The sequence below is a fragment of the Actinokineospora sp. PR83 genome (genome assembly GCF_021056305.1).
GTDB classification, from domain to species: Bacteria; Actinomycetota; Actinomycetes; order Mycobacteriales; family Pseudonocardiaceae; genus Actinokineospora; species Actinokineospora spheciospongiae.
The window spans coordinates 1-57003 of sequence record NZ_JAJCXD010000011.1 but is presented as its reverse complement, the minus strand read 5'-3'; the positions used below and the strand labels follow the sequence as shown (position 1 = coordinate 57003).

Genomic DNA, 57003 nt, shown 5'->3' with positions numbered 1-57003 from the left:
AGGGAAGGCCACGGCTACCGCATTCTCGAAGAGGACGATCCCGGTTTCGTCCCTGTTCCCCCTCGTGGCTTTTTGCAGCGCCGGAAGTGGCAAGCCGGACTAGGTGCCACCGTCGCAGCAATCACCGTCACAGCGTTTATCTACTTCCAATCTGGCGACTCTGCGCAGCCCGGTAAAAACTCCTCAGATACCCTCGACAACCTTGCCCTCGAACGTGACTTCGGGCTGACCTATACCTACACAAGCGACGTACAGGGCGGCATCAGTACGGCTTTCGCGGCACCACGCGATCTCACTGCCGAAGAAAAGTTCCAATTTGAAGATCCGGCCAGCCCTAGTGAACGGCAGACGCTATTCAGTCGGCAGATGGAAGCCGGAGGTTATGCCTACGGCGGCCTCGTACTAACTCTAAACTTTGCTCGCACCGATCGAGACGTGACTATCAAATCAGTAGAAGCTATCCACGCGATACCAGGAAAGCCGACTACGGATGTTTTGTTCTACAATCCAAATCTTGAAGGTTTGGCTACCCAGCTTGGTGTTCGACTCGATCAGCCACGCGCTGAGGCGGTGATATACGACGCTAAAACCGGCTCCTACGGTGATCCATATTTTGCGGAGCACCCACTTATTCTCCGTCAAGGAGAGCCCCAGTCCATAGCGGTACACTTTCGGGCCCCGCTTTCAAGCTACACCTTTAATATAGCAGTCCAGTACGAGATAGACGGACAACCATACACGCGGGAAATTCGAGACTCTTCTGCTAATGTTACCATCTTTCGTGCAACCGGAAATCTTTGCGATCCCCTGCCGCCGGGCGCAAACGCTGATGTACGTGCAGACCGGGCAAAACTCCGCTACTTCACCATCTACCGAGCTACCGGAAATGGCAATCCGCCACAGAAGCTAGAGTCAGACGCGACTGACGACTTCGTCCGCGCAGGCTGTCAATAGCGGCTTGTTCAAAGGAAAGGACCGGACCGGCGTGTCTCTTATGCGATTGCGATCGTGCCTGGTAGCGCTTATAACTCTCAGCCAGGTTGGTGCGTGCTCCAGTTCGGCTACGTCTCCTGACACCAGCGAGCCTTTCGCCTTCATCACGCCGTCTGAACTTGGGCTTGTCCGTGGTGATCAGATAGTTGCGCGCGCTTCGAATACTTTCGACAAGCACAGCAGAATCGTGTGGACTCACAATCGTCGCTTCGTAGCCGCGCTCAATGGTCACGCTGGCCCGAATCCGAATGGATCGGTCTCAGTGATTGATGCGCAATCCAATGTTGTACGCACGCTGCCATGCCCTGGGTGTGAAACCATTGCAGCACTGGACGGCAGCGCTGTAGCCCTGACGCAACTTGAAGTTGACTCAAACAACCCTGCAACAGGCTTGTTCACTTCTAAGATCGTGCGCATTGACCTTTCGTCTACTGCATCACCCACCATCCTTAATACCGGACTTCCCGATACGTACATCGCGGTGCGTTTGGTCGGCGAGGCCGAAGGTTCAGCACTGGCCGCCAACGGCGACCTGACTGAAGTATCGTTTCGGGGCGGCCCTGAACGAATGTACATAGTTTCTGCGTCCAAACCTTCGGCAGAGTTTGGCACTTCAGAAGGTAATACCGCGGTTGAGCAGATAACTGGGACTACGGTTGGTTCAGTCCGCTTGGCTGTATTGAGCGGAGCTTACGCTTTTGCGTGCACAACTGCCTCAATTGTCACGTTGTACGACCCTCAAACCCGGTTGGTGACCCACACGAGCACAGCAGCCATAATCCCAGATAGCGACCTCCCTACAAATGGTAGGGGCCCTGGCGAACACGGCATGGCAATGAGGGACCTCTGGTGGGATTCCTCTGGTACTTTACATGCCATGGTACAAGCGTGGACTTGCACTTCACCAAATGATGACTACAGCAATCAGTTGGTGCAGCAGTCACAGTGGAAGTTGAATTCCGATAACCGGTGGGAACAGGAAGATCAAGAAAACCTGTTGTCTATACGTCGCCTGAGCGACCGGCAGCGTGCAATTGTGACCCTCGCGCCCTCTAAGCCAGCCGAGCGCTATGGCACCTTATTTCTCGAAACTTCAGGAAGACGAAAAAACCTTGCCGATAAAGTTTACGCCATTGCTACACCTGCTGTCTAACAGGTATTACAAGATGAGTTCGACCTCGTCACGCCCACCGACGTAGCCCATCAAGTACCTGTCCCATGAAGCCCACGTCCTCCACGAACTCGCTCGGTCCCACAGGCGGCGGTATCACCGTCAGGCCGGGGCGCCGCTTCGGCGGCGGCTCCCGGTCCTCCGGTGCTTCGTCGGCCAGCTCGTGTTCGGAAGTAGGCTCCGTACGTTCGGAGGGGACTTGCGAACACGCCCCGTCTGTCTGTTCGCCCATCGTGGTGTTGTCGTCTCGCAGTCTCGGGAAGAAGCCCGTGGGGCAGTCGTCCCGCTTGGCGTCCAAGATCAGGCCGTCAGGGCCGTAGTCCTTGTCTCGCCAGTTAAGCCGTAGGGCATAGCCCTGCTCAGCAACCCGGCGCAGCAGCTCCGCCACCGGCACGGCCGCGGCTTGGCTGCCGTCGTGGCGGGTCACGTCGGACTGCCCGGCTGTTGTTGTCGGTTCTTCGGCATGGTGGCCGGGTCCGGGAAGACCGGCCCGGTCATGTCCTTGGGCAAGCTGTTGACGATCCGCCCCGTGAGGGACATGCCCGTCTCGATCATGGAAATGCCCAGACTGGCCACCACCGAGGCGGGCAACGGCGCTTCCCCCTCGGTGTGCTCCCGGATGAGGTGTTCCAGGTAAGCCGACAAGGCTTCGTTGACTTGGGCCAGGCCACCCAAGAGCACCTGGTCGTCCCGCCAAGGGTTGTCCGACTCGGCAGCAGTGGAGGGCGTGTCGTTCGGGTCAGTCATGAGTGTGAATCCGTTCTGTGGCAAGGAAAGTAGGTGCGGGAGGGCAAGCCGCGGTTCTAGTTCTTCGACTGGTCGCCCAGCCGTTCCGGTAGTGCGGGGTGAGCCTTGGCGGCCTGGCGCAGCTTGCGAATGGCGCTGTCCGCCCCGTTGACCTCCCGGGGCTCACCCAGGGAAGTGACCACCCAGGCCGCCCGCGCGATGGCTGCCAGTTCCGTGAGGGACAGGGAGACCGTCACTGACACGGCCTTCTCCGGCGGTGGTGGCTTGCCCTTCGATGCACCCGGCGACATGGCCTGCCACCGGCGCCCTACGACCCGGGAAGACGACCGGACAGCACCCGCTCAACCTCCGGGGGCAAACCACCGTCCATGACCCACGGCTCGATGCCCCGCAGCACCAGCTCCCGCACCAGCGAGGCCACCACCTCAACCCGATGCGACAGGTGCCCACCGTCGACCACCACCACGGCAGCCGCCGGGCGCATGTCGAGGGCGTCAAGCAGGCCGGTGAAGCCGGGCCGCTCGTCGGCCTCCAGCACACCTGAGCAGACGTCGGTGAACACCGTCCACAGCTCCCAACCCTCCCGGGCGCACCACCAGGCCAGCGTCTCCTTGCAGCCCTCCACGTAGCCCGGCCGGTCACTGACACTGCGGACGTAGCCGAAGACCACCTCAGCCGGGGGCGCGGCCTCCACGAAGGCAGGCGGCCCGGCCGCCCCCTTCCGAACGAGCGGGCTACGGCTGTGCTGCGGACTGGCAACCTGACGTGTCGGCATCCGTCTCGGCTCCCTGGCTCGGGGGTAGGGGCGGCACCCGCCGCCCGGAGGCGGGGTTGGTGGGCGGCGGGTGCCTGACCACGAGTTTTGTGTGCTTCACTGGATGCAGTCGATCGGTCGCGGCCAGTTGTGAAGAACTGTCAAGGAGCGGCAGTGCCCGGGAACGCTGAGCTAGGAGCGGTGCTCCGCGAACTGCGGACAGCACGTGGGATGACACTGGGTACCGTCGCTAACCAGGTCCGCTGCGCACCATCGTTGCTCTCGTACGTTGAGAGCGGCCAACGCCAGCTCCACGAGTGGCTTGCCGCCAAGCTGGACGAGGTCTACGGCACAGGCGGTGTGGTGGTCTCGCTATTGCACGGCACTGTCACCATGTCTGATTCGCCCCCATTCGGGGTACCTTCTGAGAGCGATGTGTTCGTTGTGTCGCTGCTTGGAGGTGAAGCGATGCCGCTCTCACGGCGAGAACTGCTGGCTTCTCTGAGCGTCGGTGTGGCAGGTACGGTGCTGAACCGCCGCTTCGAGAGAGCGGTTGAAGCGCTTGATATGACTACCGACCCGCTTGACCACTTCGCCGCAACCTATGACGGCTTCCAAGTCGCTACCCGGTCGCTTCACCCTCACCGGCTGATTGACGGCCTGACCGGCAGCGTGGCCGTCCTTGACGGACTTCGCCGCCGCGCAGGCAGCAAGGAACAGTCGCAGTACCACCAGATGCAAGCGCGTTTCGCTGAAAGTCTCAGTTGGCTCAGCGAGGAGGCAGGCGACCTACCGGGCGCGATGTACTGGATTGACCGAGCCGCGCAGTGGGGTCAAGCCGCTGACTGGCACGCCATGTCCGCGTACGGGTTCGTGCGACGCTCCATGATGGTCGTCAGCTTCTCAGGAGACGGTCGCCGGGCTATCGACAACGCCACAACGGTCTTCTCCCAGTCCCAGTCGTCGCCACGGATGCGAGGCTTGGCTGCCAAACAGATAGCCTTCGGCCATGCGCTGCTCGGCGACCAGGAGGCAAGCACGCGCGCTCTCGACCAAGCCGTGACGCTGCTGTCCAAGCCGGTCCAAGGCGGTGACGCGCTGCTGGGACAACGCAGTGTCTTGACCGAAGACCTCTTCACGATCTTCCAGACCACTTGCGACATCTACCTTGGCCGCGGTGAGCAGGCCATTGCCAGTCTGGCACCGCGCCTGGACAGCTTGTCGTCATCTTCGGCTCGTACAGCCACGATCACCAGAGCCAAGGTGGCACGGGCCTATGCCAACATCGGGCAACCCGAAGAAGCTGCGCACCATGCCTTGGCTGCCCTCGATGACATTGAAGCGGTCGGCTCACAGTCAGCCCGAGCCGAACTGGGGCGAGCCGCCCGTACCTTCGCCCGCTGGCGAGGCCGTGATGACATGCAGGCAGTGCTCCGCCGTTTGCAAGTTAGGACCGCTTGAGGCGAGTCACGTCCAGTGGCTCCTCGTGAATATCGCTGCCGTTCGCTGTCACCCGGTAAGCGCTGGCGTGCTTGCGATCGCTGATCGCGTGCACCAGCTCGTGCCCTTGGAAGTGCAGCCCGGCTCCGGCGTCTATGGCGTAGCCCTCTGACGGCAACTCTCCTGCTCGCATGGCGCCCTCAAATACTTGGCGGCGGTCGGCATAATGCACAGCGTTGCCATATGGCAGCAGGCCCAGGCCGTCCCGATGTGCCTGCACTTCACCGAACGAGTCGGTGACGCCACCAGCAAACCAGCACAGCGAACCTGCGGACTCCCCGCCGAGGATGACACCGTGTTCGTAGCAGTCACGAAGCACCTGATCGAGGCCATGCTCTCGCCAGACCTCCAGAGCCTTGGCCACATTGCCGCGATCGACCCAGACAAGGGTCTGCTCACCGAGAAAATCTGCCAAGTCGCGCGGCCGGTCGTCGGCCGACAGCGCGAGATGACTTGTCTCTACATCGGTGTCGGCGAAGGCCGCGTAAAAGCTTTCGATGCTGACCGTGTCGTCATCGCTAGCGGTCGGGATGAAGCAGACCTTGGGCCTGGAGGGGTTGCCTGCCAACTCGAAGGCGTATCGGAAGACCGGAGACGGCTGCCAGGGGTCACGGGCACGGTTAAAGCCCATGCAGGTGGCGAGAATGCAAGTCTTCATACGACAAGCCTACAGACAAGCAAGCAATAGTAAGCAGGCGGCAACGCGCAACTTCAACCTTGCTGCTGCATCAACGCTTCGTGTGCACGATCGAGGCGAACTACCCGGCCCCCTAGGTCCTTTAGCGGTTCCTCAAAGGCTGCAATAAAACTTGCATCGGTGCTCCCAAGGAGTTTGCCAACATTCTGCCCGACTGTTGATATCACAAGCATGGAAGTAGCGAGTGGTAACTGGGGGCGCGTTTCGTAATCTTCCAACCTTGGGGAGTACACGCCATCTTGATACGTCAGATGGTTTCTATAAAGGTCGTTCCAGTCGCCGTGAACTTCGACGGAACCCTGTCGATAAGAATCGTACACGGTGTCACCGAGAAGCTTGATACGCGCTTCAATTGAAGGGTATCCGATTTTCCCCCTTCCGGGGATTGCCGACACATCATCGACACCTGCCGCCGCAGCGGCCTTTTTGATAGACCGCTGCATTCGCATCTCAATGGGTAGCGCAATCCCATTTCGCTTTTCGATATTTTCCAGGATAGTTGTGAGCAACTCACGTTCCGCTATGAGGCCACTCGCGATATACTGATCGTACCGCTCTCCATTGCCCGCATCTCCAAGAAGGTAGAGCAATGTGGCGACAGTTTCAAGCACGGAACGATTAACTGCCATTTGTTGGAAAGACTCTTTTGCAGCAAGATCACGAACCAACAGTCGCGTTAGCTTTGCTAGCCGAACCAACATGCCTCGGTTGACAGCAAGATTGCGTTCAGTTATTGGCGCTACGTGAATGCTTGATACCAAGCTCACCCAATGCGCTGTCTCGCGTAGCAGGTAAAAACTCGCCTCCATATGAGGCGCTTCAGATTTGGAGTGCGTCAACTTCTCCCAATTTGGTTCATACCTCTCTGGAAGCATGTCTTCGGTGAATTCAGTTAAGTTCATAGGGCTAGTATATTTTAACCAAAAATTTTCCGCTATCAATTTCTCTTAGCCTGAATGGAAAGTCATACAAGTTAGGCCTTCGCCTGTCGGGCCTCCTTGAAAGTTTTGCAATGCTGCTCCGTCCAATGCCATACTGCTCTGCAAGCTGTAATCGGGTTGCCCTGCCACCCTTGAAGTCAGCCATAAGGATAACTATCCACGCCGCTGTGAGACGAGCAGCCATGGGCCTACGTAACGTCGCTCGCCGTGGTGCAGCTTGGACGGCTGATGCGCGGGTCGTCAGCGTGCGCAACCGAGTCGAGCTTCAATAGCTTTGCGCAGTTCATAGGACCAATCCGGTCGGTTCAGGTATCCGGCAAGTAGGCTGCCCCCTTGGCGCTCAGGTTGACCCGGACAAACAGCCGCAGAGTATCCGTGGAGTGTTCGGCTTATTTCTCGGCTTCGCGGGCCTGGCGCTGCCGTTCGGACTGGACCTCCTTGGCAGAGGCCGGGTTCGCGGCACACAAGCAAAGATGAGACTAATGGGACTTGCATGACGTAGACTAGAAGTAGAAACCGTAGCAACGCAGCTTGTCCGGCACGATCAGACAGGAAATCCAAATGTCGAATTTGCTTGAGCCTCCTACGGATGAACACCGACGCCTGTTGCGACTGATCGCTGACGTATACCGCAAATATGACTATCGTCCGCCAGCTTGGGAATATATACAACATGAATTCGATAAAATAGGGGTAGATGCCCTGTCGGTCCTTAACTCTCTGCCGTTCGTTGGCTCAAATCGTCCGTATGGAAAATACAGTACGATTTTGTCTAACCAAAATCCCATGATTGCTTCCACGTGGTCCAATCAGGAAAACATCGGTCCGATAGTGGCGTTCGATCTTACAATTGCTGGTCGATGGCATAGCGGTGATGCTGAACAACACCGCAGGGCAGAAGAGTTCATTGTCGTCCTTAAGGATCTTGTTAAACTTCGCCTTAGCTTTGACATTCCTCCAGGTGGCCTAGCCAACACTAGGATGACATGGCAAGAAATGCACCAAAAAATGCCACACATCCCTGTCGATGTGGTAGAAAAATTTCAACAAATCGCAAAGACCGAGCCCGTGTTTCGGAGAGCATTCCTGGGAACCTACGAGGGCTCAGATGGCTGGAGTCTAGAACTTCAACGTGGACTCGCACTATATGCAGGTATCGAGAGTGTTGAAGCGTACATTGCTCGGGTTATAGAGCTACTCACACCTGAGTCGGTCGTCACGGAGCCTATTACCCCTTCAGCGTTGGGGCTACATGAAGCACTCGACTACTTGAATGTCGTTTGGCGACTCAACTTCGACAAGAACCTGCTACAGCCAATCAGCAATGAGCGAACAGCCCGGCTTGCTTTTGACGTTCACACTAGGGATGAGTTCTCTTCACAGCTCAGCAGTCTCAGCGAACTTATTAAACTTATGATCGTTCCAGGAAATAGTAGTGCATACAAAACGCCTCTTGAGCGAATCATCCCGTTCGTCTCTAGTAAGCGACAGCTTGATCCAGCGGCACTTGATCGCATGAAGACGGCTATCGAGACGCTTCGCGCAGTACAGAGTGTAAGAAACTCGCTCGGACAGCACACCGGAACCGAGCATCGTGGAGTTACGAGCCTGAGCGCTCTGAGTTTGTCATACCCCATCACTGATTACCATGGCGCCTGGAACACTATTCGACTGCGCACCATTGAAGCCCTAGCAGTTCTACGCGAAGAGATTAGCGACTCTACGGAGTTCCAAACTGATGAGACCGGCCAAACCACGGAGTAAATACGACACGACGCTCGTCCGATTGGGGCGACTAGCGATATACTGCCACCCGTCCTCCCCCTAACTCCACATAACTCAACCCACTCGCCTCAAGATCCCGCACATACGCCTCCACATCAACCTTGACGTACTGCCGAAAATCTTCTGGCACCTGCTCCAAGAACTCATATGCCCCTGTTTCGGTCAACCACTCTTCGGCGTAGTCCTCTAAAGAGTCCCAGGTACCTTCGTAGTGCTCATGGAACTTGTCCGGGTCGATGAGTTCTGTACTGTCCTCACCAACCAGCGCTACCCAGTGCCCGTAGGGTTCGCCGTGTTTGGCCAGACCGCGGGCAAGGAGGGTAACCGTCTCCATGCTGGCGTACTCGTACACGTCATGCCCCGGGAAATCGGACTGGTCGAAAATGCCCCACTCCTCCGCGGCTTCGCCGTAGCGGCGAGCCGTCGGAGAAGTCCGCAGTATCCAGGAAATCTGCTCGTGCAGTGCTTCCGGTTCCTGGTCGGCCCTGATCCACATGCCGTGGTTGAGGCCATTGTTGTAGTCGAGCAGGCTGGCTACCCAAATCTCCGGCTTGACCCCGCTCGGAGTGTCGTAGCTGTCTGCACCTTCCGGCCAGTACGGCACCGGGCTTGTCTGTTCGGCGTACTCCACCACGTAGCGGTGTAGCGCCTTGACCCACCGCTGTTCATCCGAGCTGTGCTGCTCCCAGTCCCGATACAGCTCCCGGTACAGCTCGTCATCTTCGTTGAACACCGTCCCACACCCGGCCAGCACCGCCAGTGGGCTGTCTGGCGCTTCGCCCTTGAAATGCCGCGCAAGGACCTGCACTGTCCTCGGGTCAATGGGCTGGTCCAACGTCTCAGCCGCTGCAACCGCTGCTGTCAGCCGGTCGGCTGGACGGTGCTCTGTGACCTCCTCACCGGAGGCCGCCAGCGCAGTACTCCCGAGAGCGGCGTGTACCTGTCCAGGTACCTCCTGAGCGTCCGCAGCTCGTTCGGTGCTGACTGGCGGGTCTCCCGGCCAGAGCGTGGCCCAGCCGTCGACTGGTTCCGGTGCCGCCGCGCGGCCGGTGATGTACTCGTCCAGGGCATCCAGCCACGGCTCCAGCTCTACCAGTGTGTCATCCCGTCGCCAGGTGTCCAGCTCCTCCGCCAAGCCCTCGACCAGCGCCCCGGACGAGACCAAGGCATACAGCGGCGACTCTTGACCGCCATGAAGTTGAGCCGCAATAGCCCGCGCCGTGGCGTGGTCGATGGGGCGGTTGTCACGAAGGGCATCGGTGATGCCGTGGTGGATGCGCTGCTCGTCGGTAACTGGCTCGGAGACGGATTCCGCTGACTGCTCAGGTTCCCGGTCGCTGGCCATGTCCTGAAACTCGATCAGGGTTTCAGCATCATCCGGGTCAACGCCCACGGCAACGTATCGCTCCAGCCGTGCTCGCGCTTCTCGCCGTTCCCGCGAGGCAGCCATTCGTGCTTGTTCTATCTCGGCTTGTCGCACGGGATCGTCTGTGCCGTAGCTGTTGACGCCAAAGTAGGGGTTTTCACCTCCTTGGTATGGGTGTTGTTGTTCCATAGGTAGTTCTCCTTTTGCAAAAATTCACTTTTAGACTGCCTCTTCGGCATCGCTCAAACGCTGTACAAACTCTCGTCCCTCTTCCGTGAGTCGGTAGATTTGCAGAACAGGCACGTTGAAGTCGAAGAGTCCATCGTAAGTCGCACTAGCCCTAAAAGTCTCACCGTAGATGACATACCCGTCATGCAAGAGGTGCATCATCAGAATGTCCATTACACCGGGGAGTTGCACCTCATCTACATTAGGGTTTAGTGCAAAATAGGTGAGTACGCGACGTTCTACATCACCATATCGACCATTGGTCGTGGCAAGGTTTTGCTTGTACATTCGCATGGACTGTCGATCAATCGTTCCAGTATCGAACCTGGTGTGACAGGTTGGACACAATGCAATCAAATTATCGAAGGCGTGTTCACGAACATCCGCCCACGGAATGATATGTGCGATTTCAATCGGTACGCTGCGGCACGTTGGTATTGCGCATCGGTGTCCGGCTTCCGTAAGAACTTCACGCTTCAATTGCGCTGGCACAGCAGGTCTGTCTTGAGGCATAGCGTAGAGCGTATCAGGGCCGCTTCTTATTCTAGATATCTGTTTCTACGAACCATCTCCGTCTCCTCCGCCGTCAACACATATGCTGGCAACTCCTCCACACCCTCTTGAAACGCCCGATACAACCGATGCGTTCCATCAATGAACAGCGGACTCGCTACACCCTCTTTATCTACCAGTGTCGCCACAATGACCGGGTCACTTAAATCGGTAGTCATCGCATAGTCCTTGTCAAAGTATGGGCCAGGCCCTAGCAGTCGAATCATCCCGGGTGTTTCAAGCCCTGGTAAGCCAAAAGCATTTGCCCACTCAAAAACCGGCAGAGACACTGTCGGCCGCGGCTTCTCCTCAATGATGCGTGCCGCTTCGCCTATGCTAAAGCTCCACGGACCGAAGATGTAGTACTGATTATTTTTGTCTGACTTACGCTCTTTTTTCTTGGGTTCTCGTTCCATGTGTAGTTCCTCGTTTAAGTGTGAAATACAAATGCCTCTAGCCCGTACGCCAAAGTCGGCGACGGGCTAGAGGCATGTCAAACTATGCCGCTCCTCCTCGTGGCGGCAGCTTCCGCGCCCCGTGCTGGTGAAGCAGACGCTTCACAGAAGTGGGGCTGATGACATACGACTCAGCCAGAGCTTGGATGGTGCACCCTGCTAGGTAGGACGCCACCAACGTCTTGATCTCGTCCGCCGTCAGCCGGGCCGTGACCTTGCGGGACGCAGGTGGAGTTGGGCCATCGGCTGAGGGCAACTGGTCCAGCCGCTCAGTCACAGGCGGCTCGGACTCGATCAACTCTAGCGTTCTGACCAGCGGTTTCAGGAGTTCTTCGCGGTTGGAGTATCGGCGGGCTAGCTCCACCGACCTCGGCCGACCTGTGTTCGCGGAAAGCGCGAACCAGGTCGGTCGTCGTTTTCCCTGGGGGGGCGACCCCCCAGACCCCCACGGTGCGGTGGGTTTCTGAACCAGCCTGGTGGGCTTGGGCTTCGCCGGGCCTCGCCGCGTCTGGCAGTGCGGTGAGTTCCTGAACCAACCCGGTGGACCTGGGCCTCGGCCGGGCCTCGCCGCGTCTGGCAGTGCGGTGGGTTCCTGAACCAACCCGGTGGACCTGGGCCTCGCCGGGCCTCGCCGGGCCTCGGCGCGTCTGGCAGTGCGGTGGATTCCTGAACCAACCCGGTGGACCTGGGCCTCGCCCAGGTGCGGTTGGTGGGGCGGGCTCGGCTTCGTCCGGCATCCAGCGTGGTGGGCTTGGCTTCGCCCGCATCTGGTGGGGCGGGTTTGTTGTGGTTGTGGGAGTGCGGGCCGGCACCGGGTGGTGTCGGCCCGCACTGTTGTTCTCAGGCGGCCAAGGTTGCTGTTGCTTCCTTTTCCAGGGCCAGGTCCACTGCCTCTCGGACGTCGGTGACGAAGTGGATGGTGAGTTCTTCGCGGACGGCGTCGGGGACGTCGTCCATGTCCGGTTCGTTTCGGTGGGGCAGCAGGACCGTGGTGATGCCCGCCCGGTGCGCGGCCAGCAGCTTCTGCTTGACGCCGCCGATCGGGAGCACCCGGCCGGTGAGGGAGACCTCGCCGGTCATGGCGACGTCGGAGCGGACCGGGCGGCCGGACAGCAGTGAGGCCAGGGCCGTGGTCATGGTGACGCCCGCGCTGGGACCGTCCTTGGGGACCGCGCCCGCCGGGACGTGGATGTGGACCCCCCGGTCGGCCAGGGTGGCCGTGGGGAGGTTCAGCTCCGCGCCGTGCGAGCGCAGGTAGGACAGGGCGATCTGCGCCGACTCCTTCATGACCTCGCCCAGTTGGCCGGTCAGCGTCACCCCCGTGGCGCCGGTGCCGGGCTCGGCCAGCGACGCCTCCACGAAGAGGACGTCGCCGCCCGCGCCGGTGACGGCCAGGCCCGTGGAGACGCCGGGGACCCCGGTGCGCTCCGCGGACTCGGGGGTGTGGCGGGGCCTGCCGAGGTAGGTGCGCAGGTCCGCCGCGTCCACCCGCAGGGGCAGCTCCGAGGAGCCCAGCGCCAGCCGCGCCGCCACCTTCCGCAGGACGCGGGCGATGGAGCGCTCCAGCTGCCGCACGCCCGCCTCCCTGGTGTACTCCCCCGCCAGCAGGCGCAGGGCGTCCGGGGACACCGAGACCTCCTCCGCCGTGAGCCCGGCCCGCTCCAGTTGCCTGGGCAGCAGGTGGTCGGCGGCGATGGTGACCTTCTCGTCCTCGGTGTACCCGTCGAGCCGGACCAGCTCCATGCGGTCGAGCAGCGGGGCCGGGATGGACTCGACGACGTTCGCCGTGGCCAGGAAGACCACGTCGGACAGGTCGAGCTCGACCTCCAGGTAGTGGTCGCGGAAGGTGTGGTTCTGCGCCGGGTCCAGGACCTCCAGCAGGGCGGCGGTGGGGTCGCCGCGGTGGTCGGAGCCGACCTTGTCGATCTCGTCGAGCAGGACGACCGGGTTCATCGTGCCCGCCTCCTTGATCGCCCGCACGATGCGGCCGGGGAGGGCGCCGACGTAGGTGCGGCGGTGGCCGCGGATCTCGGCCTCGTCGCGGACGCCGCCGAGGGCGACGCGGACGAACTCGCGCCCCATGGCCCGCGCCACCGACTCGCCCAGCGACGTCTTGCCGACCCCGGGCGGGCCGGACAGGGCCAGGACCGCGCCGGAGCGGCGGCCGCCGACCACGCCCAGGCCGCGCTCGTCGCGGCGCTTGCGCACGGCCAGGTACTCGATGATGCGGTCCTTGACGTCGTCGAGGCCCGCGTGGTCGGCGTCGAGGACGGCGCGGGCGGCGGGGATGTCGTAGGCGTCCTCGGTGCGCGTGGTCCACGGCAGGTCGAGCACGGTGTCGAGCCAGGTGCGGATCCAGCCGACCTCGGGGGACTGCTCGGAGGTGCGCTCCAGCTTGTCGACCTCGGCCAGCGCGGCGTCGCGGACCTTCTCCGGGAGGTCGGCGGCCTCGACGCGGGCGCGGTAGTCCTGCTCCTCGGAGGCTGGCTTGCCGTCCAGCTCGGCCAGTTCCTTGCGGATGGCGGTGAGCTGCTGGCGCAGCAGGAACTCCCGCTGCTGCTTCTCCATCCCCTCCCGCACGTCCTTGCGGATGGTCTCGTTGACGTCGAGTTCGGCCAGGTGCTCGCGGCCCCACTCCAGCAGGCGGGTCAGCCGCTCGGCGACGTCGGTGGTCTCCAGCAGCCAGACCTTGTTCTCGTCGGAGACGTAGGTGGCGTACCCGGCGAGGTCGGCGAGCGCCGACGGGTCGTCCACCGAGGCCACGCTGTCGACGACCTGCCACGCGCCCCGCTGCTGCAGGATGCGGGTGACCAGGTCCTTGTAGTCGCGGGCCAGTTCGGGCACCCGCTCGTCGACGACCTCGTCGAGCGCCTCGACCTGCACCCACAGCGCGGCGCCGGGGCCGGTGGTGCCCGCGCCGATGCGCACCCGGCCGGTGCCGCGGACGACGGCGGCGAGCTGCCCGCCGGGCAACCGGCCGACCTGCTCGACCACGGCCAGCGTGCCGACCCGCGCGTACTTGCCGTCCAGCCGGGGCACCAGCACCACCCGGGCGGGCTCGCCGCCGGAGCGGGCGGCCTCGACGGCGGCGCGGGCCTCGTTCGCGTTGTCGCCGCCGGTGAGCTGGATGGGGACGACCATGCCGGGCAGCAGGACCGTGTCGTCCAGCGGGAGCACCGGCAGCGTCAGAGCCTCGGACATGCGGATCACTCTCCAAGAAGTTGAGTCTGACCAGCTCAACCTCCCTGAGTCCGGTGGTGTTCCCCCGCCGTGTTCGCCGTGAGCGAGCGGCGGGCCAAGACCGCCGCCAGGGCGACCACGCCGAGGGCGACCCCGAGGGCGATGGCCCACCGCACGTGCCCCGCCCCGGCGGCGCGGCCGGTCAGGTAATCGGCGGGCAGGGCCTGCCGGAGGATGAGGTCGGGGGCCTCGACATCGCCGCGCGGCGGGTCGCCTGCGGGTCGCGGCGGGAACCGGCGCCCGGTCCCCGGGGTGCGGCCGACCCTCTTCTCGGGTGGTGTCACGAATACCTCGTGGGTTCTGCTGGTGGTTGTCGACGGGCGGACGGGGCACGCACCACCCGGGAGCACACGCTCCGGAGGACTCAGACGGGGCACTGCATTCTGATGCGCTTCCATAGCGTCACTCAAGCGTGAAAGCAGGTAACGGATGGCGCTTGTTTGCTGTGCCCGGCCCATGGCCATGCGACACTGTCCGGAGATCGACTAATCGAAGGCACAGGCAGGAGGGCCGGAATTGCCCGGCGGCAACACCGCGACGACTGAGGCGAAAGTGAGAACCTTGGCGGAGAACAGTGCTGAGCGAAGAGAAGAGCAACCGGGGGCGCACCGGCTGACGGCCAACATCTCCTCGGCGACCAAGGCCGCGCTCGACGAGATCGCCGACCGCGAGCAGATCAACCAGACCGAGGCGCTGCGCAGGCTCGTCGCGTACGGCCGCCTGCTGTACCGCACCGCCCAGATCGACGGCGACGAGATCCTGATCCGGCGCACGGACGACTCGACGCTGGAACGCATCATCCTCATCTGACCGGACCCGTCCGGTCGCACCGCGGTGGTCAGGACGCGGTGGTGTCGCGAGCGCGGGGGTCCACCTCCGAGAAGCCCGTCACGATCGCCTGTCCGACCGCCGTGCCGCCCCGGCCCGCGTGCAGCCGGTGCCGCCCGCGGCGCCGCGGACCACCCAGCAGGTGCCGGGCCGCGATGGCCACGACCGTGCAGCCGAACACCGCGGCGGCGCCCTGGTTGGTGACCGACACCGCCAGCACCAGCAGCAGCGCGACCACGAGGTCACCGCGGTCCAGGACGCGCACGTGCCGCACCCGCACCGGCCCCTCCCGCACTTCTTCCCGCCGCACCCGCGCACCGCGCGCCGACGGCTGCCGACCGCCCTGCCCCCACCGGTGGAGCACGATTTCCTTCCGAACCGGCTCGGCGGACCCCGACGAACGCTGTCCCATCTGCATGTCTCCAGCATTACACGCACTTGGTTCATCAGTTATGCGCACAGATGGCGCAGCGACGAACGGCCGAATGCGTAGGTCGAGCGGCACAGTGATGCACCCCAGCCTGTCAATGCTGCCGCTCAGCGAAATCACCCTATAGGGAGTGAATTCACCCGCCCGTGAATCGTCAGGACACTCTGAGGAGTCGGGCGCCATTGTCGTGCAGCACGGCGCGCAGAAATGGCTCCCCCAGGGCCGGGTCTTCCGCCCACCCGGCAATGGCGTCCACCTGCTCGGCGTAGGCGTACGGGATGCTCGGGAAGTCGGTGCCGAGGACCACCCGGTCGGCGACGTCGGCCAGCCTGCGGGTCCAGTCGGCGGGCAGCGGGGCGATGTCGGTGGTGAAGGGGACGCCGACCATGGTGGTGTCGAGGTGGACCCGGGGGTGGCGGTCGAGGAGGTCCAGCGCGAGGGACAGCTCCGGCATCCCGGCGTGGGCGAGGACCGCGGTGAGCGCCGGGTGGCGGCGCAGCACCTCCTCGAAGACCGGGAGACCGGTGTGCTCCCCCGGGAGGGGGCCGTGGCCGCAGTGGACGACGACCGGGACCCCGGCCTCGGCGAGCAGCCCCCAGGCGGGGTCCAGCAGTGCGTCGCGGGGGTCGTAGGCGCCGACCTGGACGTGGGCCTTGACGCAGCGGGCACCCGCGCGGACCGCCGCGTCCAGGTAGGACACGACACCCGGTTCCGGGTAGAGGGTGGCCGTGGGGACCGCCTCGGGGACGGTGGCGGCGAAGTCGGCGACCCAGTCGGTGAGCCAGGCGGCCATCCCCGGCTTGTGCGGGTAGACCAGCGGGGCGAAGGCGACGACGCCGAACGAGCGCAGCAGCTCGACCCGCTCCGGGACCGGCAGGCGGTAGTGGATCGGCCACGCCCGGCCGTAGTTGCGCTCGGCGTCGTCGAAGTACTGCCAGACCTTGCGCTGGACCGGGTCCGGCAGGAAGTGCACGTGGATGTCGACCAGGCCCGGGATGCCGAGGGAGCGGGCCAGGCCGACGAGGTCCCCGTCACGCATCAGCGCATCCCCTTGGCCGCCCGCCCGAGCGAGCGGGTGATCTCCTTGTTGGCGTCGCGCTTGGCCAGGTCCTGGCGCTTGTCGTAGGACTTCTTGCCCTTCGCCAGCGCCAGCTCGACCTTCACCTTGCCGTCCTTGAAGTACAGCGACAGCGGCACCAGCGACAGCCCGGACTCCTTGATCTTGCCGATCAGCCGGAGGATCTCGCCCTTGTGCATCAGCAGCTTGCGGGTGCGCCGCGGCTCGTGGTTGGTCCAGGTGCCCTGCGTGTACTCGGGGATGTGCAGGTTGCGCAGGTAGACCTCGCCGTCGTCGACCGTGGCGAACGCGTCGACCAGCGAGGCCCGGCCCTCCCGCAGGCTCTTGACCTCGGTGCCGACCAGGACCATGCCCGCCTCGTACGTGTCGACGACCGAGTAGTCGTGCCGCGCCTTGCGGTTCGACGCGATCACCTTGTTCCCGCGCTCCTTCACCATGGCGGGAACTCTACGGAAGCAGCCGGGTGGGCGGCGACGCAGTTGTCATGTGCGCACGTAGAGGCGCAGGGTGACGTAGCCGGTGACCGCGGAGATGCCCAGCGCGACCAGCAGCAGCCACGGCGAGACCAGCAGGATGTCGAGCCCGTCGACCGAGCGGACCACGCCCGCGTTGATCGGGTCGGCCAGCACGTCGTCGAGGAACACGACCTTCAGCCCGACCAGGCCGAGGATCGCCACCAGGGCGCCGATGAGGCCGGTGACCATGGCCTCCAGCAGGAAGGGCAGCTGGGTGTACCACCGGGTGGCGCCCACCAGGCGCATGATCCCGACCTCGGTGCGCCGGGTGAACGCCGAGAGCTGCACCGTGTTGGAGATCAGCAGCAGCGCCGCGATGGCCATGAAGAGCGCGACCGCGAAGGTCATGTTCCGCACGCCGTTGAGGGCGTTGAAGAACCGGTCGAGGAACTCGCTCTGGTCGGTGATGGTGTCGATGCCCGCCTGGCCCTGGTATGCCTGGGTGACGACCTCGGGCCGCTCCGGGTCGACGAGCTTGACCCGGAAGGACGCGGGCAGCGCCTCCGGCCTGGCCAGCTTCACCAGCTCCGGCTGCGCCTCGAAGATCTGCTTGAACCGCTCGAACGCCTGGTCGCGGTTCTCGAAGGTGATCGAGTCGACCGCGGGGTCGCCCTCCAGCTTCGACCGCAGCCCCTTGCACGGGTCGTTCTGGCACTCCTTGTCGGTGGAGGACACGTCGTCGGTCAGGTAGATGCTGACCTCGACCTTGTCCTGGTAGAGCGCCTGGGTCTTGTCGATCATGCGCACGACCAGCAGTCCACCGCCGAGCAGGGCGAGCGAGATGGCGGTGGTGATGATCATCGCGATGGTCATCGTGATGTTGCGGCGAAGACCGGTCAGGACCTCGCTGAACACGAAGCTGGCACGCATGGGGGGCGGTGTTCCTCGCTGTTTCGGGGCAGTCTGGACTGGGGGCGGACTAGCGGCCGACGCCGTAGACGCCGCGGGCGTCGTCGCGGATCACGCGGCCCAGGTCGAGCTCGACCACCCGGCGGCGCATGGAGTCCACGATGGAGTGGTCGTGGGTGGCCATCAGGACGGTGGTGCCGGTGCGGTTGATCCGCTCCAGCAGCAGCATGATGTCCTGGCTGGTGTCCGGGTCCAGGTTCCCGGTCGGCTCGTCGGCCAGCAGCATCAGCGGCCGGTTGACGAACGCGCGGGCGATCGCCACGCGCTGCTGCTCACCGCCGGAGAGCTCGTGCGGCATCCGCTCGGCCTTGCCCTCCAGGCCCACCAGCTCCAGCACCTCGGGCACCACCTTGCGGATGGTGTGCCGGGGCTTGCCGATGACCTCCAGGGCGAACGCGACGTTCTCCGCGACGGTCTTGTTCGCCAGCAGCCGGAAGTCCTGGAACACGCAGCCGATGGACTGCCGCAGCCGGGGCACCCGGCGCCGGGCCATCCGCGCGACGTCGAAGTTCGCCACGTAGACCCGCCCCTTGCTGGGCACCTCCTCGCGCAGCAGCAGGCGCAGGAACGTCGACTTCCCCGACCCGGACGCGCCGATCAGGAAGACGAACTCACCCTTGTCGACCTCGACCGAGATGTTCTCCAGGGCGGGCCGGGTGGAGGTCTTGTAGACCTTGGAAACCTCTTCGAGCCGGATCACGGTGGGCGAGTCTACCTTCGGTCGTTATCGAGCCGTTGCCTCGGCCTCGGCGGGGAACTGCCTGGTCACACTGCGTAAATCTCGCGCACCCCGGCACTACGGCGCGCAAGCGCGGAGCGCTCCCGGACCACCGGGGAACCGGGTCTGGAACAAGGCCGGACACCCACCCCGCCAAGCCGCGGACGATATCGGGCACCCACCCCCACCAAGCCGGGGACGACGCCGGACACCCACCCACCAAGCCGGGGACAATGCCGGACACCCGCCCTGGCAAGCCGGGGACGAGACCGGACACCCGCCCTGCCAAGCCGGGGACGAGACCGGACACCCGCCCTGCCAAGCCGGGGACGATGCCGGGCGGGGAAGAGGGGGCGGGTGGCGGGAGGAATCATCACTGCGTGCGGCGCCAGCGGATTCCGGCCTCCAGGAAGCCGTCGATGTCGCCGTCGAGGACCGCGCTCGGGTTGCCCATCTCGAACTCGGTCCGCAGGTCCTTGACCATCTGGTAGGGGTGCAGCACGTAGGAGCGCATCTGGTTGCCCCACGAGCCGCTGGAGCTGTCCTTGAGCGCGTCCATCTTCGCCTGCTGCTCCTGCCTGCGGCGCTCGAGCAGCTTGGCCTGCAGCACAGCCATGGCGGAGGCCTTGTTCTGCAGCTGCGAGCGCTCGTTCTGGCAGGAGACGACGATGCCGGTGGGCAGGTGGGTGAGCCGGACGGCGGAGTCGGTGGTGTTGACGCCCTGCCCGCCGGGGCCGGAGGAGCGGTAGACGTCGACGCGCAGGTCCTTCTCGTCGATGTCGACGTGGTCGGTCTGCTCGACGACCGGGGCGACCTCGACCGCGGCGAAGGAGGTCTGGCGGCGGCCCTGGTTGTCGAACGGCGAGATCCGGACGAGCCGGTGCGTGCCCTGCTCGACCGACAGGGTGCCGTAGGCGTAGGGGGCGGCGACCTTGAAGGTGGCGGACTTGATGCCCGCCTCCTCGGCGTAGGAGGTGTCGTAGACCTCGGTGGGGTAGCCGTGCCGCTCGGACCAGCGGATGTACATCCGCATGAGCATCTCGGCGAAGTCCGCGGCGTCGACCCCGCCCGCCTCGGAGCGGATGGTCAGCAGCGCGTCGCGGCCGTCGTACTCGCCGGAGAGCAGGGTGCGGACCTCGAGGGAGGAGATGTCGGCGCGCAGCTTGTCGCGCTCGGCGTCGGCCTCGGCGAGGGAGTCGGCGTCGCCGCCGCCCTCCTCGGCCAGCTCGTAGAGCACCGGGAGGTCGTCGAGCCTGCCGCGCAGCTCCTCGATGCGGCGCAGCTCGCCCTGGCGGTGCGAGAGCCTGCTGGTCACCCGCTGGGCGGACTCCGGGTCGTCCCAGAGGTCCGGGGCGGCGGCCTGCTTCTCCAGGTCGGCGATCTCCACGCGGAGGCCGTCGAGGTCCATGACGGTCTCGACGCTAGTCAGCGTGGCGGAGAGTTCCTTGAGGTCAGCGGCGACGTCCGGGTTCACGTCGGGAAAGATTACGCGGACGCGGACGCCGCCGCTGCGGCGGTAGGCCCCTGGTGGGGCCCCGCCGGGGGCCTCGGGCGGGGGACTGGAGGTGCGGGTGCGGCCGCGGCTAGGCCTTGGGGATGGAGTCGAGCAGCTTGAGCACGGCCTTCGCCCTGGCGACGCCGAACTCGGCGATCGCCTTGGCGTAGGGGTCCTCGGCCGACTTGACCGCGGCGCGCGCGGACTCGTGCTCGCCGTTGTAGACCTGCTTGGCCGAGTCGATCAGCGCGGCCCGCTGCTTGGCGGTCAGGGTGGAGGCGTGCACCAGGCGCAGGATGAGCGGGCTGCGCAGGTGGTCGGGACCGGGCTCACCGCCCAGCCACGCCTTGAAGGCCTTCTTGCCCGCGGCGGTGATCACGTACTGCTGACTGGAGCGGGGACCCTGCTTGCCGAGGCGGACGAGGCCGTCTTCGGCGAGCGCGGGCAGCTCGCGGTAGACCTGGCTGCGCGTGACGCTGAAGAAGGAGCCGAAGCGTTCGCGCGCGGCCGCCACGAGCTGGCCACCCGTCTGCGGGCCCTCGTGCAGCAGGCCGAGGAGTGCGGCTGCGGTTGCGTTCAATTCAGACACCGCTCCACGGTCCCACGCAGGGCCCGCGCTGTCCACAGTGGCCATGAGGCTGAGTCCACAGTGGCTGATCGCACATAGACACCACCGGCCCGTTCGGCCCGCCACCGAACAGCCGAACCGGACCCCCCTGTCCGGAGCAAAATCCGGCGGTCCCAGGTGGACTCGGGGCGCGCACTCGCCTGAACGAGTGGATCTCCGTACGGCGCACTACCCGTTCAGAGCAATGTCCCCGGGCGCGCGGTAGCCGTCCGAAACCCGCCGAAAACCCCTGAAATGTGACCCGGATCACTCCGATAACCGCAGGTCAGGGGGTGAATCAAAACCGGTTGCGCAACCGAGGCGCACCTGTTATCCGAAACCCTACTAAAGTAGGTTCCTCGCGAGCGGTTCACCACTGAGTATCCCCTTCCCAGAGGCGACACCACCGTGCTGCGGCGATTATTCCACCGCAGAACCGCGCACCCGGTCCGGCCCGGGGGCCGCACCTGACCAACCGGGAAAGGCTGGAACCCGCGTGATCGGCTTTCTCCTCCGGCGCTTGGCGAACTACGTCGTCCTGTGCCTGGCGGCGACGTTCCTGGCGTTCGCGCTCGCATCGGCGACGTTCGACCCCATCGCGATCCTGCAGCAGCGCAACCCGCCGCCGCCCGCGGCCGTGCTCGACGCCAAGCGCGCCGACCTGCACCTGGACCAGCCGGTGCCGCAGCGGTTCCTGACCTGGGTGGGCGGGGTGGCGCACGGCGACTTCGGCCGGACGGTCACCGACCGGTCCGTCGTGGAGGAACTGCCGCGCCGGGTCGGGGTGAGCCTGCGGCTGTTCCTGATCGGGGTGGTCCTCGGCGTCGGCTTCGGCGTGCTGCTCGGGGTGATCAGCGCCATCCGGCAGTACAAGCTCAGCGACTACCTGGCCACGCTGTTCTCCTTCGTCATCCTCTCCACCCCGGTGTTCGTGCTGGGCACGCTGCTCAAGCAGCCCGCCCAGGGCTTCAACGACCTGATCGGCACCAACTACCTGCAGACCCTCGGCGAGCAGACGCCCGGGTTCCAGGGAAGCTGGTTCGCCTCGCTCGGCGACCGGCTGCGCTACCTGATCGTGCCGACCGCGACCATCGCGCTGGGACAGATCGCCTACTACAGCCGCTACCAGCGCAGCGCCATGCTCGACGTGCTGGGCAGCGACTTCCTGCGCACCGCCCAGGCCAAGGGCCTGACCCGGCGGCGGGCGCTGTTCAAGCACGGGCTGCGCACCGCGCTGATCCCGATGGCGACGCTGTTCGCGTTCGGGTTCGGCCTGCTGATCACCGGCGGCACGTTTACCGAGCGCATCTTCGGCTGGTACGGCATGGGCGACTGGCTCATCACCGGGGTGGTGTCGCAGGACGCCAACATCGTGGCCACGGTGACGCTGTTCATCGCCGTGCTGGTGCTGGTCTCCGGCTGGCTGTCCGATGTGCTCTACGCGTTGCTGGACCCGCGGGTCCGGGTGTGAGGGCGGGGAGAAGGACATGGTGACTCTGACCGAAGACGGCGCGACCCCCGGCGGCTCCCCCGTGGACACCTCGGTGACCGCGGAGCGCTCGCCGAGCCGCTCGCGCCTGGTGCTGCGGCGGTTCCTGCGGCGCAAGCCCGCGCTGATCGGGCTTGTCGTCGTGGTGCTGCTGTACGCGGCGGCGTTCCTGTCGCCGCTGTTCGCGCCGTGGGACTACGCCGAGCCCGACTACACCGCGTTCCTGCAACCGCCCGGCGGCACGCACTGGTTCGGCACCACCAAGATCGGCGAGGACGTGTTCGCCCAGGTGATGCGCGGGCTGCAGAAGTCGCTGACGATCGGGCTGCTGGTCGGGCTGATCTCCACCTCGCTGGCCGCGGTGGTCGGCGCGGCGGCGGGCTACTTCGGCGGCTGGACCGACCGGGTGCTGATGTGGCTGGTCGACCTGCTGCTGGTGCTGCCGTCGTTCCTGGTCATCGCGGTGGCCTCGCCCGCCTTCAAGGGGCAGAGCTGGCTGATCTTCGTGCTGCTGCTGGCCGGGTTCAGTTGGATGATCACCGCGCGGATCGTGCGCGGCATGACGCTGACCCTGCGCGAGCGCGAGTACGTCAAGGCGGCGCGGTTCATGGGGCAGGCCCCGTTCCGCATCATCGCCAAGCACATCGTGCCGAACATGGCCTCGCTGCTGATCATCGACGCGACCGTCACGGTGGGCGCCGCCGTGCTGTCGGAGACCGGGCTGAGCTTCTTCGGCTTCGGCGTGCAGCCGCCGGACGTCTCGCTGGGCACGCTGATCGCCTCGGGCACCGAGTCGGCCATCACCTACCCGTGGCTGTTCTACGTGCCCGCCGGGTTCCTGGTGGTGTTCGTGCTGTCGGTGAACCTGTTCGGCGACGGCCTGCGCGACGCGCTGGACCCCAGCGCCTCGGGCAGCCGCAAGCGGGACAAGAAGGTCAAGAAGGGCAAGACCGGAACGGGAGCGCAGGCATGACCGCGGCGGAGACGCTGTTCGAGGGACCGGACGCGGTGCCGACCGGACCGGTGCTGGAGGTCGACGACCTGCGGGTGTCGTTCCCCAGCGAGGACGGCCGGGTGCAGGCGGTGCGCGGGCTGAGCTACCGGGTCGCCCCCGGTGAGGTGCTCGGCATCGTCGGCGAGTCCGGTTCCGGCAAGTCGGTGTCGTCGCTGGCGGTCATGGGCCTGCTGCCGGATTCCGCCAGGGTCACCGGGTCCATCCGGTTCCGCGGCCGCGAGCTGCTGGGCCTGTCCGACGGCGAGCTGTCGAAGATCCGCGGCCGCCGGGTGTCGATGGTCTTCCAGGACCCGCTGTCCGCGCTGACCCCGGTCTACACCGTGGGCGACCAGATCGCCGAGGCCCTGCTCACCCACGGCCGCGGCCGGGTGAGCAGGCAGCAGGCCGACCGGCGCGCGGTGGAACTGCTCGACCTGGTGGGCATCCCGAACGCGGCGGCGCGGGCGAAGGCGTTCCCGCACGAGTTCTCCGGCGGGATGCGCCAGCGCGCGGTCATCGCCATCGCCATCGCCAACGACCCGGACCTGATCATCGCCGACGAGCCGACCACCGCGCTCGACGTGACGGTGCAGGCGCAGGTCCTGGAGGTGCTCAAGACCGCGCAGGAGGTCACCGGCGCGGGCATCGTGATCATCACCCACGACCTGGGCGTGGTGGCCGGGTTCGCCGACCGGCTGCTGGTCATGTACGCGGGCCGCGCGGTGGAGACCGGCGACGTGCACGAGGTCTACCGGCGGCCGCGGATGCCCTACACCCTCGGCCTGCTCGGCTCGATCCCCCGGCTGGACGCGGCGGAGAAGCAGCCGCTGGTGCCGATCGAGGGCCAGCCGCCGTCGCTGACCGACCTGCCGCCGGGGTGCCCGTTCGCGCCCCGCTGCCCGATGGTCGTCGACGCCTGCCTGACCGAGGAACCGCCACTGTTCCAGGTGGACGGCTCGGTCGACGCGACCGGGGACGGCACCGGGCACCGGGCGGCGTGCATCCGCAGCGCGGAGATCGCCGAGCGCGAACCGGACGCGGCGGAGGTGTTCGGCGCCGAGGTCATCGGCGCACCGGAGATCGCCGCCGTGCCGCGCGCCGAGCGCGAGGTCGTGCTCGACGTCGCCGACCTGGTGAAGACGTTCACCGTCACCAAGGGGTCGGTGTTCAAGCGCAGGGTCGGCGCCGTGCACGCCGTCGACGGCATCTCCTTCGACATCCGCGCGGGCGAGACGCTGGGCCTGGTGGGCGAGTCCGGCTGCGGCAAGACGACCACGCTGATGGAGATCCTGGGGCTGGAGAAGCTCATGGGCGGCTCGATCAGCGTCCTGGGCAGGCGGGCCGCCGAGCTGGACAAGGCCGGGCGCAAGGCCATCCGCCGCGACATGCAGGTGGTGTTCCAGGACCCGCAGGCGTCCCTCGACCCGCGGATGCCGGTCGGTGACGTGCTGGCCGAGCCGCTGCAGGTGCACGGCCACTCCGCCGCCGACATCGCCAAGCGGGTGCCGGAACTGCTCGACCTGGTGGGGCTGCGCCGCGAGCACGCAGGCCGCTACCCGGCGGAGTTCTCCGGCGGTCAGCGCCAGCGCATCGGCATCGCCCGCGCCCTGGCGCTGAACCCGCGGCTGATCGTGCTCGACGAGCCGGTCTCGGCGCTGGACGTGTCGATCCAGGCCGGGGTGATCAACCTGCTGGACCGGCTCAAGGCCGAACTGGGCCTGTCGTACCTGTTCGTCGCGCACGACCTGTCGGTGGTCCGGCACATCGCCGACCGGGTCGCGGTCATGTACCTGGGCAAGATCGTCGAGATCGGCGACGTGGACGCGGTGTTCGGCGCCCCCCGGCACCCGTACACGCAGGCGCTGCTCTCGGCCATCCCCATCCCGGACCCGGCCAAGGAACGGCAGCGGGAGCGGATCATCCTCGAGGGTGACCTGCCGAGCCCGGCGAACCCGCCCGCGGGCTGCCGCTTCCACACCCGGTGCTTCGTCTACGCCGCGCTCCCCGAGGAGCGGCGGCGGATCTGCGTGGAGACCGAGCCCGCGCTGGAGGGTTCCGACGACCACTCCGACGCGTGCCACTTCGCGCGATCGCGTGCGGTCGTCGAGCCGGTGGCGGACGATCACCGGTGAGTTCGCCGCCGCGCACGAGTGCGGTGGCACGAGTGAGGAGGCTCGATCCTGTGAGTCGGAGCAAGTTGGCAGCGCTCGTCGCGCCCCTGACCGCGGTCGCGCTCGCCCTGAGCGCCTGCGGCAGCGGCGACAACGGCGGCGGCGGGGTCCAGGCAGGCGACCAGGCCACCCAGGGCAGCTGGGACATCAACGAGATGGACGTGTCCAAGCTGAAGGAGGGCGGTGAACTCAAGTGGCCGCTCGACTCGCTGCCGGACAACTGGAACTACAACCAGCTCGACGGCACGCTGCAGGACGGCGACTACATTTTCAGCGCGATCCTGCCCAAGCTGTTCAAGGCCGACAAGGCGGGCAAGGTCAACCTCAACAAGGACTACCTGGAGTCGGCCGAGCTGACCTCGACCGGCCCGCAGGTGGTGACCTACAAGATCAACCCCAAGGCCAAGTGGAGCGACGGGACGCCGTTCACCTGGGAGGACTTCGACGCCCAGTTCAAGGCGCTCAACGGCACCAACCCCGAGTTCTCGGTGTCGGGCACCACCGGCTACGAGGACATCGAGAAGGTCGAGAAGGGTGCCTCCGACCAGGAGGTCAAGGTCACCTTCAAGCGCAACTTCGGCGAGTGGACGAACCTGTTCACCCCGCTGTACCCGAAGTCGCTGAACGCCACCCCGGCCGAGTTCAACACCGGCTGGCAGACCTCGCCGAAGGTCACCGCGGGCCCGTTCAAGATCGGCACCATCGACCCGACCGCCAAGCTGGTCACCGTGGTCCGCGATGACGCGTGGTGGGGCGACAAGCCCAAGCTGGACAAGATCACCTACCGGGTGGTCGAGCGCGCGGCCCTGGCCGACTCGCTCACCAGCGGCGCCATCGACTGGTACACCATCGGCTCCAGCGTCGACCTGTACCAGCGCGGCAAGAGCACCCAGGGCGCGGTCATCCGCCAGGGCCCCGGCAAGGCCTACTCGCACCTGACCTTCAACGGCGCGCCGACCTCGGTCCTGTCGGACCCGAAGCTGCGCATCGCGGTCATGAAGGGCCTGGACCCCGCCACCTACGCCAAGGGCATCCTCGGCCCGATCGTGAGCGACCCCAAGCCGCTGGGCAACCACTTCTTCCTCCAGGGCACCGGCAACTACGCCGACAACTCCGCCCCGGTCAAGGCCGACAAGGAGGCCGCGAAGACCGAGCTGGACGGCCTCGGCTGGAAGCTCGACGGCGAGTTCCGCAAGAAGGACGGCAAGCAGCTCGACATCCGGCTGGTCTCGACCGCGGCCAACCCGATCTCCGAGCAGATCTCGAAGCTGACCCAGGCGCAGCTCAAGGAGATCGGCATCAACGTGATCATCGACGCCCAGCCCTCGGCGGTGTTCTTCAAGGACTTCGTCAACACCGGCAACTTCGACATGGTCGGGTTCCAGTGGTCGCAGACGCCGTGGCCGATCAGCTCGTCCAAGGGCATCTACTACTTCGACGAGAAGAACGTGAACCAGAACTACGGCCGCATCGGCTCCGAGGAGATCAACAAGAAGCTCGACGAGGCCAACCAGGAACTCGACGAGGCCAAGCGGGTCGCCCTGACCCAGGACGCGGACAAGCTCATCTGGGCCGAGGGGCACCACCTGCCGCTCTACCAGACCCCGGCCGCCCGCACGGTGCGCGCCACCCTGGCGAACTTCGGTTCGTTCGGCGTGGCCGACCCGGACTACACCAAGATCGGCTTCACCGGCTGATGACCGCCCCGACCGGACCGCGCGCGCTCCCGAAGGTGCGCGCGGTCCGGCAGGTCGCGGCCCGGACCCTGCTGCTGCTCGCCGCCTGCGCGGCGGTGGCGGCGGTGTCCGGGCTTTCGCACTCCACCGCCTCTGCGGCGCTGTCCGGCCTCACCGCCCGCGCCACCGGAACCGTCTCCCCGCTGCGCGAAGGCATGGTCCTGGCCCGCTGGGAAGTCGACGGCCGCGAGGTGTCCGCGGAGGTCGAGATCGCCGTCCGCGCCCCCACCGGGCCCACCCCGGCGAACATCGCCTACTCCCCCACCGACCCCACCCGCGCGGTCGTCCCCGGCGCGGCCCTGCTCGCCACCGCCGACCGCGCCGCGAGCGGGGTGGCGTTCGCCGCCCTGGTCGCCGCCCTGGCGGTCCTGTTCGACCTCTGGCTCCTCCTCAGCCGCCTGCACTCCGCCCGCGGCCCAGGACGCCCACTGCTGGTCCGCCGGGTCCGCGTCCAGCGCGGCCTGCTGACCCGGTCCTGGCTGGAGACCGAGTCGGGCCCGGACCGCTGGATCCCCGTGCACTTCGACCCGGCGCTGCTCACCCTCCCCACCCCCACCGAGGTCACCGCCACCGGGAGCCGCTGGACCACCGTCCGCCTCCCCACCGGCGAAACCCTGCACCCGTCCGGCCCCACCCGCACCACCGAACCCCGGGGCCGCCGCACCGACAACGCCACCACCCCCGACCCGGCCCCCGCCCCCCGCTGGACCCGCCAGTGGCGCGTCGACGCGGCCGCCGCCGTGCCCGCCCCCGCCGTCGGCCTGTTCTGGTCCTACCTCGACGGCAGCGGCTTCCCCGGCTGGCTCGCCGCGACCACCATCGCCGCGGCGGTCGCGGTCTGGCTCTGGTCCGTCCGCGGCTCCGACCCCAGTTGAGCGACCTTCTACTCGGGACTGTCCGACAGCACGTCCAGCCAGGCGCCGGAACGCCAGTAGGCGTCGTGGTCGCGGGTCAGCAGGGTGTGGTCGACGAGGTAGCGGCGGAGGGTGGCGTGGTCGGTCGGGGTGTCGGCGGTCCACGCGCGCAGGAGGGTGTTGACCTCCTTCTCGCTGTAGCGGATCCCGGGGGTGAAGGTCTGCGCGATGTGCTCCAGGACCGCGCGGCGCTTGGTGGCCTGGGCCGGCATCGACACGAGCCTGCCGTCGCGGACGAAGGTGCGGATGAGCGCTTCGCGGTCCGGGTCGGCGTAGCCGTGGTCCTCCACCGGGCGGGGCGCGGCGGCGGCGCGGGCGGCGTCCTTGACCACGTCGAGGCGGACGGTGTGGCCGTCGACGAGGCCGCCGTCCTGGAGCCTGCCGAGGGCGCGGACCGCCGTCTTGGCGTCGAGGCCGGTGGCGGCCAGCACCGCCGGGGTGTCGGTGGCACCGAGGACGAGGGCGGAGAACACGCGCAGCCGCTCGGGTTCGGCGATCAGGCGGACGAGGTCGTCGGCGTTCATGGCCCCGACTCTAGAGCCCGTCCCGGATCGCGGGGCCGCATCGCTTGACCTCGTGCTTACTGGAGGTTTTAGCGTTGTCGGCATCCCACGGAGAGGCGAGGACATGACGATGGAGCGGATCACCCTGGCGGTGGTCATCGGCAGCGTGCGGGAGGGCCGGTTCGGGCCGACGGTGGCGAACTGGTTCGCCGAGCGGGCCGGGGCGGACGACGCGTTCGACGTGGTGCTGGTGGACGTGGCGGACCGGGGTGGTGACTTCGCGACGGCGGTGGGCCGGGCGGACGCGTTCGCGGTCGTCACCCCCGAGTACAACCACGGCTACCCCGGCGCCCTCAAGGAGGCCATCGATTCGGTGCACACGGGCTGGTTGGCCAAGCCGGTGGCGTTCGTGTCCTACGGCGGGTTGTCGGGCGGTCTGCGGGCGGTGGAGCAACTGCGGCAGGTCTTCGCCGAGCTGCACGCGGTGACGGTCCGGGAGACCGTCAGCTTCCACAACGCGCACACCGCGTTCGCCGGGGGTTCCCCTGTGGACCAGGGCGCGGAGGTGGCGACGAAGAAGCTCCTCACCCACCTGCACTGGTGGGCCACCACCCTGCGCGAGGCCAAGCGCAAGACCCCGTACCCGGCCTGAAAACAGCGCTGAAAAGCGCGAGAGGCCGGTCCCATAAGGACCGACCTCTCGCGTTCGTGGCGGGGGTGTGGGGGCTTCGCCCCCACAGCAATAGCGAAGAACCCCCCGTCTGCGTTTTCTGCAGACGAGGGGTTCCTCGTTCGTAGCGGGGACAGGATTTGAACCTGCGACCTCTGGGTTATGAGCCCAGCGAGCTACCGAGCTGCTCCACCCCGCGCTGTAAGAACAACAGTACACCACCCCGAAACCCGCTTTTAACCACCCCCCACAACCCCACCCAAACCCCCTCTGACCAGCCCCGAAGCGCCCGACTGGGGGTCAGGCGCTCCAGACGGCAGAGGCACACGACACGAGGAGGACACCAGGCGAAGCAGTCTTTCTCCCCACGAGCCGAAGGCTCAAGCGAACAGCCCACCCACCCCACACCCGACCACCAAGGCCGGGGGTCCGGGGGCAAGCCCCCGGGTGGGGGCGTGGGGGCTCCGCCCCCACAGCAATAGCGAAGAACCCCCCGTCTGCGTTTTCTGCAGACGAGGGGTTCTTCGTTCGTAGCGGGGACAGGATTTGAACCTGCGACCTCTGGGTTATGAGCCCAGCGAGCTACCGAGCTGCTCCACCCCGCGCTGTAAGGACAACAATACACGGGGGTGGAGGCGGCTCATTCAGGGGGGTCACCCACCGCCGGGGGTGGGTGACGGGGACGCTCCCGGGGAGGACGGTGCCGTGGTCGGGGCGGTGCCCGCCTTGGCCTTGGCCGTGTCGTAGGCCTTGGCCGCGGCGTCCAGTTCGGCCAGTGCCTTGCCCTGCTCGGTGAAGTCGCCGTTGCGCTGGGCGGTGCGCAGGTGTTCCAGGGCCGAGTTCAGCGCCTGCACGGCCGAGTCCATCTCCGCGGTGGCACCGGTGCCGCCGCCCGCGGGCGGCGCCGTGTTGCTCGTGGGCGGGCTGGTCGAGGTGGACGGGGGCGGGGTCGGCGTGGTGTTCTCGCCCGGCTGGGTGGCCGACTGGCCGGTGCCCGCGCCGAACACCTCGTCGAGGGCCTCGTTGATCGTCGCGGCGAAGCCGACCTTGTTGCCGAAGGACACCAGGACCCTGGCCAGCTGCGGGAACGCGTTGGCGTCCTTGCGCTGGATGAAGATCGGTTCGACGTAGAGCATCCCGCCCGCGACCGGGAGGGTCAGCAGGTTGCCGAACAGCGGTGAGACGCTGGGGTTGTTGAACAGCGTCCGGTTCTCCGCGACCTCCGGTGTGGTCTGGAACCGGTTCTGCACCTGCCCCGGTCCTTCGACCTGGGCGGCTTCGGTGGGCAGTCGCAGCACCCGGATCTTCCCGTAGTCCTGCGGGTCGGACGACACCGACACCCAGGAGGCGAGGAACTGCCGGTTCAGCAGGGTCAGGGCGCTGGTGATCTGGAACGTCGCCCGCGTCTGCCCGGGGCTCTGCGCGAGCACGTAGTACGGCGGCTGCTTGGGGCCGTCGTTGTTCGCCGCGCCCGCGGTGGCCGCGGTCGCGCCCTCCTCGGTCGGGTCGGCCGGGACGTTCCAGAAGGTCTTCTGCGAGAAGAACTCGTTGGAGTCCGACACGTGGTAGCGGGAGAGCAGTTCGCGCTGGACCTTGAACAGGTCCTCCGGGTAGCGGAAGTGCGAGCGCAGCGAGTCGGAGATCTCCGAGCTGGGCTTCACCGTGCCGGGGAAGACGCCCTCCCAGGCCTTGAGCACCGGGTCCTTGTCGTCGATCGAGTACAGGTTGACCGAGCCGTCGTAGGCGTCGACCGTGGCCTTGACCGAGTTGCGGATGTAGCTGATGGTGCGGTCTTCCTGGCGCACCACGCCGCCGAGGGAGTCGGTGGTGGCCTCGCCGAGCGGCGTGCGCTGGGCGTACGGGTAGTTCTCCAGCGTGGTGTAGCCGTCGATGATCCAGGTGATTCGGCCGTCGACGACCGCCGGGTACGGGTCGCCGTCGATGGTCAGCCACGGGGCCACCTTCGACACCCGGTCGCGCGGGTTGCGGTTGTACATGATCTTCGCGCCCGCGTCGATCTGCGACGAGAACAGGATGTTGCGCTCGGTGTAGTTCGCGGCGAAGACCAGCTTGTTGAACAGCCCGTCGATGGGGACGCCGCCGGTGCCGTCGTAGGCGAAGGTGCTGTTCTGGGTGTCGTACTCCATCGGCGTGTCGCCGTTCTTGCCGCCGACGATCGCGTAGTCGTCGGTGGCCAGCTCACCGAAGTAGATGCGCGGCTGCTCGACCCCGAACGGGCCGGGGTTGTTGATGTCGCCGACCTTGAACACCGGGTAGCCACCCTGGCTCTGGTCGTTGTTGTTCTCGGCCAGCGCGGAGTTGATCGTGTTCGCGGGCGCGGCGACGAAGCCGTTGCCGTGGGTGAACACCATGTGCCGGTTGATCCAGCCGCCCTGGGTCTCGGTGAGCCCGGAGGTCTTGATCTCGCGCGCGGCGACGATGTAGTCCTGGGTCTTGCCGTCGACGGTGTAGCGGTCGATGTCGAGCTTCTCCGGGAAGCCGTAGAAGTTCTCCCGGCCCTCGCGCTGGGTGAACGTCGGCGCCAGGATGTTCGGGTCGAGCAGGCGGACGTTGGAGATGGTGTTCGTGCTCGCCGGGTCGGACCGGATCGTCGCGGGGGCCACCGAGCTGACCCCGGCGTAGTCGTCGGTGGTGACCTTGTCCTCGGTGAGGCCGAACGCCTGCCGGGTGGCGTCGATGTTGCGCTGGATCGACAGGGCCTCCTTGGCGTTCTCGTTCGGCTTGACCGAGAACTGCTGCACCACCTGCGGCCAGGCCGCGCCGACCAGGACACCGGAGAGCACCAGCAGCGCGGTCGCGATCGCGGGGAGCTGGAGGTTGCGCAGGAAGGCGCCCGCGAAGAACGCCACCGCGCAGAACGCCGCGATGAACATCAGGATCAGCTTGGCGGGCAGCACCGCGTTGAGGTCGGTGTAGGTGGCGCCGCTGAACAGCGTGTTGCTGCTGGAGAACATCAGCTCGTAGCGCTCGAAGAAGTAGTCGACCGCGTAGACCAGCACGAACACGCCCGCGGTGATCGACAACTGCATCCGCGCGGCGGCGGCGAGCTGCCCGCCCTTCCCGGCCAGCCGGATGCCGCCGAAGATGTAGTGGGTGATCAGCGCGCCGAAGAACGCGATGGCCACGGCCACGAACAGCCAGTTGATCAGCCAGCTGATGAACGGCAGGGTGAAGGCGTAGAAGCCGATGTCGATGCCGAACTGCGGGTCGGTGACGCCGAAGTCGGTGCCGTTCACCAGCAGCTGCCAGCGCTGCCAGTCCGCCTGCGCCGCGGAGCCCGCGATCAGGCCCATCACCACCGGGATGCCGATGCCGAACAGGCGCACCCGCTGCACGATGGTGGAGCGGTAGCGGGCCAGCGGGTCCTCCGCGCCGGAGACCGGCACGAACACCGGCCGCGAGCGGTAGGCGACCCACAGGCTCACCGCCAGCAGACCACCCACCAGGGCGCCGACGGCGAAGAACAGGCCGACCCTGGTCCACAGGACGGTGCTGAACACCGACCGGAACCCGACCTCACCGAACCACAGCCAGTTGACGTAGGTGCTGAGCAGTCGCGAGCCGACCAGCAGCAGCAGGACGAGCGCCGCCGCGATGACGAGCAGGACGCGGCTGCGACGGGATAGCTTCGGCAGGCCGATCGGGGGCCGAGTGGCCACTGGGCACGCTCCAGAGTCGCTAACTTAGAGAACTTCCGGACCGGCCGGGACCGGTCCTGGTTCGTTCAACTGTATTAGGGGTGGTTCAGGTTCCCGCGAGGGTGCCCGAAATGGGCGGATGTCGGACCGGCGCGCCCCGGATCGGGTGACGGCGGGCGGGTGGCGGGATGCGAGGATGGCGCCCGTGACGCAGCCCCGCACCGCCCCAGAGCTGTCCTCGGTCGCCCGCGAGGTGGAGGAGTTCGTCGCGGCGGGTGGCTGGGACCAGGGACCGCAGTTGTTCGCCCTGGTGCCCACCGACCACCTGCTGCGCGAGCAGCCCGACCTGGCCGACCGGCTCGACCCGGCGTCCGCGCTGACCCCGGTGGCCCAGGACGCGCTGGAGGGCGACCTGGCCGACGCGCTGGCCGGGATCATGTGGCCGGAGGTCGTGGCGGGCTGCGCCCTGGCCCAGGAGATCGTCATGCTCCCACCGGAGGCCGAGGCCGAGCTGCCCGACGGCGACTCCGACGCCCTGGGCCGGGTCGCCGCGGGCCACCCGAGCGCCAGGGAGGCCCGCCTGGTCGCGGCCGTGTCCCGGGACGGGACGATGGCCTGCGTGCTGCGGCTGCGCACCACCGGGGATGGCGAACTCGACGAGGTCGTCGAGCACCCCGGCCTCGCCCCGAACCTCACCGCAGCCCTCCTCGACACGCTCCGCGCCTGACCGACCCGCGCCCGACCGGCCGGGTCAGCAGCCCTGGGTCGGCCTGCCCGCCTTGAGGTTGTCGAGCTGCGCCACCGCGTCGGCCAGGGTGGCCACCTTGATCAACCGGAGGCCGTCGGGGACGTTCGACCTGGCCTCCTCGCAGTTGTCGGCGGGGACCAGGAACGTGGTCACCCCCGCCTCGCGGGCGCCGACCATCTTGAACGGGATGCCGCCGATGCGGCCGACGTTGCCGTCCGCGTCGATCTCGCCGGTGCCCGCGATGACGTGGTTGCCTGCCAGGTCGCCGGGGGTGAGCCGGTCGACGATGGCCAGGGAGAACATCAGCCCCGCGGACGGGCCGCCCACGTTCTCCAGGCTGATCGAGATCTTGAACGGCACGTCCGGGCGGTCCGCGGGCCCCAGCCCCAGGAAGCCCTCCGCGCGGTCCTCGGCACCGAAGTCGGCGGCCTTGCCCAGGGTGACGGTGGCGGTCTTCTCCTGGCCGTCGTGCTGGAACACGATCTCCACCGACTGGCCGGGGGTGGTGCCCGCCAGCGCGGGGCGGACGTCGGCGGCGGTGGAGACGGCCTTGCCGTTGACCCGGATCAGCCGGTCGCCGGGGGCGAGGACCTTGTCCGCGGGCGCCCCGGAGGTGATCTCCTGGGCGATGACCTTCATCGGGTACCTCTTCAGGTAGCGCAGGGCGGCCACCTCGGCGTTGCTCTGCGAGTCCTGGAACAGCTTCGTGTTCTGCTTGTCGATGTCCTCCTCGGTCTCCCCCGGGCGGAAGTACTCCTCGCGCGGGGCGAGCGCGTACCGGCCGCTGATCCACAGGCCCAGGGCGCCGAAGAGGGTGATCTCGTCGTTCACCGACACGGTGACCATCCGCAACTGGCCGCTGGTCGGGTAGGTCTGCTCGCCGTCGACGGAGATGATCTGGACGTCCTGCGCCTCACCGAGGGTGTCGTAGGTCGGGCCGGGGCCCAGCGACACGTACGGGATGGGCACGGCCAGGCCGACGACGAGGAACGCGACGGTCAGCACCACGCCCACCAGCACGGTCCAGCCGCGCCTGGTCAGACCGCGGCCGGGGGCGGGCGGCCCCTCGCCGCGGGGTGCGGGCGGCGTCACGGGCGTCTCCGACGGGGTGCTCACGGGTCCACAGCGTACGTGCGTTCACGCTGGGCGGATCACCAGGACAGCGCGGCCGCGCCCACCCCGCGTACCGTGGACCCATGAGCGAGTTCAAGTTCGGCTTCGGACTGCCGGACCCGGACGACAGGGACAAGGACGGCAACCCCAAGCCCGCGGGCGGGCCGGAGAACCCGTTCGACGGGTTCGGCCAGCTCGGGCAGATGCTCAGCCAGCTCGGGCAGATGCTCAGCCAGGCCGGGACGGGCGGCGGCGGGCCGGTCAACTACGACCTGGCCAAGCAGATCGCCGTGCAGCGGCTCTCCGGGCAGGTCGGCTTCGTCGCGCCCCCGGAGTCGGCCAAGGCGGTCACCGACGCCGTCCACCTCGCCGAGATGTGGCTCGACCCCGCCACCACGCTCCCCGCGGGCGCCACCACCACCAGCACCTGGACGCCGCGCGACTGGGTCGAGCACACCCTGCCCACCTGGCAGCGGCTGTGCGACCCGGTCGCCCGCCGCATGTCCGGCGCCTGGGTGGACGCGCTGCCCGCCGAGGCCAAGGCCCAGGCCGGTCCGCTGCTGGCCATGGTCGGGCAGATGGGCGGCATGGCCTTCGGCTCCCAGCTGGGCAACGCCCTGGCCCAGCTCGCCTCCGAGGTGCTCACCTCCGCCGACATCGGCCTGCCGCTCGGCCCGCCGAACACCGCCGCGCTGCTCCCGGCGAACATCGAGGAGTTCACCAAGGGCCTGGAGCGCCCGGCCAGCGAGGTGATGGTCTTCCTTGCCGCCCGCGAAGCCGCCCACCAGCGGCTCTTCGCCGGTGTGCCGTGGCTGCGGCAGCGGCTGCTGGGCGCGGTGGAGGAGTTCGCGGGCGGCATCAAGGTCGACACCGCCGCCCTGGAGCAGCTCGCCGCCCAGGTCGACCCGTCGAACCCGGAGACCATCGAGCAGGCCATGCAGTCCGGCATCCTCGAACCCGAGACCACCCCGGAGCAGAAGGCGGCGCTGGCCCGCCTGGAGACCCTGCTGGCCCTGGTCGAGGGCTGGGTCGACATCGTGGTGGGCGACGCGGTGTCCGAGCGGCTGCCCGGTGCCGAGGCGCTGCGCGAGACCCTGCGCCGCCGCCGCGCCTCCGGCGGCCCCGCCGAGCAGACCTTCGCCACCCTCGTCGGGCTGGAGCTGCGCCCGCGCAAGCTGCGCGCCGCCGCGTCGCTGTGGCGGCTGGTGACCGACCGGCACGGCATCGACGCCCGCGATGCCCTGTGGGCGCACCCGGACCTGGTGCCCACAGCCGACGACCTCGACGACCCCCTGGAGTTCGCCGACCGCATGGGCGCCGCCTCGGCGATCGAGGACGACCCGATCGCCCAGCTCAACCGCACCGAGCAGTCCGCGGAGGCCAGGGAGGCCGAGCAGTCGGAGCGCGACAGCCAGGACGACGAGGGCAAGCCGGGGGCCTGAGGCGCACCCGACCGGGAACGGACCCCCTCCGCATCGGCGGAACGGGGTCCGTTCGCCTGTCCGACCCGGTCACCCGGTGGCGATCCACGCCACGGCGATTCACTCCGTGGCGATGCCCCACCCGGCGGCGGCCGAGAGCCCCTCCAGGAACCCCATCGCCCGCTCGGTGCGCGGGTAGGCCCGCACCAGTTCCCAGAAGTCCGCCCCGTGCCCCGGCACCAGCAGGTGGGCCAGCTCGTGCACCAGCACGTAGTCCAGCACCCACGCGGGCACCTGCCGCAGGTGCTCGGAGACGCGGATGGTCCGGTCCACCGGTGTGCACGACGCCCACCGGGTCCGCATCGGCGGCACCCACCGCACCGCCGCCGGTTCACACCTCCCGTTGAAGTACCGGTCCGACAACTCGACGCAACGCGCCAGCAGCTTGGCGTCGGAGGTGCGGCTCGGGCCGCGCCTGTTCGTCTCGACGCGCAGCAGCCTGCGCTCCATTTCCTCAACCCAGTGGGCCTCCTCCTTCTTGGAGAGCCTGGCCGGGATGAGAACGATGAGGGTGTCACCTTCGCGATACGCGGTGACGGTGCGGGTTCGGCGCTTGCTCCTGCGCACCTCGACTTCGGCCACGGCACAACCGTAAGGGGAGACACCGACATCCGGGGAGCACCCGCCGGGTGTGACTCTCACCTGTGGACAACTTTTCCCACCATTCGGCGGAAACAGGCACGATCGGGGTATGAGCGAAGCCCCCGTCCCGGCCCTGCCCGCACGCCCCCGACTGCGCCCCGGGCTCACCGTCCTGCACCGGCGCAGCGGCGAGTTCCAGGTCGGTGTGCGCCCCGGCCGGGCCACCGTCGTCAGCGGCGTCCCGACCGCCGTACTCGACGCCGCCGAGGAGTTCCGCGGCGGCCGCACCACGGCCGAACTCCTCAGCCGGGCCGGGCCGGAGCACCGCGCGGCCATGGTCGACCTGCTCTCCGGGCTGGCGGGCGAGGGCTTGGTCGAGGACGCCTCCGGCCCCGGGCACCCGCTGGCCCGCCGGATGGCCCCCGAGTCCACCCTGGCCGCCCGCCGGGGCACCGCCGACCCCGCCACCCGCGCCCGCTCCGGCGTCGCCGTCCACGGCGACGGCCGCCTCGCCGTCGCCGTGGCCTGCCAGCTCGCCGCCGCGGGCGTGGGCCGGGTCCGGGTGAGCGCCCGGGGCGCGGTGACCGCGGAGGACGTGGGCGCGGGCCTCACCCTGGCCGACATCGGCAGGCCCCGGCGGGTCGCGGCGAACGAGGCGGTGGCCAGGGCCGAGGTGGCGGTGGACACGACCGCCTTCACCCACCGCCGCCCCGACCTGGTCCTGGTGGCCGACGCCCTGGTCCCCGACCCGGCCCTGCTGGCCGAACTGCACGCCAGGGCCCAACCCCACCTGCCGCTGCGCGCCGCCGACGGCGTCGGCACCGTCGGCCCCCTGGTCGTCCCCGGCCACACGGCCTGCCTGACCTGCGCCGAGCACCACCGCGCCGCCCGCGACGAGTGCTGGCCCCTGGTCGCCGCCCAGCTCACCGCCCGCCCCCACCCCACCGACCTGGCCACCCTGCACGCCACGGCGGCGGTGGCCACCGCCCACACCCTCGCCGCCCTGGCGCTGACCGACCTGACCCACTCCCGCCTGCACAACACCACCCTGGAGGTCGACCCGCTCGGCGCCACCCTCACCACCCGCACCGCCCCACCCCACCCGCACTGCCCCTGCGGCGCCGCGACCGGTGGGCGGGCGGAGGGGGTTGCCGGAACTGGGACAGTTGTCAGGTGATGACAGGTCTCCGGGTCCGGGGACCGGGCAGCGCCGGGGGGAAAACCGCGTTCTCGGCCGCCCCCGGAAGGTTCATGTGCGCTGTCGTGGCCGGAGAGGGGACAATCACCACGTGACTGACATGCCGCGCAAGACCGTCGCACGCACCGCCCGGTTGGCCAGCATCCCCCTCGGGGTCGCGGGCCGGACCGTCGGCGGGTGGGGGAAGCGGTTGGCCGGGCAGAGCGCCGAGCAGGTGAGCGCCGAGGTGGCCGCCCGCACCGCCGAGCAGCTGTTCGCGGTGCTGGGGCAGCTCAAGGGCGGCGCGATGAAGTTCGGGCAGGCGCTGTCGGTGTTCGAGGCGGCGATCCCGGACGAGATGGCCGAGCCGTACCGGGAGGCCCTGACCCGGCTGCAGGCCGCCGCCCCGCCGATGAGCGCGCAGACCATGCACCGGGTGCTGGCCCAGCAGCTCGGCCGGGGCTGGTCGGAGCGCTTCGCCGAGTTCGACGACACCCCGGCCGCCGCCGCCAGCATCGGCCAGGTCCACAAGGCGGTGTGGCGCGACGGCAGGCAGGTGGCCGTCAAGGTCCAGTACCCGGGCGCCGACGAGGCCCTGCGGTCGGACCTGCGCCAGCTACAGCGGTTCAGCAAGCTCTTCCAGCCCTTCGCCCCCGGCATGGAGATCAAGCCGCTGCTGCAGGAACTGGCCGACCGCATGACCGAGGAACTGGACTACCGGGCCGAGGCCGAGAACCAGCGCGCCTTCGCCAAGGCCTTCGCGGGCGACGAGCAGATGCTCGTCCCCCGGGTCGTGGCCAGCGCCCCCAAGGTCACCATCACCGAGTGGGTCGACGGCAGGCCCCTGTCCTCGGTGATCAAGGACGGCACCCCCGAGGAGCGCAACGAGGCGGGCCGCCTCCTCTCGGAGTTCCACTTCTCCTCCCCCGCCCGGGTCGGCCTCCTGCACTCCGACCCCCACCCCGGCAACTTCATGATCACCCCCGACGGCCGCCTGTGCGTCATCGACTTCGGCGCCATCGCCCGCCTCCCCGAGGGCCTCCCCGAACCCCTCGGCGTCATGACCCGCCTGGCCGTGCAGGGCAGGTCCGCGGAACTGGCCACCCTCATGCGCGAAGAACACTTCATCCGCCCCGACATGAACCTCGAACCCGACGACGTCCTCGCCTACCTGGCCCCCTTCGCCGAACCCGCCTCGGTCGAGGTCTTCCACTTCACCCGCCGCTGGATGCAACGCCAAGCAGGCCGAGTCGGCGACCTGCGCGGCCAGGACTTCAAAACCGGCCGCTCCCTCAACCTCCCCCCGCAGTACCTCCTCATCCAACGGGTCACCGCAGGCGCCACCGGCATCCTCTGCCAACTGGACGCCGAGTTCTCCATGCGCTCGATCATCTCCCACTGGCAACCCGGCTTCGCCGAAGACTGACCCCCACCCCCACCCGGCAACCCGACCCCAACTCCAGAACCACGTGCCCCACCCACAAGTTGTCCACAGGCTCTCGACCAGAGGCCGTGGATTGTCGGTGGTCGCGGGTAAGCTTGAGTCGGAATGGCGCGCGGGGGCGAACACCCACATCAACCGAACACGCACCCACCCGATCCCACTCCACTGTGCCCCGCCCCTGGTCAGATCCCCCTGGTCGGTTCGAGGCCAACCCGAACCAGGGCGAGTGCCGCACTGAGCACCCGGACCAAGCGAGCACCCCGCCCAGGCTGAACACCCTGCCAAGCCGACACCCCGGCCAAGCCGAGTACTGCGCTGAAATACCGCCTTGCGCACGACTTCACCTGACTTCACCTGCGCTGAACGCCATCCGGACGCAGGCGCGTCATCTCGCCCGCCCCACCCGCCCCAAGTGCCGCCCCAGCCTCGGCCGAACCCAGCGCCGCTCCGAGAGCCGATGCCGCTCCCAGCCGAGGCTGCCGCGAGCCGAGGTCGCTCTGAGCCGACCGGGCTCCACTCGCACCGCCCGTCCTCACGGCGGGGAACCAGGCTGCCACTTCCGACCTCGTCCGGGACCCATGCCACCTGGACCCTGGGCCGACCGGGTGCCACTGGATGCTCGTGCTCACGTCGGGAGCAGGTCCCCCTCCCACCCCGCCCGGCCGGTCTCGCTCCGGGGCCGTTCAGGTGCGTGCGGGGAGCCGCCCACGCTCGCGACGGAGCCCGGTGCCGCCTCCGACCCGACCCCGCCGCCCGGGGCCCGGTGCTGATCCGGTGCCGCTCCGAGCCGGTCAGGTGCCGGTGGAGCCGCCCGTGCTCGCGATGGTGGGGACGAGGATCGCCGCGAACACGGCGGCGTTGACGGCGTTGACCGCCTTGCGCACGGCTTCGCCCGCCCAGTCGCCTTCGGCGATGGTCTTGGCTCGGGCTTTGGCGGTGCGCTGGTCGTCGACCTCGATGACCTTGGTGAGGATGCCGAGGGCGTGCAGCAGGGTGATGAGGGCGGCGGTGTGGTGGTCGGGTTCGGCGCCCGCCAGCACCTGCTCGACGCGGGCGCGGAGGGCGCGCTCGTGGGAGCCGTCCTCGGTGGGGATGCGCTGGGTGGGGAAGACGCCGAGCACCTTGCGCTCCTCGCGGCGGAGGACACCACGGCCGACCAGGCTGTCGATGACGGCTTCGCGCAGGCCCTTGCCCACCTTGTCCAGGGCGGCGGCGGGGGTGGCGCCCTCCAGGTCGGCGAGGCGGGCCAGGGTGGCCTTGAGCAGCGAGTCGGCGGGTGGGCGGCCTTCGCGCAGGACGACGCGGCCCTCGCGGACCTCTTCGTCGGGGCCCGCGACGTCGACCAGGCCCAGGTCGGCGAGTTCGAGCAGCGCGGCGCCCGCGAGGCCCCGGTCGAGCTGGGCGGCCGCCGGGCTGACCTTGCCGCTCTCGTCGTCGACCAGCAGTAGCAGCAGTTCTTCGGCGATCAGCATGGGGACCACCGTAACCAGGTCACCAGTACTCGGCTGGGAGCTTGCCCTCGATGTCGCGGACGTGCGCCCGGGCGCAGGTGCCGCACAACCACCTGGTCTGCCCCCGCTCGGTTTCGCTGACCCAGGCCAGTGCGGCCGGCGGGGGTTCCTCGGCACGGGAGCGACCACAGAGGCCGCAGGCCGCACCGGTCGCGGCAGGTCCGGTCCCAGCGGGGTCGGCCGCGGCATGTCCGGTCGCGGCGGCACCGGACGCGGGGTCGGTCACGGTGGGGGCGATCGCGGCGGGACCGGTCTCGGCGGGGTCGGTCACAGCTTGCGCAGGCCCTCCAGCACCCGACCCATGAACGCCAGGTCGGGGGCGTCGCCCGTGCGGTGGTGGATGGTGACCGCGTGGGAGTCGGCGAGGTCGCTGATCAGGACCCTGGCCACGCCCAGGGGCAGGCTCATCAGGGCGGACACCTCGGCGACCGAGCGCGGGGTGGTGCACAGATCGGTGACCGCGCGGTGCTCCCAGGAGGTGGCGAGGTCGGGGGCGACGGTGGAGATGAGCGCCTCGATCGCCAGGTCGGAGCGGGTGTGGGTGCGGCCTCGGGTCCAGGCGTAGGGGCGGACCAGGGTGTGCGACTCGGGGCGGCTCACCCAGTCGGCGTCGGACCAGTCGCTCGGGTCGTCGGGCAGCCGGGGGTCGGCCGGGGAGGAGTCGATGGGCTCGGGTCGGGCCGGGGGGCCGTCGTCGAACAGGTCGCCTGCGGAGTCGTGCAGGGTGGGGGTGCGCTCGTCGAACAGGTCGGCGCGGTTGCGCTGCGTCGGGGTGTCGTCGAACAGGTCGCCGGGTTCGGCGGCGCGGTCGCGGGCCCAGGAGTCGGAACCGCGAGGCTCGCCGGGTCGGCCGCGGGCTCGGGTGTCGTCAGCGCGCGGCTCGACGGCGCGGTCGCGGGCTCGGGCGTCGACAGCACGGGGCTCGGCGACGCGATCCGTGGCCCGGGCCTCGGCGGCGCGGTCACGCCCCTGGGCTTCCGAGGCGCGGGGCTCAGCGGCGCGATCCCCGGGCTGGGCGTCGAGAGCACGCGGGTCGCCGGACCGGGCGGTGCGGTCGCGGGGCTCGGCGGCAGGATCGGCTGTCGCCTCTGGCTGCTGCGGCGGGGTGGCGCGCTTGCGCTTGCGGGAGGAGCCGCCGAAGCGGGCGCCGACCCGGCCGATCTCGGACTCGGCGGCCGCCGGGTCGTCGTCGGGGGTGGGGTCGTCGGAGGCGGCCAGCCGCCACTGACCGGGTGGCCCGAACCGGGCTCCCGTGCGACCGACCTCGGTCCGGCGCTTGAGCCTGCGTCTGCCGTTCTCGCCACCGGCGTCTTGCACGTTCTGCACCAACGTGAGCCCCAAGGCCGTCGGGAACAGGGGTCAACACCATAAGCCCACCCCGGCGCGACCGTGGTGACAATGGCGTTTCCATCCTATTTCCCACCCTAACGGACGGATGCCCGCCACCGATCCGGTGGCGGGCATCGCGTCAATTCGGGTGAACAGGCTCACTCAGAGTGCGGCGGAGGCGCGATCGGCGCGCCGGGCCGCCCACTGCGAGAGCCGGTTCCAGCGCCTCGCGGCGCTCAGGTGGCGGACCAGGCGGCGCGCTCGCGCCACCTGCTCCGCCTCGCGCATTCGTGATCTCGCGAGATTTTCTTGGAGAAGCATGTCCGTGGGGCCTTCCGGCTTGAAGGTGTACATGGGGTCGTTGTGCACGGGGTTCACGCTGCGACCCCGTCCTGGTTGCGGCCCGCGCGCTCGGCGGCGTCGCGGGCGACGTCCTCCTTGCGCGGGCGACCGCGGGGCCGCTTGCGGGCGATGACGACGCCGCGCTCGAAGATCTCCCCGCCCCAGACGCCCCACGGCTCGTGCCGGGCCTGCGCCGAGGCCAGGCAGGCGGCGCGGACGGGGCAGTCGCCGCAGAGGGTCTTGGCGCGCTCGAGGTCGGCGGGCGCGTCGGCGAACCACAGGTCGGGGTCGGTGGTGGAGCGGCAGGGCAGGTCGAGACCAGCGGAGGGAGCCGCGTCCAGCAGCTCGCTCACCCCGGAACCGGACTGCGCGAGCAGCTCGTTCAGGTCTCCGCAGGGCAGCGGAGTGGTTGTCGACATGGTCGAAGAACTCCTGACTAGGAAGAAACCGTTGTGGGAAAACAAAAAGGCCGCGGATTCCGGTGTCGGAGTCCGCGGCCTCGGGGCCAGGAGTTGCTTGACCTTGGGTCAAGTCCTCCAGCCCGAGCCTGCGGAGCGCAGACGGGTCGGAACATCGACATCGAGGGTGGTCCAACGGACGGTGTGTGCGGTGTGTGCAGCGGACGCCCCCAGAGCGGCCACACGCTCACGACGGACCTGGATGAGCAGGCCGCCCCCAAACGCGGACAGAACAGACCGACCCGACATCGGGTAGCAGGCCGGGTTCTGCTTCTCATTGATGATCGAGATCTTCACGCGGTCCACCTCCCTGGTGTCTCGTCGTACTGTTGTCATTCGGGTCGCTCTCGCGACCCGCCAGAGCAGGTTATTGGCCCCGCGGGAAGCCGTGCAACTGATTTTCCGGAACTTCGAGTGACGCGCGTCACACTACCTCGGGTTCGCCTGACGTCGGCTCAGTTCGCACCGGTGACCAGCGACAACACCTCGGAGCCGAATCTGTCCAGCTTCGAGGCACCGATGCCGGAGATCGCCACGAGCGCGGCCCGGTCCGCCGGGCGCTGCTCGGCGATGGCCAGCAGCGTGGCGTCGGTGAAGATGACGTAGGCGGGCACGCGCAGCGCCTTCGACCGCTCCATCCGCCACTCGCGCAGCCGGTCGAGCAGGCCCTCGTCGAGGTCGGCGGGGCAGTCCGAGCAGCGGCCCAGCTTGGTCGGCATGACGCCGTGGAGCTGGTCGCCGCACACCCGGCAGAACCTCGGCCGCTCGACCACCCGCTGCTCGCGCTGCCGGGACGCGGGCGGCCGGGACACCGGGTCGTTGTCCGGGATGACCCCGTAGAGGAAGCGGCTGCGCCGCCGGTAGCGCTTGCCGCCCTCGGCGCGCGCCAGCGCCCACGTCAGCGACAGGTGCACCCGCGCGCGCGTGACCCCGACGTAGAGCAGCCTGCGCTCCTCCTCGATCGCGGCGTCGTCGCCGTCGGCGTGCTGGATCGGCATGGTGCCCTCGACCAGGCCGACGAGGAACACCGCGTCCCACTCCAGGCCCTTGGCCGCGTGCAGCGACGCCAGCGTGACGCCCTCCACCGTCGGCGGGTGCTGCGACTGCGCGCGGTGCTCCAGCTCGGCGGCGTAGCGGCGCAGGTCGGCGCCCGGTTCGGTGGCGACCAGTTCCTCGGCCAGCTCGACCAGGGCCAGCAGCGACTCCCACCGCTCCCGCTGCCTGCCGCCCGGCGGCGGTTCCTCGGTCAGGCCGAGCGGCACCAGCAGCGCGCGGACCAGCGCGGGCAGCTCGCCCTGCGGGTCCGACCCGGCGGCGGTGCGGATGGCCGCCATCGCCTGGCGCACCTCCTGCCGGGCGAAGAACCGCTCGCCGCCGCGCACCAGGTACGGGATGTCGAGTTCGGTCAGCGCCTGCTCGTACACCTCGGACTGGGCGTTGACCCGGAACAGGACGGCGATCTCGCTGAGCGCGACCCCGCCGTCGACCAGCTCGCGGATGCGGGCGGCGACCGCGGCGGCCTCGGCGGGCTCGTCGTCGTACTCGGCGAAGCGCGGGTTCGGGCCGGGCGGGCGCTGCCCGATCAGCCGCAGCCGGGAGCCCGCCGGGCGGTCGCGGGCGGCGCCGATCACCCGGTTCGCCAGCGACACCACCTCCGGTGTCGACCGGTAGTCGCGCTCCAGCCGCACCACGGTCGCCTCGGGGAAGCGGCGGGTGAAGTCCAGCAGCGGCCGCGGCGAGGCACCGGCGAAGGAGTAGATGGTCTGGTTCGCGTCGCCGACCACGGTCAGGTCGTCGCGCTCCCCGAGCCAGGCGTCGAGCACGCGCTGCTGCAGCGGGGTGACGTCCTGGTACTCGTCGACGACGAAGCAGCGGTAGCGGTCGCGGAACTCCTCGGCCACCGCCGAGTGCTCCTCCAGCGCGGCGGCGGTGTGCAGCAGCAGGTCGTCGAAGTCGAGCACCCGCGCGTTGTTCTTCAGCGCCTCGTAGCCCGCGTAGACCTTCGCCACCAGTTCCGGCGCGGCGGGCGGGTCGCGGCGGGCGCGGGCGGCGGCGGCCGGGTAGTCCTCCGGGCCGATCAGCGACGCCTTGGCCCACTCGATCTCGCTCGCCAGGTCGCGCAGCGCCTCGCGCTCGGTGCCCGCGCCCGCCCGGTGCGCGGCCTGGCCCACCAGGCGCAGCTTGCCGTCGAGCAGCTCCCACGGGGCGTCGCCGACGACCCTGGGCCAGAAGTAGCGCAGTTGTCGCAGGGCAGCGGCGTGGAAGGTGCGGGCCTGCGCGCCGTGCACGTCCATCGCCTGCAACCGGGTCCGCATCTCCCCCGCCGCGCGCGTGGTAAAGGTGACCGCGAGGACCTGACCTGCGGTGACGTGGCCCGCGCGGACCAGGGCGGCGATCCGGCTGACGATGGTCCTGGTCTTGCCGGTCCCCGCGCCCGCGAGCACGCACACCGGGCCGCGCGGGGCCCGCACCGCGGCGAGCTGCTCCGGGTCGAGACCGGCCAGCAGGTCCGTGGGTCGGTGTTCGCCAGCCATGCGTGCATCCTGACAGAGCGCGCCTCGTGGACGCGCGACCCGGCCCCGTATCCTGGGGGTTATGGCGGAGAAGCAGGACAAGGCGGCCGCGAAGGAAGCCAAGGCGGCGCGCAAGGCGGCGTCCAAGGCCAAGCGCGGGCAGATCTTCCAGGCGTTCAACATGCAGCGCAAGGAAGACAAGGCGCTGATCCCCTGGATGGTCGGCGCCCTGGTCGTCGTCACCGGCGTGGTCTTCCTGATCGGGCTGCTGATCGGCATCGAGTGGTTCCTGCTGCCGGTGGGCATCGCCTTCGGCCTGCTCGCGGCGGTGATCATCTTCGGCCGCCGGGTGCAGCGCAACGTCTACGGCAAGGCCGACGGCCAGCCCGGCGCGGCCGCTTGGGCCCTGGAGAACCTGCGCGGCCGGTGGAAGGTCACCCCCACGGTCGCGGGCACCACCCAGCTCGACGCCGTGCACCGGGTGCTGGGCCGACCGGGCGTGGTGCTGGTCGCCGAGGGCGCACCGCACCGGGTCAAGACCCTCCTCGCCCAGGAGAAGAAGCGCGTCGCCCGCATCATCGGCGAGAGCACCCCGATCTACGACGTGGTCGTGGGCAACGAGGAGAACCAGGTCCCGCTGGCCAAGCTGCAGCGGCACCTGATGAAGCTGCCCAACAACCTCCGCCCCGCCCAGATGGACACCGTCGAGAAGCGCCTCGCGGCCCTGGCCACCAAGGGCGCGGCGCTGCCCAAGGGCCCGATGCCCGCAGGCGCCAAGATGCGCAGCGTGCAGCGCACCATGCGCAGGCGTTAGGCCATTTGTCGTAGCCCTCTGTCAGGATGGTCGACACCGCGAGGAGGAAGCCATGACCGCGATGCCGCAGCATCAACACGAGTCGAGCGCGCCCACGCACCTGTTGACCATCGAGGAGTACGCCGCCCTCGGCGAGACCGAGAGCGGCTACACCGAACTGCAAGAGGGCCGTTTGTTGATGTCACCCAGTCCCAATTACTCGCACATGCGGGCGATCTTCCGCATCGCGTCCCAACTCGACCAGCAGGCACCCGACGACTTGGTGGTCGTCGGTGAGCTGGACATCGATATGGGCTTCGCCCCCCACGACCAGCCCGGCGACAGCCGCAGGCCGGACATCATCGTCTGCACCCGAACGGCCACCGAGCGGGTGAAGAAGACAGGTGGCCTGATCCGAGCATCCGAGGTGGTGGTCGTCATCGAGGTGATCTCCCCCGGATCGCGGCGCACCGATCGGAAGATCAAGCGGATCGAGTACGCGGAGGCGGGCATCCCGTGCTACTGGATGCTCGACCTCGACGACCCGGTCTCGCTGCTGGCCTGCCGCCGCACCGAGGAGTTCGGCTACGTCGACGACCAGGAGGCCACGGGCGTGTTCCGCACCGACGTGCCGTTCCCGGTCACGATCGACCTCAATTCGCTCGGCTGATCGTTTCCACTGGCGATACGGTCGGTGGGTGACCGACGCCGTCAAGCTCGCCGTGCGGATCGCCGCGGCCCAGTTGTCCGGGTTGAGCCGGACCCGGACGCTCGTGCCCGCCGGGCCGTTCACCGGGCTGCTGGCGCCCAGCGGCCCCGACTACCTCAACTACACCGTCGCCGCCCGCCCCGGGGAGCCGGTGCTGGACCCGGCCGAGGTGGACGCCGGGCTGGACGCGCTGCGGGCGGCCTTCCCCGAGGGCACGCTGCGGTTCGAGCTGATCGACGAGGCCACCCCGGGGGTGGTCGACGCCCTGGAGGGCGCCGGGCTGGGCGTCACGCTGCGGGTGCCGGTGCTGACCATCGAACCCCCGGACCTGGTCCGACCGGAACCCGCGCCGGGGGTGACCGTGGAACTGGTCACGACCGAGCGCGACCACGTGCTCGGGTCCGCGCTGGCGCACCGGGCGTTCGGCATGGGCGGGGCCGACCTGCCCACGGGTCCGCCCCCGGAGCCCCAGGACGGGGGCATGGTGCTGGCCCGGATGGACGGGGAACCGGTGGCGGTCGCCTCGTGGACCCCGGTGGCCGACGGCGTCACCGAGGTCGTGGGGGTCGCCACGGTCGAGGAGTACCGGCGGCAGGGGTTCGGCGGCCTGGTCACCGCCCACGCGGTGGACCGGGTGGTGGCCCTCGCGGGGGCCACGCTGGCCTGGCTGACCCCGGGCAGCGCCGACGCCGACCGCGTCTATCGGAAGGTGGGCTTCCAGCCGGTCGCCACGGCCGTGCACCTCGCCGAGGAACCCGCGCTGTAGACCGGGCCACCACCCGCGCACCCCGCCCGCATTCAGGACAGGGAGCACCGCCTAGCGGGTGCGCAGTACCGAGGTTCCCACCAGCTTGTCCTGCAACCCGCGCCCGTCCTTGTCGGTGATCGCGCCCGGCAGGACCAGCCCCACCAGCACCGTGCGCGGGATCGCCCGCAGCGGCCCGACCAGCGCCGTCCCGTCGAGGCGGACCACGCGCAGGCCGAGCAGCGCCTTGCCGGGGGTGAACCCGGCCAGGGCCACCCCGGCGACCGTGATCAGGAACCACACCGCCCCCGACCACAGGTTGTGGGTGCGCATGACCGCCGGGTCGCCCACGTCGAACGGGACGAACACCGAGGTGGCCAGGGAGGCGAGGACCAGGTCGATCAGCAGGGCGGCGAAGCGGATGCCGTTGGCCGCCGCCGAGCCGGGGCCGCTCTCCGGCAGGCCCAGCCGCTCACCCGGCCAGCGCTGGGGGTCCTCGTCGGGGGTTCCGGTGTCCGAGCCGGGCAGCCAACTTCCGGTCCATCTGCTCACCCCTCCAGCGTAGGACGCGCTGCCGGACGTGGCCGAGCCTGGCATGATCCCGGGCATCCACGGGCGCCGAACGGTGCCGTTAACCCGCGCGAAACACGAGGGTGATGGTCGGGCAACACCGCCCTCCTAGTTTCATCACGCAGAGCGGACAGCCGTGATCAATTGCCGTCCGTTGAGCGCGGTGGGCCGGTCACGGCCGGCGAGTAGACGTAAGGAGCCAACAAGCGTGTTCAAGTCTTCCGACGAGGTCTTGCGCTTCATTGCCGACGAGGGCGTGAAGTTCGTCGATGTCCGGTTCTGCGACCTGCCGGGCGTCATGCAGCACTTCACCCTGCCCGCCGAGGCGTTCGACGAGGACGCCTTCACCGAGGGCCTCGCGTTCGACGGCTCCTCCGTGCGCGGCTTCCAGTCGATCCACGAGTCGGACATGCTGCTGCTGCCCGACCCCTACACCGCGCGTCTCGACCCGTTCCGGATCGAGAAGACGCTGATCCTGAACTGGTTCGTGCACGACCCGTTCACCCGCGAGGCCTACTCCCGCGACCCGCGCAACATCGCCCGCAAGGCCGAGCAGTACATCGCCGAGTCCGGCATCGCCGACACCGCGTACTTCGGCCCCGAGGCGGAGTTCTACATCTTCGACTCGGTGCGCTTCGACTACTCCGAGAACGGCTCGTTCCACGAGGTCGACTCCGTCGAGGGCTGGTGGAACACCGGTGCCGCCGACGAGAACGGCCGCAACAAGGGCTACAAGACCCGCTTCAAGGGCGGCTACTTCCCGGTCCCGCCGGTCGACCACTTCGCCGACCTGCGCGACCAGATGGTGCTGAACATGCAGGGCCTCGGCTTCACCGTCGAGCGCGCGCACCACGAGGTCGGCACCGGTGGCCAGACCGAGATCAACTACCGGTTCAACACCCTGCTGCACGCCGCGGACGACCTGCAGCTGTTCAAGTACGCGATCAAGAACACCGCCTGGGCGGCCGACAAGACGGTCACCTTCATGCCCAAGCCGCTCTTCGGCGACAACGGCTCCGGCATGCACGTGCACTCCTCGCTGTGGAAGGACGGCACGCCGCTGTTCCACGACGAGTCGGGCTACGCCGGGCTGTCGGACACCGCGCGCCACTACATCGGCGGCCTGCTCAAGCACGCCCCGTCGCTGCTGGCGTTCACCAACCCGACGGTGAACTCCTACCACCGCCTGGTGCCCGGCTACGAGGCCCCGGTGTCGCTGGTCTACTCCCAGCGCAACCGCTCCGCCTGCGTGCGCATCCCGATCACGGGCAACAACGCCAAGGCCAAGCGCGTCGAGTTCCGCTGCCCCGACTCCTCGGGCAACCCGTACCTGGCCTTCGCCGCGATCGTGATGGCGGGCCTGGACGGCGTGAAGAACAAGATCGAGCCGCCGACGCCGATCGACAAGGACCTCTACGAGCTGCCGCCCGAGGAGGCCAAGGAGGTCGCGCAGGTCCCCGCCTCGCTCAACGAGGTGCTCGACCGCCTCGAGGAGGACCACGACTACCTGCTCGAGGGTGGCGTGTTCACCCCCGACGTGATCGAGACGTGGATCAACATCAAGCGCGAGCACGAGATCGACCCGCTGCGCCTGCGCCCGCACCCGTACGAGTTCGGCCTGTACTACGACGTGTGATCGGCGGAAGCTGACCTCTCGTCACCGACCGGCGCCTGCCTGGGGACCACCCCCGGCAGGCGCCGGTTTTTGTGCTGTCGACACGTTTTCCACCCGATCTTGGTCCATTCCGCCGAGCGGCGGTGCCCCCGGCCGGTCCGCTGGCGTTCACCCTCCGTGTCACCGGCGTTGCCCAGGTATTACGCGGGACGATCATTCCCCCCCGGGGTGATCCAGCCCATACGCTCCCCGCAGCCGCGCGGCTCTCGCGCGGTGACCACTCCGGCACCACCCGAGGGAACACCCATGTCCGCTGCCCTGGACCCGGTACGAGTCGACCGCCTCAAGAAGGCCTACGCCGTGCGCCTGCTGGACGCCGACGCGCTCACGCCGCTGCGCCCCGCCGAGCACCGCCCCACCCACGGCGACGTGGTGCTCGCCGAGGTCACCTCGGTCGGCTACCACGAGGTGCTGGAACTGGCCGACGGCCGCAAGGCCCGCCTGTTCGTCGGCGACCGGGTGCTGGTGGCCTACGCCGCCCGCTACGCCCCGGACCACTTCGAGGCGGAACTGCCCGACGACCTCGGCCCCTGCGACCTGGTCGCGGCGGGCGGCGTCCTGGGCAAGGTGCGCAGCGGCAACGCCGCCGTGTCCGCCCCGCCGACGACTGTCCGCCCGCTCAGCCTGCTCGCGGGCCCCTCCGGCCGCCCGCTCAACGTGGCCGACTTCGCCCTGCCCGCCCCGCCCCCGACCGGCCGCCGGGTGCCCACCTTCGTCGTCGTCGGCACCTCGATGAACTCCGGCAAGACCACCACGGTGGCCTCCCTGGTGCACGGCCTGACCCGCGCGGGCCTGCGCGTCGGCGCGGCGAAGGTCACCGGCACCGCGGCGGGCGGCGACCCGTGGCTGTTCCGCGACGCCGGGGCCGCCCTCGCGCTGGACTTCACCGACATGGGCATGGCCACCACGTTCCGGGTGCCGCTGGAGCGCATCGTCGCGGGCACCGAGGCCCTGCACGGCCACCTGACCGCCGCGGGCGTCGACGCCGCGGTCCTGGAGATCGCCGACGGCGTGCTCCAGCCCGAGACCGCCCAACTCCTCGACCACCCGGTCACCCGCGCCCTGGCCGACGGCGTCCTGTACGCGGCGGCGGACTCCACGGGCGCGATCTTCGGCGTGCACCGCCTGCAGGGCGACGGCCACCAGGTCCTCGCCGTCAGCGGCCTGCTCACCCAGTCACCGCTGGGCGTGCGCGAGACCCAGGCGCACGTGGACGTCCCCGTCTACGGCCCCTCGGACCTGCGCTCCCCCACCATCGCCGGTGAACTGCTGCGCCGGGTCACGACACCGATCCCGGTCTGAGGCAGGCCACCTCGGACCCACGGCTGCGGGCGCCGGTGCCGATCCGGCTCTCGGCCCCGGCTCTCGGCTCCAGCAACCGACACCGACCCGGCTGCGGGTGCCAGCACCGACCGTGGAACCCCCGGAGACCATGGAACCCCCGGACCTGGTTCGGCTGGAACCCGCGCCGGGGGTGACCGTGGAGTCGGGCACTTCGACACCGGCGACCCGGTGCGGAAGTCCAGCGCGAGGGCGGCCCCGGTGTCGTAGGGCAACCAGTCGTGGAACAACCACGGGTCGTTTCACGACCGGTCGGCACCACGGACCACGACGACGGACCACGACGACAGGGACCACAGCCGGCCGGCACGTCTTCCTGAGGTGGGCGCCGCCCGCCCCCGCGCGTCTTCCTTCTGCTCAAGCTTAGCCGCGGGGTCGGACAAAACCGGGCTCGGAGCGGGAGGCCTGTGGACAACTCGAATCAGGCATCCACAGAGGAAAGACCGGCCTTGACGCAGGTCTTCTAGCCGTTCAGCACGGACAGGTCGAACCCATGGGCCTCCATCACGGCCCGCGGGTCGGCCACCAGCTTGCGCGCGGTCAGGTCCATCACCCCGATGACGCACGACACCTCTGCCGAGACCGTGCCGTCGAGCTTGGTCATCACCGAGTCCACGGTGAACGTCTTGCCGGAACCGAACTTGATCGCGCAGGTGATGTCCACCGCGTCCCCGGCCCGCAGTTCGCGGCGGTAGGCGATGGTGGACCCCAGCAGCACCGGCGCGGTCCCGGATGCGATCAGCGTGTCCCAGGAGCACCCGGCCGCGGTGAAGCCCTCGATGCGGGCGATCTCGGCGTACTGGTGGTACACCGCCTGGTTGACGTGCCCCAGCGCGTCCAGTTCGTAGCTGCGGACGGCGACCCGGCAGCTCCACGGCTCACTCATGCCCCGAGCCTATGCCGCGGCCCCGACAGAACCGGTCCGCTGGTGTCAGTCGTCATAGATCGTCGTAGAAGACGTGTTCGACCACCGTGTGCGCGCGGCGCGTGGTGCGGCGGTAGAAGTCGAGGAACTGGCCGGGGTCGGCCATGCCGCCCGGGGTGTCCGGGCCCAGGGCGGTGACGACCCCGGCCAGTTCCCGGCCCTGCGTGGGGAGCTGGTCGGACGGCTTGCCGCGGACCAGGGTGATCGCGTTGCGCACCCGGGTGGCCAGCAGCCAGGACTGGGTCAGCTCGGCGGACTCCTGGGCGGTGATCAGCCCGGCGTCGACCGCCGCCATCAGGCCGTCCATGGTGGAGGTGGTGCGCAGCGCCGGGTGTTCGTGCCCGTGCCGCAGTTGCAGTAGCTGCAACGTCCACTCCACGTCGGCCAGGCCGCCGCGGCCGAGCTTGGTGTGGGTCGTCGGGTCCGCTCCGCGCGGCAGCCGTTCGGTGTCCACCCGGGCCTTGATCCGCCGGATCTCGCGCACGTCCTTGTCCGCCAGCCCGCCTTCCGGGTAGCGGATGGGGTCGATCATCTCGACGAACCGCCTGCCCAGGTCGTCGTCGCCTGCGACTGGTCGGGCCCGCAGCAGCGCCTGGGATTCCCACACCTCGCTCCACTGCCGGTAGTAGGCGCGGTAGGACTCCAGCGTCCGCACGATCGGCCCCTGCCTGCCTTCCGGTCGCAGGTCGACGTCCACCTGCAGCGGCGGGTCCTGGCTGGGTGAGCCGAGCAGCCGCCGCACCGCCGTGGCGACCCGACCGGCGTACTTGAGCGCGTCGGAGTCCGACACCCCGTCGGCGGCCTCGCACACGAACATCACGTCCGCGTCGGAGCCGTACCCCAGTTCGGACCCGCCGAGGCGGCCCATGCCGATGACCGCGATCCGGGCCAGGTGCCCGCCCGCCGACGCCGCCTCCGACCGGTCGACCGCGGCCAGCGAGGCCTCCAGCACCGCGCACCACACGCTCGACAGCGCCGAGCACACCGCCAGCACGTCCATGAACCCGAGCAGGTCCGCGCACGCCACCCGCAGCAGTTCGTGCCTGCGCAGCGACCGGGCCGCGGTGACCGCGTTGCCCAGGTACCCGTGCCTGCGCACGGCGTTGCGCAGCGACGCGGCCACCTCGGCCGGGTCGCGCAGGGTCAGCTCCTTCGGGTCGGCGAGCAGGCGCAGCACCTCCGGGGCGCGCACCACCAGGTCCGGGACCAGCTTCGAGGTGCCCAGCAGCACCGCCAGCCGCTCGACCACCGCGCCCTCGTCGCGCAGCACCCGCAGGTACCAGGGCGTGGCCGCCAGCGCCTCGGACACCTTGCGGTAGGCCAGCAGGCCGCCGTCGGGGTCGGGGGTGGCGCCGAGCAGGTCCAGCAGTACCGGCAGCAGCGCGGTCTGGATCGCCGCCCGCCTGCTCACCCCCGAGGTCAGGGCCTGGATGTGCTGCAGCGCGCCCTGCGGGGAGGAGTAGCCCAGTGCCGCCAGCCGGGCCTCGGCCGCCTTCGCGGTCAGCCGGAGCTGGTCGGTCGGCACGCGGGACACGGCTTCGAGCAGCGGCCGGTAGAACAGCTTCTCGTGCAGGCGCCGGATCCGGTTGGCGCGCCTGCGGAACTCGGCCAGCAGGACCTGCGCCTCGGAGCGGCCGCCGTCCGGGCCGATGCCGGTGGCGCGGGCCAGCCAGCGCAGGTCGTCGGTGGCGTCGTCGGCGGGGAACAGGTGGGTTCGGCGCAGCCGCTGGAGCTGGAGCCGGTGTTCGAGGGTGCGCAGGAACCGGTAGGACTCGGCCAGTTCCAGCGCGTCGGTGCGGCCGACGTACCCGCCTGCGGCGAGGGCGGCCAGCGCGTCCACGGTGGCGGCCCGGCGGAGGGTTTCGTCGGTGCGGCCGTGCACCAGTTGCAGCAGTTGCACGGCGAATTCGATGTCGCGCAGGCCGCCGCGGCCCAGTTTCAGCTCGCGTTCCAGCAGTTCCGAGGGCACGTGGTCCTCGACGCGGCGGCGCATGGCCTGCACGTCGACGACGAAGTTGTCCCGGTCGGCCGCCGTCCACACCAGCGGTGCCACCGCGTCGGTGTACCCGCGGCCCAGCTCGGCGTCGCCCGCGATGTCCCTGGCCTTGAGCAGCGCCTGGAACTCCCAGGTGCGCGCCCACCGCTTGTAGTAGGCCAGGTGCCCGTCGAGGGTGCGGACCAAGGCGCCGTTGCGGCCTTCGGGGCGCAGGTTCGCGTCGACGTCGAAGCACGCCTCGGTCGCCACCCGCATCATGGCGCTGGCGACCCGGGTGGCCAGGCCCAGGTCGCCCTCCCCGGCGAAGATCACGTCGACGTCGCTGACGTAGTTGAGTTCGTGCCCGCCGCACTTGCCCATGGCGATCACGGTCAGCCGGGCCCGTTCTTGGGCGGTGGCACCGCCGTTCTCCGCCCACGCCACCGCGAGCGCGGCCCGCAGCGCCGCCTCGGCCAGGTCGCTGAGCCTGCTCGCGACCTCCTCGTAGGCGAACTCGGGCAGCTCGGGCTCCACCAGGTGACCGAGGTCGTCGGCGGCCAGCTCCAGCAGCAGGCCGCGGTAGGCGAACTTGAGCGCCTTCACCGCCTCCGGTCCGCGCTTGGCCGCGACCGGCCCCTGGGGGCTGTCCCCGACGGCGCCGACCTCGGCGAGGAGGGCGGCGTTGTACTGGTCGGCGGGGGTTCCGGCGCCGTCGAGCCGACGCCACTCGGCGGGGCGGGCGGCCAGGAGGTCGGCGAGGGTGCTCGACCCGCCGAGGACCGCGGCCAGCCTGCCGCGCAGCCGCCGGTTGGTGCTCAGTTCGGTGCGGAGTTCGGGCCAGGTGCCGGGGTCGGCCTCGCGGACGCGGGCCAGGCCGCGCAGCGCCAGGTCGGGGTCGGGGCTGCGGGAGAGGGCGGTGAGGACCAGTTCGTGCTCGGGCACCGGGCCGTGGTCGTCCCACAGGCCCGCGGCGCGCAGTTCGGCCTCGGCGCGGGGTTCGGTCAGCCCGAAGCGGGCCGCGGAGGAGATCGGACGGGAGCGGTCGGGCATGTGCTCGTCCCCCGGTCTACAGCAGGTTCTTCGCGACCGGGGACAGCTCGCCCCTGGCCAGCTTGACGAACCGCTCGACGAACGGCCGCCAGGTCTCCTCGACGTCGGCGTGCAGCTCGGTGATCCCCTCGGGGGTGCGGTCGACCGCCCGCGCGAACTCGGCACCGGCGGGGTCCGACCGCAGCCAGGTCTCGAACAGCTCCGGCGTGGTCTCGATGTGGAACTGGATGCCGTACCCGACCGGCCCGACCCGGAACGCCTGGTTCGGGTAGCGGGTGGCGGAGGCGAGCAGTTCGGCACCCGCGGGCAGCCGGGTGATCACGTCGTGGTGGAACTGGACCACGTCCGGCATCAGCGGCAGGTCGGCGAACAGCGGGTCGGCCCACCCCAGGTCCCGCTTGGCCACCAGTTCCCGGCCGACCTCCGGCCCCTCGTGCCCCGGTTCCACCTCACCGCCGAGCGCGGTTGCGAGCACCTGCGCGCCGAGGCAGACCGCCAGCAGCGGAACCCGCCGGGTGACGCAGGTGCCGAAGAACGCCCGGAGGGTCCGCAGCCACGGGTGCCCGTCGAGGTCGTTGGCGTTCATCGGCCCACCGAGGCAGACCACGGCGGCGAAGTCCCGCGGTTCGGGGAGTTCGCCGGTCCGGTCCAACCGCACCAGCTCGACCTCGGCACCGGAGTCGACCAGCCACTCGGCCAGCCGCCCGGGCGGATCCAGGTCGGCGAGCTGGATGACGAGGATGCGCGTGGTGGTCACCCCGCACAGCGTATTCGGCTGCGCGGGTCCCGTCTCGGCCGAGTCGTGCACCGGGACGAACTCGAGCGCGGTGTGGACCGAGTTCGCCGCTCGGTTGTCCACGTCGGTGAACAGCAGGACGTCCACCCCGGCCGTGCGCCCGCCGCGCGGCAGCAGCGGTTGCACCGGAGGCGTAGCCGCGTCCGAGCAGGTGTGGCGGTGTGCGGGCAGGCCTGATTCGTGAAATTTCCTGGAACGCAAAAAAGCCCCAGGCCCGAGGAACTGTGTTCCTCGGGCCTGGGGTCTCAATTTTAGTCCGGCGGCGTCCTACTCTCCCACACCCTCACGAGTGCAGTACCATCGGCGCTGGCAGGCTTAGCTTCCGGGTTCGGGATGGGACCGGGCGTTTCCCTGCCGCTATGACCGCCGTAACACTATGAAACTATCCAACCCCGCACCCCACTCCGCAGGCGTGATGCCGGTGGTGTGGGGGTGGTTGGTGTCTCAGACACCGCACAGTGGATGCGTAGCATTTTTGTAACAAGCCCTCGGCCTATTAGTACCAGTCAACTCCACCCGTTACCGGGCTTCCATCTCTGGCCTATCAACCCAGTGGTCTAGCTGGGGGCCTTAACCACTCA

General features: G+C 68.8%; 52 protein-coding genes, 2 tRNA genes and 2 rRNA genes (1 of these 56 only partly in view). 20 read left to right on the top strand and 36 right to left on the bottom strand.

Annotated features, from left to right (window positions below):
- Positions 1 to 954, top strand: partial view of a hypothetical protein gene (locus tag L6E12_RS03770; RefSeq protein WP_236226457.1) — the 3' portion only. It extends 510 nt beyond the left edge of the window; 954 of the gene's 1464 nt are visible here — the last part of the coding sequence; the start codon falls outside the window, past its left edge; its stop codon occupies positions 952 to 954.
- A gap of 301 nt (positions 955 to 1255) precedes the next feature.
- A complete protein-coding gene (locus L6E12_RS03765; protein ID WP_236226456.1) occupies positions 1256 to 2146 on the top strand; it encodes a hypothetical protein in 891 nt (296 codons plus the stop codon).
- Between the two features lie 28 nt (positions 2147 to 2174).
- Here L6E12_RS03765 and L6E12_RS03760 read toward each other — a convergent pair whose 3' ends face one another.
- The 4 genes from L6E12_RS03760 to L6E12_RS03745 all read right to left on the bottom strand — a co-directional run bounded on the left by L6E12_RS03760 (position 2175) and on the right by L6E12_RS03745 (position 3605).
- Positions 2175 to 2591 carry a hypothetical protein gene (locus L6E12_RS03760; RefSeq protein WP_236226455.1) on the bottom strand — a complete coding sequence of 139 codons (417 nt, stop codon included), beginning with the start codon at positions 2589 to 2591 and terminating at the stop codon, positions 2175 to 2177.
- Positions 2588 to 2911 (bottom strand): hypothetical protein, encoded by a 324-nt coding sequence (locus tag L6E12_RS03755; protein ID WP_236226454.1) that lies wholly within the window; start codon positions 2909 to 2911, stop codon positions 2588 to 2590. The genes L6E12_RS03760 and L6E12_RS03755 overlap by 4 nt, the downstream gene beginning before the upstream one ends.
- A 56-nt stretch (positions 2912 to 2967) precedes the next feature.
- Positions 2968 to 3153, bottom strand: a complete 186-nt coding sequence (locus L6E12_RS03750; protein WP_236226453.1) for a hypothetical protein — start codon at positions 3151 to 3153, stop codon at positions 2968 to 2970.
- Positions 3154 to 3218: 65 nt separating this feature from the next.
- The gene (locus L6E12_RS03745; RefSeq protein WP_236226452.1) at positions 3219 to 3605 is read right to left on the bottom strand and encodes a recombinase family protein; all 387 of its coding nucleotides are present in this window, start codon (positions 3603 to 3605) and stop codon (positions 3219 to 3221) included.
- 210 nt (positions 3606 to 3815) lie between these two features.
- Between L6E12_RS03745 and L6E12_RS03740 the strand changes: the two genes are divergently transcribed.
- Positions 3816 to 5126, top strand: a complete 1311-nt coding sequence (locus L6E12_RS03740) for a helix-turn-helix transcriptional regulator (protein WP_308074034.1) — start codon at positions 3816 to 3818, stop codon at positions 5124 to 5126.
- Here L6E12_RS03740 and L6E12_RS03735 read toward each other — a convergent pair.
- Both L6E12_RS03735 and L6E12_RS03730 read right to left on the bottom strand, forming a co-directional pair.
- On the bottom strand, positions 5113 to 5823 hold the full coding sequence (locus L6E12_RS03735) for a peptidase E (RefSeq protein WP_236226450.1): 711 nt from the start codon (positions 5821 to 5823) through the stop codon (positions 5113 to 5115). The two genes, L6E12_RS03740 and L6E12_RS03735, sit on opposite strands and share 14 nt — an antisense overlap.
- A gap of 53 nt (positions 5824 to 5876) precedes the next feature.
- The gene (locus tag L6E12_RS03730) at positions 5877 to 6764 is read right to left on the bottom strand and encodes a DUF5677 domain-containing protein (protein ID WP_236226449.1); all 888 of its coding nucleotides are present in this window, start codon (positions 6762 to 6764) and stop codon (positions 5877 to 5879) included.
- A 570-nt stretch (positions 6765 to 7334) separates the two neighbouring features.
- Between L6E12_RS03730 and L6E12_RS03725 the strand changes: the two genes are divergently transcribed.
- Positions 7335 to 8567: a hypothetical protein gene (locus L6E12_RS03725; protein ID WP_236226448.1), complete on the top strand. Its 1233-nt coding sequence runs from the start codon at positions 7335 to 7337 to the stop codon at positions 8565 to 8567.
- A 31-nt stretch (positions 8568 to 8598) separates the two neighbouring features.
- On the opposite strand, the gene L6E12_RS03720 is transcribed toward L6E12_RS03725, so the two are convergent.
- From L6E12_RS03720 to L6E12_RS03700, 5 genes are all read right to left on the bottom strand, one after another.
- Positions 8599 to 10143, bottom strand: coding sequence for an antirestriction protein ArdA (locus L6E12_RS03720; RefSeq protein ID WP_236226447.1), 1545 nt, complete (start codon positions 10141 to 10143; stop codon positions 8599 to 8601).
- Positions 10144 to 10173: 30 nt separating this feature from the next.
- Positions 10174 to 10695, bottom strand: a complete 522-nt coding sequence (locus L6E12_RS03715) for an HNH endonuclease signature motif containing protein (protein ID WP_236226446.1) — start codon at positions 10693 to 10695, stop codon at positions 10174 to 10176.
- Between the two features lie 26 nt (positions 10696 to 10721).
- Positions 10722 to 11150, bottom strand: coding sequence for a hypothetical protein (locus tag L6E12_RS03710; protein ID WP_236226445.1), 429 nt, complete (start codon positions 11148 to 11150; stop codon positions 10722 to 10724).
- An 879-nt stretch (positions 11151 to 12029) separates the two neighbouring features.
- Positions 12030 to 14390 carry an endopeptidase La gene (gene lon, locus L6E12_RS03705; protein WP_236226444.1) on the bottom strand — a complete coding sequence of 787 codons (2361 nt, stop codon included), beginning with the start codon at positions 14388 to 14390 and terminating at the stop codon, positions 12030 to 12032.
- A 35-nt stretch (positions 14391 to 14425) separates the two neighbouring features.
- Positions 14426 to 14713 carry a hypothetical protein gene (locus L6E12_RS03700; protein WP_236226443.1) on the bottom strand — a complete coding sequence of 96 codons (288 nt, stop codon included), beginning with the start codon at positions 14711 to 14713 and terminating at the stop codon, positions 14426 to 14428.
- 277 nt (positions 14714 to 14990) lie between these two features.
- Between L6E12_RS03700 and L6E12_RS03695 the strand changes: the two genes are divergently transcribed.
- The gene (locus tag L6E12_RS03695) at positions 14991 to 15239 is read left to right on the top strand and encodes a ribbon-helix-helix protein, CopG family (RefSeq protein WP_236226442.1); all 249 of its coding nucleotides are present in this window, start codon (positions 14991 to 14993) and stop codon (positions 15237 to 15239) included.
- 28 nt (positions 15240 to 15267) lie between these two features.
- On the opposite strand, the gene L6E12_RS03690 is transcribed toward L6E12_RS03695, so the two are convergent.
- From L6E12_RS03690 to L6E12_RS03660, 7 genes are all read right to left on the bottom strand, one after another.
- Positions 15268 to 15567: a hypothetical protein gene (locus tag L6E12_RS03690; RefSeq protein ID WP_236226441.1), complete on the bottom strand. Its 300-nt coding sequence runs from the start codon at positions 15565 to 15567 to the stop codon at positions 15268 to 15270.
- A 274-nt stretch (positions 15568 to 15841) separates the two neighbouring features.
- A complete protein-coding gene (locus L6E12_RS03685) occupies positions 15842 to 16726 on the bottom strand; it encodes an amidohydrolase family protein (RefSeq protein ID WP_236226440.1) in 885 nt (294 codons plus the stop codon).
- Positions 16726 to 17202 (bottom strand): SsrA-binding protein SmpB, encoded by a 477-nt coding sequence (gene smpB, locus L6E12_RS03680; protein WP_035287633.1) that lies wholly within the window; start codon positions 17200 to 17202, stop codon positions 16726 to 16728. Before smpB ends, L6E12_RS03685 begins: the two co-directional genes overlap by 1 nt.
- 45 nt (positions 17203 to 17247) lie before the next feature.
- Positions 17248 to 18150, bottom strand: a complete 903-nt coding sequence (ftsX, locus tag L6E12_RS03675; protein WP_236226439.1) for a permease-like cell division protein FtsX — start codon at positions 18148 to 18150, stop codon at positions 17248 to 17250.
- Positions 18151 to 18199: 49 nt separating this feature from the next.
- Complete coding sequence (gene ftsE, locus L6E12_RS03670; protein ID WP_035287638.1) at positions 18200 to 18889, bottom strand: cell division ATP-binding protein FtsE; 690 nt, start codon at positions 18887 to 18889, stop codon at positions 18200 to 18202.
- 391 nt (positions 18890 to 19280) lie between these two features.
- Positions 19281 to 20381 (bottom strand): peptide chain release factor 2, encoded by a 1101-nt coding sequence (gene prfB / locus L6E12_RS03665; RefSeq protein ID WP_110082083.1) that lies wholly within the window; start codon positions 20379 to 20381, stop codon positions 19281 to 19283.
- A gap of 109 nt (positions 20382 to 20490) precedes the next feature.
- Positions 20491 to 20991, bottom strand: coding sequence for a PadR family transcriptional regulator (locus L6E12_RS03660; RefSeq protein ID WP_035287639.1), 501 nt, complete (start codon positions 20989 to 20991; stop codon positions 20491 to 20493).
- Positions 20992 to 21529: 538 nt separating this feature from the next.
- Here L6E12_RS03660 and L6E12_RS03655 point away from each other — a divergent pair.
- Genes L6E12_RS03655 through L6E12_RS03635 form a run of 5 tightly spaced genes read left to right on the top strand, consistent with a single transcriptional unit; the run spans position 21530 to position 28274 of the window.
- Positions 21530 to 22480 (top strand): ABC transporter permease, encoded by a 951-nt coding sequence (locus L6E12_RS03655; protein WP_236226438.1) that lies wholly within the window; start codon positions 21530 to 21532, stop codon positions 22478 to 22480.
- A gap of 16 nt (positions 22481 to 22496) precedes the next feature.
- Positions 22497 to 23471: an ABC transporter permease gene (locus L6E12_RS03650; protein WP_236226437.1), complete on the top strand. Its 975-nt coding sequence runs from the start codon at positions 22497 to 22499 to the stop codon at positions 23469 to 23471.
- Positions 23468 to 25624: an ABC transporter ATP-binding protein gene (locus L6E12_RS03645; protein WP_236226436.1), complete on the top strand. Its 2157-nt coding sequence runs from the start codon at positions 23468 to 23470 to the stop codon at positions 25622 to 25624. The genes L6E12_RS03650 and L6E12_RS03645 overlap by 4 nt, the downstream gene beginning before the upstream one ends.
- A 50-nt stretch (positions 25625 to 25674) precedes the next feature.
- On the top strand, positions 25675 to 27360 hold the full coding sequence (locus L6E12_RS03640; RefSeq protein ID WP_236226435.1) for an ABC transporter family substrate-binding protein: 1686 nt from the start codon (positions 25675 to 25677) through the stop codon (positions 27358 to 27360).
- Positions 27360 to 28274: a hypothetical protein gene (locus L6E12_RS03635; protein ID WP_236226434.1), complete on the top strand. Its 915-nt coding sequence runs from the start codon at positions 27360 to 27362 to the stop codon at positions 28272 to 28274. The genes L6E12_RS03640 and L6E12_RS03635 overlap by 1 nt, the downstream gene beginning before the upstream one ends.
- A gap of 8 nt (positions 28275 to 28282) precedes the next feature.
- Here the strand turns inward: L6E12_RS03635 and L6E12_RS03630 are convergent, their stop codons facing one another.
- Positions 28283 to 28837: a DUF2087 domain-containing protein gene (locus tag L6E12_RS03630; protein WP_236226433.1), complete on the bottom strand. Its 555-nt coding sequence runs from the start codon at positions 28835 to 28837 to the stop codon at positions 28283 to 28285.
- A gap of 103 nt (positions 28838 to 28940) precedes the next feature.
- Here L6E12_RS03630 and L6E12_RS03625 point away from each other — a divergent pair, with 103 nt between their 5' ends.
- Positions 28941 to 29468 carry an NADPH-dependent FMN reductase gene (locus L6E12_RS03625; RefSeq protein WP_236226432.1) on the top strand — a complete coding sequence of 176 codons (528 nt, stop codon included), beginning with the start codon at positions 28941 to 28943 and terminating at the stop codon, positions 29466 to 29468.
- A 143-nt stretch (positions 29469 to 29611) separates the two neighbouring features.
- Here L6E12_RS03625 and L6E12_RS03620 read toward each other — a convergent pair.
- The 3 genes from L6E12_RS03620 to L6E12_RS03610 all read right to left on the bottom strand — a co-directional run bounded on the left by L6E12_RS03620 (position 29612) and on the right by L6E12_RS03610 (position 33166).
- Positions 29612 to 29685, bottom strand: a tRNA-Met gene (locus tag L6E12_RS03620).
- A 332-nt stretch (positions 29686 to 30017) separates the two neighbouring features.
- Positions 30018 to 30091 (bottom strand) — tRNA-Met (locus L6E12_RS03615).
- A gap of 48 nt (positions 30092 to 30139) precedes the next feature.
- Positions 30140 to 33166: a UPF0182 family protein gene (locus L6E12_RS03610; protein WP_236226431.1), complete on the bottom strand. Its 3027-nt coding sequence runs from the start codon at positions 33164 to 33166 to the stop codon at positions 30140 to 30142.
- A 175-nt stretch (positions 33167 to 33341) separates the two neighbouring features.
- On the opposite strand from L6E12_RS03610, the gene L6E12_RS03605 reads away from it, so the two are divergent.
- On the top strand, positions 33342 to 33872 hold the full coding sequence (locus tag L6E12_RS03605; protein WP_236226430.1) for a PPA1309 family protein: 531 nt from the start codon (positions 33342 to 33344) through the stop codon (positions 33870 to 33872).
- 24 nt (positions 33873 to 33896) lie between these two features.
- Here the strand turns inward: L6E12_RS03605 and L6E12_RS03600 are convergent, their stop codons facing one another.
- Entirely contained in the window at positions 33897 to 35009 is a 1113-nt protein-coding gene (locus tag L6E12_RS03600) for a PDZ domain-containing protein (protein WP_236226429.1), read from the bottom strand.
- An 80-nt stretch (positions 35010 to 35089) separates the two neighbouring features.
- Between L6E12_RS03600 and L6E12_RS03595 the strand changes: the two genes are divergently transcribed.
- Positions 35090 to 36448: a zinc-dependent metalloprotease gene (locus L6E12_RS03595; RefSeq protein WP_236226428.1), complete on the top strand. Its 1359-nt coding sequence runs from the start codon at positions 35090 to 35092 to the stop codon at positions 36446 to 36448.
- A gap of 99 nt (positions 36449 to 36547) precedes the next feature.
- On the opposite strand, the gene L6E12_RS03590 is transcribed toward L6E12_RS03595, so the two are convergent.
- Positions 36548 to 37069, bottom strand: coding sequence for a M48 family metallopeptidase (locus tag L6E12_RS03590; RefSeq protein ID WP_063935908.1), 522 nt, complete (start codon positions 37067 to 37069; stop codon positions 36548 to 36550).
- Between the two features lie 109 nt (positions 37070 to 37178).
- Between L6E12_RS03590 and L6E12_RS03585 the strand changes: the two genes are divergently transcribed.
- Together L6E12_RS03585 and L6E12_RS03580 are read left to right on the top strand one after the other, a co-directional pair.
- Entirely contained in the window at positions 37179 to 38246 is a 1068-nt protein-coding gene (locus tag L6E12_RS03585; protein WP_236226427.1) for a TOMM precursor leader peptide-binding protein, read from the top strand.
- A 121-nt stretch (positions 38247 to 38367) separates the two neighbouring features.
- Entirely contained in the window at positions 38368 to 39672 is a 1305-nt protein-coding gene (locus L6E12_RS03580; protein ID WP_236226541.1) for an AarF/ABC1/UbiB kinase family protein, read from the top strand.
- An 809-nt stretch (positions 39673 to 40481) separates the two neighbouring features.
- On the opposite strand, the gene L6E12_RS03575 is transcribed toward L6E12_RS03580, so the two are convergent.
- From L6E12_RS03575 to L6E12_RS03550, 6 genes are all read right to left on the bottom strand, one after another.
- Positions 40482 to 41162 carry a GPP34 family phosphoprotein gene (locus tag L6E12_RS03575; RefSeq protein ID WP_236226426.1) on the bottom strand — a complete coding sequence of 227 codons (681 nt, stop codon included), beginning with the start codon at positions 41160 to 41162 and terminating at the stop codon, positions 40482 to 40484.
- A gap of 306 nt (positions 41163 to 41468) precedes the next feature.
- Positions 41469 to 42527, bottom strand: a complete 1059-nt coding sequence (locus L6E12_RS03570) for a DUF742 domain-containing protein (protein WP_236226425.1) — start codon at positions 42525 to 42527, stop codon at positions 41469 to 41471.
- 165 nt (positions 42528 to 42692) lie between these two features.
- The gene (locus L6E12_RS03565) at positions 42693 to 42884 is read right to left on the bottom strand and encodes a hypothetical protein (RefSeq protein WP_236226424.1); all 192 of its coding nucleotides are present in this window, start codon (positions 42882 to 42884) and stop codon (positions 42693 to 42695) included.
- Positions 42885 to 42904: 20 nt separating this feature from the next.
- A complete protein-coding gene (locus tag L6E12_RS03560; RefSeq protein ID WP_236226423.1) occupies positions 42905 to 43291 on the bottom strand; it encodes a WhiB family transcriptional regulator in 387 nt (128 codons plus the stop codon).
- Between the two features lie 108 nt (positions 43292 to 43399).
- Complete coding sequence (locus L6E12_RS03555; protein ID WP_236226422.1) at positions 43400 to 43627, bottom strand: hypothetical protein; 228 nt, start codon at positions 43625 to 43627, stop codon at positions 43400 to 43402.
- Between the two features lie 158 nt (positions 43628 to 43785).
- Positions 43786 to 45864, bottom strand: coding sequence for an ATP-dependent DNA helicase UvrD2 (locus L6E12_RS03550; RefSeq protein WP_236226421.1), 2079 nt, complete (start codon positions 45862 to 45864; stop codon positions 43786 to 43788).
- Positions 45865 to 45925: 61 nt separating this feature from the next.
- Between L6E12_RS03550 and L6E12_RS03545 the strand changes: the two genes are divergently transcribed.
- The 3 genes from L6E12_RS03545 to L6E12_RS35265 are packed head-to-tail and all read left to right on the top strand — an operon-like array spanning position 45926 to position 48111.
- Positions 45926 to 46657 (top strand): DUF4191 domain-containing protein, encoded by a 732-nt coding sequence (locus L6E12_RS03545; RefSeq protein WP_236226420.1) that lies wholly within the window; start codon positions 45926 to 45928, stop codon positions 46655 to 46657.
- A 52-nt stretch (positions 46658 to 46709) separates the two neighbouring features.
- Positions 46710 to 47306, top strand: a complete 597-nt coding sequence (locus tag L6E12_RS03540; protein WP_236226419.1) for a Uma2 family endonuclease — start codon at positions 46710 to 46712, stop codon at positions 47304 to 47306.
- Between the two features lie 28 nt (positions 47307 to 47334).
- The gene (locus L6E12_RS35265) at positions 47335 to 48111 is read left to right on the top strand and encodes a GNAT family N-acetyltransferase (protein ID WP_236226418.1); all 777 of its coding nucleotides are present in this window, start codon (positions 47335 to 47337) and stop codon (positions 48109 to 48111) included.
- Positions 48112 to 48162: 51 nt separating this feature from the next.
- Here the strand turns inward: L6E12_RS35265 and L6E12_RS03530 are convergent, their stop codons facing one another.
- Positions 48163 to 48642, bottom strand: coding sequence for an RDD family protein (locus tag L6E12_RS03530; protein ID WP_236226417.1), 480 nt, complete (start codon positions 48640 to 48642; stop codon positions 48163 to 48165).
- Positions 48643 to 48868: 226 nt separating this feature from the next.
- Between L6E12_RS03530 and glnA the strand changes: the two genes are divergently transcribed.
- Positions 48869 to 50296: a type I glutamate--ammonia ligase gene (gene glnA, locus L6E12_RS03525; RefSeq protein ID WP_236226416.1), complete on the top strand. Its 1428-nt coding sequence runs from the start codon at positions 48869 to 48871 to the stop codon at positions 50294 to 50296.
- Positions 50297 to 50581: 285 nt separating this feature from the next.
- Positions 50582 to 51637 carry a DUF1611 domain-containing protein gene (locus L6E12_RS03520; protein ID WP_236226415.1) on the top strand — a complete coding sequence of 352 codons (1056 nt, stop codon included), beginning with the start codon at positions 50582 to 50584 and terminating at the stop codon, positions 51635 to 51637.
- A 502-nt stretch (positions 51638 to 52139) separates the two neighbouring features.
- Here L6E12_RS03520 and L6E12_RS03515 read toward each other — a convergent pair.
- The 5 genes from L6E12_RS03515 to L6E12_RS03495 form a co-directional block, all read right to left on the bottom strand.
- Positions 52140 to 52562, bottom strand: coding sequence for a thioesterase family protein (locus L6E12_RS03515; protein ID WP_236226414.1), 423 nt, complete (start codon positions 52560 to 52562; stop codon positions 52140 to 52142).
- Positions 52563 to 52614: 52 nt separating this feature from the next.
- The gene (locus L6E12_RS03510; protein ID WP_236226413.1) at positions 52615 to 55626 is read right to left on the bottom strand and encodes a bifunctional [glutamine synthetase] adenylyltransferase/[glutamine synthetase]-adenylyl-L-tyrosine phosphorylase; all 3012 of its coding nucleotides are present in this window, start codon (positions 55624 to 55626) and stop codon (positions 52615 to 52617) included.
- Positions 55627 to 55642: 16 nt separating this feature from the next.
- Positions 55643 to 56383, bottom strand: a complete 741-nt coding sequence (locus L6E12_RS03505) for a gamma-glutamyl-gamma-aminobutyrate hydrolase family protein (RefSeq protein WP_236226540.1) — start codon at positions 56381 to 56383, stop codon at positions 55643 to 55645.
- Between the two features lie 293 nt (positions 56384 to 56676).
- Positions 56677 to 56793 (bottom strand): 5S ribosomal RNA (gene rrf / locus L6E12_RS03500).
- A gap of 105 nt (positions 56794 to 56898) precedes the next feature.
- Positions 56899 to 57003 (bottom strand): 23S ribosomal RNA (locus tag L6E12_RS03495); the annotation flags it as partial.

What these genes read in the sequence shown, in the direction of transcription:
- L6E12_RS03755 (WP_236226454.1), bottom strand. Translation starts at nt 2,911, where the DNA reads ATGACTGACCCGAACGACACGCCCTCCACTGCTGCCGAGTCGGACAAC.
- L6E12_RS03735 (WP_236226450.1), bottom strand. Translation starts at nt 5,823, where the DNA reads ATGAAGACTTGCATTCTCGCCACCTGCATGGGCTTTAACCGTGCCCGT.
- L6E12_RS03730 (WP_236226449.1), bottom strand. Translation starts at nt 6,764, where the DNA reads ATGAACTTAACTGAATTCACCGAAGACATGCTTCCAGAGAGGTATGAA.
- L6E12_RS03720 (WP_236226447.1), bottom strand. Translation starts at nt 10,143, where the DNA reads ATGGAACAACAACACCCATACCAAGGAGGTGAAAACCCCTACTTTGGC.
- L6E12_RS03715 (WP_236226446.1), bottom strand. Translation starts at nt 10,695, where the DNA reads ATGCCTCAAGACAGACCTGCTGTGCCAGCGCAATTGAAGCGTGAAGTT.
- L6E12_RS03710 (WP_236226445.1), bottom strand. Translation starts at nt 11,150, where the DNA reads ATGGAACGAGAACCCAAGAAAAAAGAGCGTAAGTCAGACAAAAATAAT.
- lon (WP_236226444.1), bottom strand. Translation starts at nt 14,390, where the DNA reads ATGTCCGAGGCTCTGACGCTGCCGGTGCTCCCGCTGGACGACACGGTC.
- L6E12_RS03685 (WP_236226440.1), bottom strand. Translation starts at nt 16,726, where the DNA reads ATGCGTGACGGGGACCTCGTCGGCCTGGCCCGCTCCCTCGGCATCCCG.
- smpB (WP_035287633.1), bottom strand. Translation starts at nt 17,202, where the DNA reads ATGGTGAAGGAGCGCGGGAACAAGGTGATCGCGTCGAACCGCAAGGCG.
- ftsX (WP_236226439.1), bottom strand. Translation starts at nt 18,150, where the DNA reads ATGCGTGCCAGCTTCGTGTTCAGCGAGGTCCTGACCGGTCTTCGCCGC.
- L6E12_RS03650 (WP_236226437.1), top strand. Translation starts at nt 22,497, where the DNA reads ATGGTGACTCTGACCGAAGACGGCGCGACCCCCGGCGGCTCCCCCGTG.
- L6E12_RS03645 (WP_236226436.1), top strand. Translation starts at nt 23,468, where the DNA reads ATGACCGCGGCGGAGACGCTGTTCGAGGGACCGGACGCGGTGCCGACC.
- L6E12_RS03635 (WP_236226434.1), top strand. Translation starts at nt 27,360, where the DNA reads ATGACCGCCCCGACCGGACCGCGCGCGCTCCCGAAGGTGCGCGCGGTC.
- L6E12_RS03630 (WP_236226433.1), bottom strand. Translation starts at nt 28,837, where the DNA reads ATGAACGCCGACGACCTCGTCCGCCTGATCGCCGAACCCGAGCGGCTG.
- L6E12_RS03625 (WP_236226432.1), top strand. Translation starts at nt 28,941, where the DNA reads ATGACGATGGAGCGGATCACCCTGGCGGTGGTCATCGGCAGCGTGCGG.
- L6E12_RS03605 (WP_236226430.1), top strand. Translation starts at nt 33,342, where the DNA reads ATGGCGCCCGTGACGCAGCCCCGCACCGCCCCAGAGCTGTCCTCGGTC.
- L6E12_RS03595 (WP_236226428.1), top strand. Translation starts at nt 35,090, where the DNA reads ATGAGCGAGTTCAAGTTCGGCTTCGGACTGCCGGACCCGGACGACAGG.
- L6E12_RS03585 (WP_236226427.1), top strand. Translation starts at nt 37,179, where the DNA reads ATGAGCGAAGCCCCCGTCCCGGCCCTGCCCGCACGCCCCCGACTGCGC.
- L6E12_RS03580 (WP_236226541.1), top strand. Translation starts at nt 38,368, where the DNA reads ATGCCGCGCAAGACCGTCGCACGCACCGCCCGGTTGGCCAGCATCCCC.
- L6E12_RS03575 (WP_236226426.1), bottom strand. Translation starts at nt 41,162, where the DNA reads ATGCTGATCGCCGAAGAACTGCTGCTACTGCTGGTCGACGACGAGAGC.
- L6E12_RS03565 (WP_236226424.1), bottom strand. Translation starts at nt 42,884, where the DNA reads ATGTACACCTTCAAGCCGGAAGGCCCCACGGACATGCTTCTCCAAGAA.
- L6E12_RS03560 (WP_236226423.1), bottom strand. Translation starts at nt 43,291, where the DNA reads ATGTCGACAACCACTCCGCTGCCCTGCGGAGACCTGAACGAGCTGCTC.
- L6E12_RS03550 (WP_236226421.1), bottom strand. Translation starts at nt 45,864, where the DNA reads ATGGCTGGCGAACACCGACCCACGGACCTGCTGGCCGGTCTCGACCCG.
- L6E12_RS03545 (WP_236226420.1), top strand. Translation starts at nt 45,926, where the DNA reads ATGGCGGAGAAGCAGGACAAGGCGGCCGCGAAGGAAGCCAAGGCGGCG.
- L6E12_RS03540 (WP_236226419.1), top strand. Translation starts at nt 46,710, where the DNA reads ATGACCGCGATGCCGCAGCATCAACACGAGTCGAGCGCGCCCACGCAC.
- L6E12_RS03520 (WP_236226415.1), top strand. Translation starts at nt 50,582, where the DNA reads ATGTCCGCTGCCCTGGACCCGGTACGAGTCGACCGCCTCAAGAAGGCC.
- L6E12_RS03515 (WP_236226414.1), bottom strand. Translation starts at nt 52,562, where the DNA reads ATGAGTGAGCCGTGGAGCTGCCGGGTCGCCGTCCGCAGCTACGAACTG.
- L6E12_RS03510 (WP_236226413.1), bottom strand. Translation starts at nt 55,626, where the DNA reads ATGCCCGACCGCTCCCGTCCGATCTCCTCCGCGGCCCGCTTCGGGCTG.